Genomic DNA, 55001 nt, shown 5'->3' on the forward strand with positions numbered 1-55001 from the left:
CGGTCGGACGGTCGTCGCCCGCGGCGACCAATTCGGCGCCGAAGCCGTCACGGCGGTAGATGTTGCGCAGGCCCGAGAAGGTCAGCGAGGCGGCGGGAATCAGCTCTTTGGGCGGGGGCGCGTCGGGTGCGAGCTGCAGCGCCGACAGGTCGGCGTCGATGCGCCAGCCGCTCACCTGCGGAATGGCGGCCACCGACATGTCGCTCTTGCGGTAGCGGCTGAACAGGCCGGTGATGGCGCGCTGCACCGCGTAGTTGTAGTAGTCGCGCACCTGCGTCTGGCGGTCTTCGAAGGCGCGGTCGCGCGGCTTGCGCGCCGTGTGGAACAGGTAGGCGTAGGCGTGGCGCGCAGTTTCCAGCCAGGCTTCGATGGCCTCGGGCGCCATGGGCTGCGCGGCCGAGCCGCCGTCGCCGCCCGCCAGCGCGAGCTGCAGCCACACCTCGGACAGTGCCGACATGCGTTGCTCGTCGTTCAGGCCGGCGGAGGTGGCAAGGTTCTGGCGGCAGGCGCGGCCGTCCTTGCGGCACTGGTCGGCATCGGAGCCGATGACGCGCAGCACTTCTTGCGCCGAGCTGCTGAGCTGGCCGGTGGTGAGCACGTCGCCGCGCCGCTGCGCCAGGTAGTCGGCCGGCGAGATGGTGCCGACCGTGACGCCGGCGCAGCCCGTGAGCAGCGACAGCGCCAGCAGCAGGGCGGGGAAGCCGACGCGCCTCACGGCGCCACGCCCGGCAGGCCGTTGCGGATGGCCTGCGAGAAGTTCACGCCGGGCTGCCGGTCGGTGGCGATGGCCCGGTCGGTGATGCGGCCGCCGGCGCGCAGCGCGTCCATGCTCAGGCCGGGTGTCAGGCCGCCCACGTCGTGCAGGTACTCGGGCAGGTAGCCCGAGGCCAGCAGGCGGTAGTCCATCGGCAGGCCGGGCACGACGTGCCTGGCGAGGCTGTAGACGATGGTCGTGCAGTTGGCGGTGAGCGTGTTGTAGAAGCTCGGCGCGCGCGCCAGCGCATTGGCCTCGCCCACGTAGCCGAGGAACAGCGAACGCATCTCGGCCTGCGGCAGGCGCACGCGGTACATGTAGACGTCTTCGCCGCGCACGTTGGTGCGCACGCGCAGGATGTCGTGCTCGTCGGCGGCCACGAGGCTGTTCTCGAACTGCTTGAAGAAGCCACCCACGGACGAGAAGCTCTCGCCGCGCTCCTTGCGGATCTCGATCGAGAAAGTGACGAACTGGCCGTCGTCGAAGCCGAAGGACACCAGCGTGTGGGCGATGGCCGGGCCGGTCCAGTACGACAGCGACACGTCGACCGAGCGCAGGCGGTCCAGGTCGTAGCGGCGCGTGTCCCAGCGCACGGTGTAGTCGGTGTCGCTGCGCCAGTCGAAGTTGCGCACGTTCTCCATCGTGACCACGCTGCCCTCGACGCGCGGCTTCAGGTGGCGCGCCACGTCGTCGGCCCATTCGCGATGCTGCGAGGGCGCGATGGTGCCCCACCACTCGAGCAGCACGACGAAGCCGATGGCGTAGGCCAGCAGCGAGCGGCCGGCCTTGCCGCGCCACAGCAGCACGATCGCCGCCAGGCCGAAGAGGCCCCACAGCACCATCGCGCCGACCTTGACCGGCAGCGTCGCGGGCAGCTGGTACCAGAGGGCCGCGCAGGCCCAGGCGGCCGACAGCAACACGGCGAAGCTCACCAGCAGACGGCCGAGGGAGCGCAGGAGGATTCGGAGCATGAAGAAACGCGGAGGTGGAGGGCGGCCGATTCTCGTCGAGTTGCAGCCGCCGCCGTCGGGCTACAGCGGGTAGGTCACGAGCTTGAAGTCCGGGTCTTCGGGGAAGGACTTCACCGAGAAGCCCAGCCGCCGCACCAGCTTGAGCATGTCGGGGTTGCCGGCCAGCACCAGCCCGTCCATCTCGGAAAGGCCCCGGTCGCGCGCCACGTCGATGATGCTTTCCATGAGGCGCGAGCCGATGCCCTTGCCGCTGAACTCGTCGGCCACCACGAGCGAGAACTCGCAGCTGGTCTGGTCGGGGTTGGTGATGTAGCGCGACACGCCCACGATGCGCTCGCTCTCGAGCACGGTGCCGTCGGGCGCGGTGCTGCGTTCCATGATGGTGGCGACCAGCGCCATCTCGCGGTCGTAGTCGATGAGCGTGAAGCGCGACAGCATCGACGGTGGCAGCTCGTGGAAGCGCGAGACGAAACGGAACCAGCGGCTTTCGGGCGACAGGCCCTGCACCAGCGCCTGCAGCATCTGCGCGTCGTTCGGATGCACCGGCCGCACGACGTACGCGCCGCCACCGGGCAGCGGCCATTCGCGCCGGTAGCGCGCGGGGTACGGCATGATGGCCAGGTGCTGGTAGCCGTTGCCCACCGGGCCCGCCACGGCCTGCGTGCTGCTGTCGACCACGATGCGCGCATCGACCGACACCGCGCCGTGTTCGTCCACGATGATGGGGTTGATGTCCATCTCGCGCAGCTCGGGCAGCTCGCACACCATTTCGGACACGCGCAGCAGCACGTCCTCGATGGCTTCCATGTTCACGGGGTTGGCGCCGCGCCATTCGCCCAGCGTCTCGGCCACGCGCGAGCGCTCGATGAGGTGGCGCGCCAGGAACTGGTTCAGCGGCGGCAGCTCCATCGCGCGGTCGTTCATGAGCTCGATCATAGTGCCGCCGGCGCCGAAGACGATCACCGGACCGAAGGGCTGGTCGGTGACCAGGCCCACGTAGATTTCGCGCCCGCGCCGCGCGCGCACCATCTTCTGCACGGTCACGCCGTTGATGCGGGCGTCGGGCGCCAGGCGCGCCACGCGCTCCATCATCTCCAGGTAAGTGTCGCGCGCGCTGGTGCCGTTCATCACGTTCAGCGCCACGCCCTCGACGTCGGACTTGTGCGAGATGTCGGGCGAGTCGATCTTCAGCGCCACCGGAAAGCCCAGCTGCGTGGCGATCATCATGGCCTCGTTGGCGCTGCGCGCGAGCAGGGTGCGCGTGATCGGGATGTGGAAGCACGACAGCAGCGACTTCGATTCCATCTCGGTCAGCACCTTGCGCCGCTCGGCCAGCACGCTCTCGATGAGCAGGCGCGCGCCGTCGATGTCGGGCTTGGCCAGCGCCGACAGCGGCGGCGGCGTCTGCTGCAGCAGCTGCTGGTTCTGGTAGAAGGCCGCGATGTTGCCGAAGGCGCCCACGGCCGCCTCGGGCGTGCGAAAGCTCGGGATGGTGGCCTCGGCCAGCACGGCCCGCGCATTGCCCACCGAGGCATCGCCCATCCAGCACGACAGGAGCGGTTTGGGCATGGGGCGCGGAATGTCGGCCAGCGCGCGCGCCGTGGCGGCCGCGTCGACGCCGGCCTTGGGCGAGAAAATGGCGAGCACGCCGTCGATCTGGCTGTCGGCCGAGGCCGTGTCGATGGCGGCGCGAAAGTGCGCGGGCGTGGCGTCTTCCGACAGGTCGATGAGGTCGGTGAGCGACGCGAGCGCCGGCAGCGAGGGCTGCAGCGAGCGCTGCGCGGGGGCCGAGAGGCGGCCCAGGTCCAGGCCGATCTCGTTGATCCAGTCGGCCGCGAGCACGCCGGGCCCGCCGCCATTGGTGACCACGGCCAGGCGCTTGCCCACCGGCCGGTAGCGCGAGGCCAGGCACTTGGCGGCCGAGAACAGCTCGACGAAGGAGCGCACCCGCACCGCGCCCGCGCGGCGCAGGGCGGCGTCGAACACGTCGTCGCTGCCCACGATGGCGGCGCTGTGCGTCTGCGCGGCCTCGTTGCCGGCCGGCTTGCGGCCCGCCTTGAGCACCACCACCGGCTTGGCGTGCGAGGCCGAGCGCAGCGCGCTCATGAAGCGGCGCGCATCGGCAATGCCCTCGAGGTACACGATGATGCTGTGCGTGCTCGAATCGTTGGCCAGGAAGTCGAGCACCTGCGGAATGTCGACCGAGGTGTGCGGGCCGAGCGACACCACGCTCGAAAAGCCCACGCCGTTCTGCCGCGCCCAGTCGAGCATCGAGGCCGTGAGCGCGCCCGACTGCGACACCAGTGCCAGCGGCCCGGTGCGCGCGAGCGGGCCGGCCACGCTGGCGTTCAGGTGCAGCGGCGGGCGCTGGAAGCCCAGCGAATTGGGGCCCAGCAGGTGCACGCCTTCGCGGCGCGCGATCTTGCGCCACTGCGCGGCCTGCTCGGCGGCGATGCCGGTGGAGATGACCACCGCGGCCTTGCAGCCGATGCGGCCCGCGATCTCGAGGGCGGCCGCCACGTCGTGCGGCGCCAGCGCGATCAGCGCCAGGTCGGCGTGCGTCTGCGCCAGCTCTTCGAGCGTGCCCTGGGTGCGCACGTCCAGAAAGCGCAGCGTGCCGTCGAAGCGGTCGGCCCGGAAGGCTTCGCGCAGCGTGCGGCCCAGGGCGGTCTGGCCCCCCGGATCGCTGGGCTGGCCGACGAAGGCCACGATCGACGCCGGGGCGAACAGGGGGGTCAGGAAATGCTTGTCCATGCCCTAGTTTGCCCGGATCGGGGCGTGCCGCAAGCACCGCGTGTACACTCGCCGGCTCATGTCGCGCCTTTCACTTTCCCCCGTTGCAGTATCCAGCGCCGCCGTTGTCGGCCGCACGATGCCGTTCGCCGCCTGCGTGCGAACGAGCGACGCAGTGAATGCACGAATGATTACCACCATGACCGCCGCGGCCCCCTGAGCACGCGCAGGGTGGCCGCTCCGGCAGCCACCTGGTGTCTCTTCTCCCGAATGAACGAAACCCAGCTGGCAGCTGGGTTTTTTTGTTTTTGTCCTGTTCGTTCGTTGTTTGGAGAAGCCCATGTACCGCGATCCCGTCTCGTCCTTCCTGCCCCAGCCCAGCCATCCTGCGGCCATTCGCCCCCTGCGCGTCGGCATGATCGGCATCGGCACCGTGGGCGCGGGCACCTTCCGCGTGCTGGCCCGCAACCAGGCGCTCATTGCCGCCCGCGCCGGGCGCGGCATCGGGGTGACGGTGGTGGCGGCGCGCAACCTCGCGCGCGCCCAGGGCATCGTGGGCGAGGGCGTGGCGCTCACGGCCGACCCGATGCAGGTGGCCACTGACCCCGATGTCGATGTGGTGGTCGAGGTGGCCGGCGGCACCGGCCCGGCGCGCGACTGGGTGCTGGCGGCCATCGCGCACGGCAAGCACGTGGTCACGGCCAACAAGGCGCTGCTGGCCGTGCACGGCCCCGAGATCTTCGCCGCCGCCAGCGCGCACGGCGTGGCCGTGATGTACGAGGGCGCGGTGGCGGTGAGCATCCCCATCGTGAAAGCGCTGCGCGAAGGCCTCACGGCCAACCGCATCGAATGGGTGGCGGGCATCGTCAACGGCACCACCAACTTCATCCTGAGCAAGATGCGCGACGAGGGCCTGGACTTCGGCGACGCGCTCGTGCAGGCCCAGGCGCTGGGCTATGCCGAGGCCGACCCGGCCTTCGACATCGAGGGCGTCGACGCCGCCCACAAGACCGCGCTGCTGGCTGCCAACGCCTTCGGCATGCCGGTCTGCTTTGCCGACGCGCAGGTCGAGGGCATCACGGCGCTGCAACGTGTGGACGTGGCCTGCGCCGAGCAGCTGGGCTTTCGCGTGAAGCTGCTGGGCGTGGCGCGCCGACGTGAAGAAGGCGTAGAACTGCGCGTGCAGCCCGCGCTGGTGCCCGCCACGCACCTGCTCGCGCAGGTGAACGGCTCGATGAACGGCATCATGGTCAAGGGCGACGCGGCGGGCGTCACGATGTACTACGGCGCGGGCGCCGGCTCGGAACAGACCGCCTCGGCCGTGATCGCCGACCTCGTCGACGTGGCGCGCCTGGACGGCACCCACGCCGGCCAGCGCGTGCCGCACACGGGCTTTCATGCGCATGCGGTGCGCGAACTGCCGGTGCTGCCGCGCGCGGCCGTGCGCAGCGCGCACTACCTGCGCGTGCCGGTGCAGGCGGCGACCGACATCGCGGCCGTGGCCGAGCTGCTGGCCGCGCAGCGGCTGCCGGTGCGGCAACTGGTGCTGGCGAACGGGCCGGCGGATGCGGCGCCGCAGGTGCTGGTGATCACCGAGTCGGCGCTGCAAAGCGCGGTCGATCTCGCCTTGCACGCGTTGCAGACGAGCCCGGTCGTGGCCGGGCCGGTGATCGCACTGCGCGTGGAAACGCTGGACGACTGAAGGGCGCTCAGGGGTCGGACGCGGGTGCGCGCAGCCGCGGCTCCCAGTCTTCGACGCGCCCCGCATCCACCCGCTTGCGAAACGTGGTGCGCCAGCGCTCGGCCAGGGCGGGCAGGGCGGCGGCCTGTTCCCATTCGGGGGCGAAGCGCGCGTCGCGCGAGAACAGCAACGCGATGAGGCGCGACAGCGGCCAGTCCGGGTGCGGGCGTTCCACGCGCGTGGCCAGGGCGCCGGCCCGCACCCAGCCGGGTTTGAGCACGCGGTAGTACCAACCCGTGCAGCCGCGCGCCTGCATCTCGCGTGCCATGCCGGGCCTGCCGAAGTGCGCGTCGAGCTTCCAGCAGGGCTGCCGGCCCTGCGACACCTGCACCCGCGCATCGCCGAGCTGCACCACGTCGCCGATGCACACGGTCGATTCGTTCCAGCCGGTGGTCGAGACGTTCTCTCCGAAGGCGCCCGCATTCGACAGCAGCTCGCTTTGGTGGCTCGCCGAGGCCCAGCCCGCGTAGTGCTCGCGCGGGTAGTGGTGCACGGCCTTCTCGACACCGCCGTGGATGCGCAGGTCGGCCTGCGCGTCGCCCTGCAGGCCGGTGGACGACAGCCACAGTGCATCGGCCGTCGGCGTCTTGCGGATGCCGCTGCGTGTGCGGCCGTCGGGCAGCAAGGCCACGGGGCCGACCAGCAGCGCGTCGATGGGCAGGGCGGGTTGCGTCATGCGAGCTGGTCCAGCCACGCGGTCAGCATGCGCGTCGCGGCATCGGAGCGCAGATCGGCCAGCTCGGCGCTGCGGGCGCGCAGCGCAGGGATGTCGATGCCGGCCGCGGCCAGTTCGTGGTGATGACCGATGAGCCAGGGCTCGATGCGCGCGGGATCGGCCTCGGGGTGGAACTGCAGCGCGAGCGCATGGCGGCCGTGGCTGAAGGCCTGGTGCGGCGTGCGCGCGGTGCTCGCCAGCAGTTCGGCACCGGGCGGCAGGTCGAAGGTGTCGCCGTGCCAGTGCAGCACGGGTTCGCCGTCCAGCGCCGCGAGGCACGAGGCCCGGCCCGCCGCGCTCAGGTCGACCGGCGCCCAGCCGATCTCCGTGTGCCCCGACGGGTACACGCGCGCGCCGAGCGCATGGGCCATGAGCTGCGCGCCCAGGCACAGGCCCAGCGTGGGCCGCTGCAGCGCCAGCCGTTCGCGCAGGCCGGCGATCTCCTCGGCAAGCCACGGGTAGGTCGCCGTGTCGTAGGCCCCGATGGGGCCGCCGAGCACCACGACGAGGTCGGCGCTGCGCCACTCGTCGTCGCTGAGCGCGGACGGGACCGCCTGCCGGTAGTCGATGGCGTGGCCGGCCTGGGTCAGTACGTTGGCGAAGCGTCCGAGGTCTTCGAAGGCGAGGTGTTGCAGGGCGATGCATGGCATGCGGTGAGTGTCCTTTCTTCGTTCAGGCGCGGCAGGCGGTGTCGTCGCACGGGCCGTCTGGCGATGCGTCGCCTGCAGGTTGTGCAATGAGGTGCGCAGGCGCTTCTTCGGCCGCGAGCTGCCCGATGGCGGCGCCCAGCGCCATGTCGTCGAGCAGGCCGAAGTGACTCATGCGCAGGCGCCCCTGCCGGTCGACCAGCACCGTGCTCGGCGTGCCCTGCCACTGGTAGTCGCGCATCGTGGCGGGAATGCCGCCGGTGGGCGAGGGCTGGTCGATGCCGATGGGAAAGCCCAGGCGGTACTCGCGCACGAAGGCGTCGAGCGCGGCCGGTGTCATGACGTCGTGGTGCTCGAACACCGAGTGCAGGCCGATCACCGCGACGTCTTTCGCGGCGAAGAGCTGCCGCGTTTTCTTCGCCTGCGGCAGGCCGTGCGACACGCAGGCCGGGCACAGCATCTGGAACGCGTGCAGCACCACGACCCGGCCGCGCAGCGACGCGAGCGTGACGGGCGCATCGGTGTTGAGCCACTGCGCGACCTGCAGCTCGGGTGCCTCGGGGCGCGGCCAGGCCATGTCAGGCTGCCTCGGTGCGCAGCTTCACCTGCGGAAAATCCACCGGCACCTGGAACGCCACGTTCACGTAGTTGGTGAACAGGTTCAGCGCGACGTGGGCCAGGATCTCGACGATGTGCCGGTCGTCGAAGCCCACGGCGCGCAAGGCCTGCACGTCGGCGTCGTTGACCTGGCCGCGTGCATCGACGAGCTTGAGCGCAAAGCGCAGCGCCGCCGCCGTGCGCGGGTCGGCCGATTCGCCGGCCTGTGCGGCCGCCATGTCGGCGGCCGACACGCCCGCCTTGCGGCCCAGCGCGGTGTGGGCCGCGAGGCAGTAGTGGCAGGCGTTGCGGTCGGCGACGGCCACGGCGATCTGCTCGCCGAGCTGCGCGGGAATGACGCCGCCGCCGAGCGCGCCGAACGATCCCCAGAGGCTGCGCAGCGCCGCGGGCGAATTGGCGACGGCGCGGAACATGTTGGGCGTGGCGCCGAAGGCACCGTGGATCTGGGAGAGCAAGACCTGGGCGTCGCCGGTGGCGGCGGTGTCGGTGACGAGGTTGACGCGGGGCATGAAGACTTCCTTTCGGTGATGACGATGGATGCAGTGTCTTCCCGAAATCCGTATGATTTGAACGCTTTCATCCATTCAACATACCTTTTCGTCCAATGCCGAGCGCACCGCCCCCGCCGCCCATCGACAGGCTCTCGTCCCTGCTTGAACGCTTCCGTGTCCGGGCCCACCTGTTCCACACGGGGCCGCTGTGCGGCGTGACGCACTTCGCGGCGAAAGAGGGGCGCAGCTTCCTGCATGTGATGCGGCGCGGCGAGATGGTGGTCACGCATTCGGCGCCGTCGGTGCGCGCGGCCGGCGTGCCGCGCAAGCTGGTCGTGAAGGAGCCCAGCCTGCTGTTCTACCCGCGTCCGCTGGCGCACGACTTCCACAACGCGCCTACCGAAGGTTCGGATTTCGTCTGTGCCACGGTCGACTTCGACGGCGGCGAGGCGCACCCGCTGGTGCGCGCCTTGCCGCCGCTGGTGCGGCTGCCACTGCATGCGGTCGACGGCCTCGAAGCTTCGCTGGCGCTGCTGTTCGCGGAAACCGGGCGCGTGCTGTGCGGGCACCGGCTGCTGGCCGACCGGCTGTTCGAGGTGGTGCTGATCCAGCTGCTGCGCTGGCTGCTCGACCATCCGCAGGAGAGCGGGGTGCCCGCCGGCCTGCTGACGGGCCTGGGCGATCCGCAGCTGGCGCGCGTGCTGGTCGCGCTGCACGAGCGCCCGGGCGAGCCGTGGCCGCTCGAACAGATGGCCACGGAGGCGGGCATGTCGCGCAGCGCGTTCGCGGCGCGCTTCAAGTCGGTGGTGGGTGCGACGCCCGCGGACTACCTCGCGCAGTGGCGCCTGACGATCGCGCAGGCCGAGCTGCGCACGGGCGCGTCGGTCAAGACGATTGCCGACAGCCTCGGCTACGCCAACGCTTCGGCGCTGTCGCGCCTGTTCGCGCAGAAGGTGGGCGTGTCGCCGCGCGAATGGCTCGCGCGGCAGTCGGCTTGAACGTTCAGTCCGCGGCGCGCAGGAAGCGCTCGGTCAGCAGCACCCAGTAGGCGCCGCCCACGGCAACGTTGCTGTCGTTGAAGTCGTAGCCCGGGTTGTGGACCATGCAGGCGCCGTGCGCGTCGCCGTCGCCATTGCCGATGAGCAGGTAGCAGCCGGGCACGCGCTCCAGCATGAAGGCGAAGTCTTCGCTGCCCGGCAGCGGCGGCGTCTGCCAGGTGACCTGCGCCGGGCCCACGAGTTCTTCGGCGACGGTGCGCGCGAAGGCGGTCTCTTCGGGCGTGTTGACCAGCACCGCGTAGCCGGGCCGCCAGTCGATCTGCGCCTGCACGCCGAAGCTCTCGGCCTGCGCGGCCACCAGCGCCTTGATGCGGGTTTCGATCTTCTTGCGCACCTCGCGATCGAGGGCGCGCACGCTCACCTCGAGCACGGCGCCTTGCGGGATCACGTTGTTGGCCTTGCCCGCGTGGATGGCGCCCACCGTGACCACCGCCATCTGCAGCGGGTCGATGTTGCGCGAGACCACGCTCTGCAGCGCCATCACGATGCTGGCCGCGGCCACGATCGGGTCGGCCGCGCGGTGCGGCATGGCGCCGTGGCCGCCCACGCCGGTGAGCGTGATGGTGGCGTAGTCGGACGAGGCCATGGCCGGGCCTTCGCGCATCGCCAGCCGGCCCTGCGCCATGCCGGGCATGTTGTGCATCGCGAAGATGGCGTCGCAGGGGTAGCGCTCGAACAAGCCGTCGTCGATCATGCGCACCGCGCCGCCGCCGCCTTCCTCGGCGGGCTGGAAGATCAGGTTCAGCGTGCCGTCGAAGCGCCCGCGTTCGGCCAGGTGCTGCGCTGCCGCCAGCAGCATCGCCGTGTGGCCGTCGTGGCCGCAGGCGTGCATCACGCCCGTGTGCGCGCTGGCGTAGGCCAGGCCCGTGGCCTCGTCGATGGGCAGGGCGTCCATGTCGGCGCGCAGGCCGAGGCGGCGCGTGCCGCTGCCGCGCACCAGCCGGCCCACCACGCCGGTGCCGCCCACATGGCGCTCGACGGTGTAGCCCCAGGCTTCGAGCTTCTCGGCCACCAGCGCCGAGGTGCGGTGCTCGTCGAAGCCGAGTTCGGGGTGCTGGTGGATGTCGCGGCGGATGCCGATGAAGGTGTCGGCGCTGGCATGCAGGTCGTTCAGGAGGGCGGTGGTGCTCATTGGGGTTCCAGGCGGATGGACTTGGCGATGTCGCGGTAGCGCGCGGTCTCGGCTTCGTAGAACTTCGCCGATTCGGCGAGCGTCGTCTGCGGCGAGGCCAGCTGCGTCTGGGCGGCGAGCTGCTCGCGCACGCTCGTTTCCTTCAGCGCCGCGCCGACGGCCTGGTGCAGCTTCTGCACCACGTCTTCAGGTGTGTTCTTGCGCACGAAGAAGCCGCTCCAGGTCTTGTAGTTGACGTTCTTCAGCTCCTTGCCTTCGCTGGCGGTGGGCACGTTCTTCAGCAGCTCCGAGCGCTGCCCGCCGAGCTGGCCGAGGATCTTCAGCCGGCCCTGGTCGGCCAGCGCGCCCATGGCGGCGCTGTAGACCAGCACGGCAAAGTCGACCTGGCCGCCGCCGATGTCCTGCAGCAGCGGCGCGTTGCCCTTGTAGGGCGCGTGCATGAGCTTCACGCCGGTGTCCAGCTGCACCTTCTCGAGGATCAGGTGGTAGAGCGAGCCGATGCCCACGCTGCCGTACGACAGCGGCTTGTCGGGCGACTTGCGCGCCAGTGCGATGAGCTCGTCGACGCTGTTGGCCGGCAGGTCCTTGCGGGCGACGAAGACCATCACGGCCTCGGCCACCGGGTGCACCATGCGGAAGTCTTCGGCCTTGAGCTTCACGGCCGCATTGGCCAGCGGCGCCAGGATGATCTCGTTGGGCGAGCCCTGGAAGAGGTAGTAGCCGTCGGCCGGCGCGGCCAGCACCTTCTGCGCGGCCATGGCGCCGCTCACGCCGCCCAGGTTCTCCACGACCACCTGCTGGCCCAGCGCCTTGCCCAGCGGCACGGTGAAGATGCGCGCGGTGGCGTCCGAGGGGCCACCGGCCGGGTAGGGAACCATCAGGTTCACGGGCTTGGCGGGAAAGCCGTCGGCACGGGCGGGGCCCGCGGCCGCCAGCATCAGCCCGCAGCCGAGCAGCAGCGCGGATCGGAAGAGCGAAGTCGTCGTCAAAGTCATGTCTCCTGGGGTGGTGCCGGCTCGTGGGGCCGGATGCAGGGGAATGCTAGGAGCGGCCCGACGCAACGTCCAATGCATTGTTGGCTGCATTAGCATGAGTCCAATGCATTCATGAAAACGAGGTTTTCGCCATGACGCTGGTTCAACTGAGGCACCTGATTTCGCTGGCCCACACGGGCTCGTTCAGCCAGTCGGCGCAGGCGCTGCACCTGACGCAGCCCGCGCTCAGCCGCAGCGTGCGCGCGCTCGAGGACGAGCTGGGCATGCCGCTGTTCGACCGCATCGGCCGGCGCAACGAGCTCACGGTCTTCGGGCGCGAGGTGCTGGAGCGCGCGCGGCTTTTGGTGTCGGAGGCCGAGGCGCTGCGCGACCGCGGCCGGCAGATGCGAGAAGGCGAGGGTGGCACGGTGCGCATCGGGCTGGGCTCGGGGCCGGGCGCGCTGCTGATGACGCCCTTCCTGCTGCACATGGCGACGCACCATCCGGCCGTGCGCACCGTGATCGCACGCGGCAGCACCGACCTGCTGGCGCAGGCGCTGCGCGAGCGCAGCCTGGACGCGCTGGTGGTCGATGCGCGCGCGCTCAAGCCCGCGCCCGACCTGGTGCTGACCCACGTGTACGAGCTGCGCGGCGCCTTCCTGTGCCGCCGCGGCCATCCGCTCACACGGCTGCGCAAGGGTGTGAGTTTCGAGGCGGTGCAGCGCTACCCGATCGCCTCGACGCCGCTGAGCGACGAGGTGGCGCGCGGGTTGGTCGAAACCTACGGCCCGCAGGCGCATCCTGCCAACTGCGTGACCCTGCAGTGCGAGGAGCTGCCAAGCATCGCCGACGTGGTGCGCCAGAGCGACACGGTGCTGCTCGCGGTGCACGAGTCGGCACCCGACCTGGTCGAGCTGCGGATGGAGCCGCCGATGCGCGGCACGGCGCGCTTCGGGCTGGTGACGCTGCGCCAGCGCACCGAGGCGCCGGCGCTGGCGATTCTTCGCCGGTTGATGAAAGAAAGAATGGCAGGGACGTAGGGCGTCGTCTGCTCAGGACGCCGCCTGTGCCGACAGCGCAAGCTGGAGTTCGTCCAGCAGGTCTGCCACGCGCATGTGATCCGAAGCGGTTTCGGCGCGAGCGATTTTTTCCAACGCATCGGCGGGCGCTGCCACGGCCGCAGCGTCGACCATCAAGGCAGCACCTCTGATGCGGTGCGCATGGTGCGCCGCACTCGCGGTATCGCCTGCAGCGAACGCCCGGCGCAGCGCCGCAAGATCTTCCGCCATGGCCTCGTGAAACTGCGGCGGCAAGGCCGTGTCGGGGCGTTGCGGCGACGACGGCGCTCCGCCCAGCCAGAGCTGCAGCATGCTCGACAGTTCGTCCAGACGCAGCGGCTTCTTGAGCACGCCGTCCATTCCGCTTTCCATGCATTCGTCGAGGTGCGCCGAGTCGGTCGCGGCGGAGATCGCGATCACGGGCAGATGGCCGGCGCCGGCCTCGCGCTCGCGCTCGCGCTGTCGGATGCGGCGCGTCGCCTCGTAGCCGCTCATCCCGGGCATGTGGCAGTCCATGAGCACGAGCGCAAAAGGATGTGGCGGCGCGAGCGCGGCAAGTACCGCCGCGCCGTCAGCCTCGATCCGGGCGTCGTAGCCCAGCATGCGCAGTTGCTCCGCGATGATGAACTGGTTGCCCGGATGGTCCTCCACGACCAGCACGGTGGCCGCAGGTCCGGAAGGCGGCTTGCCATGCGCCGCAGCGGCATCCCTGGACAGTTCTTGCGGGGGCGATACAAGCTTCACCGGCAGGGCGAACTCGACCGAGGTGCCCGCACCGAGGCGGCTGGTCAACCGGATCTCGCCGCCCATCAACTCGACCAATTCCTTGCAGATGGTCAGCCCCAGGCCGGTGCCGCCGAAGCGCCGGGTCGTGGAATTGTCGGCCTGCGAATAGGCATCGAAGAGGGTGGCCTGCTGCGAGGGCGCAATGCCGATGCCGGTGTCGCTCACCGTGACTGTCAGCAGGCCGTTCATGTCGCCATCGTCGAGAAGCTCCAGCGTCACGTCGATGCGCCCGCGTTCGGTGAACTTCACGGCATTGCCCAGCAGGTTGAGCAGCACCTGCCGCAACCGCGTGGGGTCGATCAGCACCTGCCGGCCCGACGGGTTGTGCGTGCGCACCGCGATGACCAGCGGCCTGTCCTGCGCGTTCACGCGCGCCACATGCGCCACCTTCTGCGCCAGCGCGTCGACATCAGTGGGCACCAGTTCCAGCGCGAGGCGCCGGGCGTCCAGCTTCGAGAGGTCGAGCACATCGTCCAGCAGCGACAGCAGGGCTTCGGCGGCCGCCGAGGCGGTGCGCGTGAAGCGCTTCTGGCGCGCATCCAGCGGCGTGTGCGCCAGCATCTCGATGGAGGCCAACACCGCGTTCATGGGCGTGCGGATCTCGTGGCTCATGACCGCCAGGAAGTTCGACTTGGTGCGCTCGCTCTTCTGTGCGGCGCGCTGCGCCACGCGGGCGCGCCAGGCGAACCAGCCGAGCAGCACGACGCCGCCGAGCAGCAGCAACAGCTGCGGCAGGCGGTAGCGCACGATCGACAGCAGCGACGGCTCGCCGAAGTCGGTCTGCTCCAGCCACCGGTCATTCATCTGGCCGGTCTCCGCCGCCGAGAGGCTGGCGAGCGACTTCTCCACGATGGAATGCAGCAGCGGCAGGTCGGCGCGAACGCCCATCTGGGCCACGTACAGGAGATCGCCGATCGTGCCGGAGATGCTCAACTGACGCGCATGCCTGCGGCGCATCATGGGCAGGAACACCGCGTCGGAGCCGATGGCGGCGTAGGCCTCGCCGGTGATCACCGCGTCGAGGCTTTCCATCGGCTCGCTGGTGGGCAGCACGCGCACGCCGGGGTAGCGCTCGGCGAAGACATGGGCGTAAGTGCCTCCGCCGCGCACGGCCGCCACCTTGCCGTCCAGGTCCTTCATGTGCAGGACGAAGGGGGCATCGGTGCGCGTGACGATGATCGTCTGCGCCACGAAGAAGGGATCGGTCAGGCGCAGCCGGGCGCCGACCTCGCGCGTGGTGCGCTGGGCGCTGGCGTTCGGGAACATGTCGACCTTGCCGTCGAGGAAGGCCTGCTGGGCCTCCTGCCAGTCGGGGGTGGCGTGCAGCTCGAAACGCAGGCCCGACTTGCGGGTGACCGCGTCGAGGTACTCCGCGATCAAACCCTTGTAGCGGCCATGCTCGATGGACTCCAGCGGGCTCAGCCGCGTGTCGGCGGCATAGCGCACCACGGGGTTTGCCTTCATCCAGCGCTGCTCCTCGTCGGTGAAGAGGGGCTGCGCCTGGGCCCAGGCAGGGCCGGCGGGGAGGGCCATCGCGCCGCACATCGCCCACCGCACCGTTCGTCCGAGAGCGCGCCAGGGATTCATGTCTTGTCCAGCTGGTGGCGGATCTTGAACAGCTCGTTGTCCGTGCGGATGCCGAGCTTGCGGACCGGACCCGCGCCGGCGTCACGCTCAACGAGCGCATCAACGACACCACAAGCTACCAGGTCTCGGCCGAGCGGGACAGCCGCGACGGGCGCAACGACTTCGCGGGGCGCCTGAGCCTGCTGCCGCGCTACACGCAAGCCAACCTGGGCTTCTCGCGCAACGGCGCAAGCACCACCTACAGCGGGCAACTGCAGGGCGGCATCGTCGCCCACAAGGACGGCGTGACGTTCTCGCCGTACCCCGTGCAGGACACCTTCGGCATCGTCTCGGTGGGGGGCGTGTCCGGCGTCCGGATCGGCACGCCGCAAGGCCCGGTGTGGACCGATGCGTGGGGGCGCGCGGTGGCCCCGCAGCTGTTCCCGTACCACACGAGCCGGCTGGAGATCGCGACCCGGTCGCTGCCTCGCAACGTCGACCTGGTGAACGGCTACCAGGAGCTCGATGCGGGCCGCGGATCGGTGAACCACATCCGGTTCGGCGTGGTCAACGCCCGCCGGGTGCTGCTGAAAGCCGTCGGTCCCGCCGGGCAGGCGCTCGAGAAGGGTGGGGCGGTGGTCGATGGCGACAACCAGTACGTCACCTCGGTGGTCGACGGCGGGCAGGTCTTTCTGCCCGACGTGCGCGATGGCGCGAACCTGCGGGTCACGCTGTCGAACGGCGATAGCTGCAGGCTCGTGTTTTCGCTGCCGGAAACCTCCGACGCCGCCACCTACTTTGAATCGGCCGATGCGACCTGCACGGCCATGGGAGCACACCAATGATCACGATGAAAAGCCTGCGCCGAATGGGCGCGACGTTCGGCATGGCACTTGTCGCGCTGGCAGCAATGCCGGCGCATGCACAAGCCTCGGCACGCTGCGATGCGCAACTGAGCGAGCCGCTCGTCGACTACGGACGGATGACCCGCGCACAGCTGCTGGAGCGCCAGCCCGACCCCGCCCGCGCCTCGCTGGGCAAGCGCCTCGTGACGCTCACGGCGGTGTGCGCCGAACGCACGGCGATGGCGCTGTCGTTCCAGGGCGCGGCGGCGGACGACACGGGGTTCCGGTTTGCCGGGACCGGCCGCTTCACCCTGCGGATCGTGCAGGCGCAGCTCGACGGCAAGCCGGTTCGCCTGGCCTCATCGCATGCGGATGCCACGGGCGCGGCCCCTTCGTCGTTCCTTCGGCCCGGCGACCGGATGTCGCCCATGGACGGCGCGGGCCTGGCCCAGGGCCAACGCCTCACGGTGCAGCTCGAGATCGAGCCCTTCGTGGGAGTTGCTGCCACGCGCGTGGGTGCCGAGAGCACCTGGGAAGGCGCGGGGCGTTTCGAAGTTCTGAGCCGTTAGCCCGTCGTCCAGAGCGCAGGCCACCCCGTCGACTTGCCCACAAGGCGATTCGACATCCGATCCATCCATCCACCTCTGGAGTGATCCTTGAAGCAGAGTCATTGCACTGTCCACACCGCCACCCCCTCCACGCTGCGGCTGCCCCTCATGAGCGGCGAGACCGCGTGCGCCACCATCGCGGTGATCGACCCGGAACTGCGGTCCCGACAGCAGATGGGGCGGGCCATCCGCAGGCTCGGCCATTGGCCGCTGGTCTTCACCAGCGCACTGGAATTGATGCAGGCGTGCCGCTACCTCCACCTTCGCTTCGACGCCGTGGTCGTGGCCTGCCCGGTGGACGCCGGCGCGGCGGGCGCACTGATCGCCCAGGTGCGGGAGCAGGTGGGCCTGGAGTGCCCGCTGGTCCTGAGCGGCGGCAAGCGCGGTCTGCGTGAACTGGCGGTCCTGCATGCACGCGAATCCGACCACGTGGAGGTGACGCCGGCTTCGTTCGAAGAGGCGTACCTCCTGATGCGGTGCTTCCTGCAGTGGCACCGGGCACGGGTGAGCACCACGGCCAGCGCGCCGGAAGAGAACAGGCGCCGGCAGCGGGAACCCGTCCGAAGGGCAGGGGAGCGCGCGTGGGGGAGCGGGGCCGCTGCGCCGGGTTCGGCCGCCTGAGCGAAAGGCAGTCAGCCTAGGCGCTTGCGGGTGCGGTGACTTCCGCCGCATCGGGCCGCGCCAGCCCCGACGCCACCGCCGCCAGGATGCCGCGCAGCCAGCGGTGCGCCGGTTCGTGCTGCGAGCGGTCGTGCCACAGCTGGTAGAAGCGCATGCGCGGAAAGCCCTGCGGCGCGGGCACCGCCACCAGCGGCAGCGTGTGCACGAACTGCATCGCGAAATGGCGCGCGGTGGTGAAGACCAGGTCGGTGCCCACCAGCAGGTGCGGCGCCACGGTGAAGTAGGGCACGGCAATGCAGGCCTCGCGCGTCTGGCGCAAGGTGGCCAGGTGCGTCTCGACCACGCCGCGCTGCGACGCCGCATACGGCGTGGGCACCACGTGGCGCGCGGCGATGTAGCGCTCCATCGTCATGGCGCCCTTGGCGGCCAGCGGGTTGTTCTTGCCCATGAGGCACATCAGGTCGTCCTCGAGCAGCAGCGACAGGTGCAGCCGGTCGGGCGGCTGCGGCCAGTTGCCGATGACGATGTCGAGCTCGCCCTGGGCCAGCGCGCGCTCGTAGTCGTAGGTGACGCTCAGCGGGTGCACCACCAGCCGCGCATGCGGCGCCTCGGCGCGGAACCGCGTGGTCACGTCGGCCAGGAAGCTCATCGCCAGGTAGTCGGGCAGCGCGAGGTGGAAGGTCATCGCGCTCGAGGCGGGCTCGAACTGCTCGGGGCCCGAGAGCATGCGGTCGATTTCGAGCAGTGCGCCGCGCGCGCGGTCGCGCAGCTGCAGCGCCCGCTCGGTGGGCACCATGCCGCTGCGCTCGCGCACCAGGATGGGGTCGGCGAACACCTCGCGCAGCCGGCGCAGGGCGGTGCTGATGGCGGGCTGGGTCTGGTTCATGCGCACGGCCACCCGGGAGACGCTGCGTTCGGCCACCAGGGCGACCAGCACGCGCAGCAGGTAGGTGTCGACGGGGGCGTGGGAGCGTGACATGGCGGCAGGGCGGAGAAAAAGGCCTCTGGGGGCGTTGCCGGCGGCAAGACCATCATGGCAAACCGTTATGCCGCACATTCTAGAGAGCGTGATCCGGGGCCGCGATATCTGCCTACAGTTCGCCACCAGCGGGAACGGCAGCCGCAAGCGGACCCACAGAAGGTCCCAGGCGGCGCGTCCCGTCCACACCTAGAAATGGAGACAACCATGAGCATGGACGCCACGATGGCGCCAGTCCGGGAACACACCGCCACGGCGGAACTGGACGGCATCTACCGCAAGATCATCTTCCGCCTGATTCCCTTCCTGATGCTGCTGTGGGTGCTGGCCTGGATCGACCGGGTCAACATCGGCTTCATCAAGCTGACGATGCTGGACGACCTGAAGTGGAGCGAAGCGGCCTACGGGCTGGGCGCGGGGATCTTCTTCCTGGGCTACTTCTTCTTCGAGGTGCCCAGCAACCTGCTGCTGCAGAAGATCGGCGCCAAGAAGACCATCATGCGCATCACGATCGGCTGGGGCCTGACCTCGATTGCCACGATGTTCGTGAAGAGCACCGAGATGTTCTACCTGCTGCGCTTCCTGCTGGGCGTGTTCGAGGCGGGCTTCTACCCCGGCATCATCCTGTACCTGACCTACTGGTTCCCCGACAGCCGGCGCGCCAAGGCCTTCGGCATGTTCATGTCGGCCTCGGCCTTCGCGGGCGTGATCGGCGGGCCGCTGGCCGGCACCATCATGAACAACATGCATGGCGTGAACGGCTGGGCCGGCTGGCAGTGGGTGCTGCTGCTCGAGGGCATTCCCTCGGTGCTGGCCGGCATCGCCACCTACTTCTACCTGACCGACCGCCCCGAGCAGGCCCACTGGCTCACGGCGCGTGAACGCCAGCTGGTGCACGACGACCTGGAACGCGACCGCAAGACGCTGGGCCACCGCGAGCACAGCATGCTGGCCTCGCTGAAGAACGGCAAGTTCTGGCTGCTGATCCTGATCTTCTTCTGCATCATCGCGGCGAACTCGTCGCTCACCTTCTACGGCCCGACGCTGGTGAAAGAGATCGGCTTCACCAACCCGCTGACCGTGGGCTGGATCATGGCCGGCGCCTACCTGTGTGGCGCGGCCGGGATGATCTGGAACGGCTTCCACTCCGACCGCCACCAGGAGTCGCGCTACCACTGCGCGCTGGCCGCGGCGCTGGGGTCGGGTGCGTTGCTGGTGGTGGCACTGTTCCTGCGCCAGAGCCCGGCCCTCGTGCTGGCCGGCCTCACGCTGGCCATCGTCGGCACCATGAGTGCGATCCCCGTGTTCTGGCAGATGCCCAACCGCTTCCTGGCCGGCACCGCAGCCGCCGGCGGCGTGGCGCTGATCAACTCGATCGCCAACCTCGCGGGCTTCGGCGCGCCGTGGATGCTGGGCCTCATCAAGACCGCCACCGGCAGCCTGGCGCCGGGCCTGTATGTGGTCGCGGCAGTCGAAATCTGCGCCACCGTGCTGATCCTGCTGTTCGTGCCGCGCCTGCACAAGACGCCCGCGCGCTGAGTCCTTCCACCCCTTCGTCCGACTGTCTGAATACAAAGGAGATGCTCTCCATGCCTTCCCACGCCCATCGTTTCGATCTCCAGGCGCTCAACGCCATGGACTGCGACGCGTTCGTCGCCGCACTCGGGCCGACTTTCGAGAACTCGCCCTGGGTCGCACGCTCGGCCTGGTCGCTGCGGCCCTTCGCCACCATCGACGCGTTGCACGAAGCCATGCTCGACGTGGTGCGCCGCGCACCCGACGCCCAGCAGCTGGCGTTCCTGTGCGGCCACCCCGAGCTGGCGGGCCGCGAAGCCCAGGCCGGCACGATGACCGTCGAGTCGGTCGGCGAGCAGGGCAGTGCGGGCCTGAATGCGCTGAGCCGCGAAGAGATGGCCGAGATCCAGCGGCTGAACCGCGTGTACCGCGAGCGGCACGGCTTTCCTTTCATCATCGCGGTGCGGCGCAGCACCAAGGGCCAGATCTTCGAGGCGCTGCGCAGCCGCGCCGCCGAATCCACCGAAGCCGAGCGCCGCGCGGCGCTGACGCAGATCGGCCTCATCACCCGCGGTCGCATCGACACGCTGCTGGGTGCGTCCACCTCCCAAGGAGCGGTCCATGCCTGAGAAAGAAATTTCCCTGCCCGCACGCCGTCGCTTCGCGCTGTCGGGCCTCGCGCTCGGCGCGGCAGCCCTGGCGCCCCACGGTGCTGTTGCGCAGACAACGGCCGCACCCGTCGGCCCGGCCCAGGCCAGCGGCCCCATCGTGCTGCACGGCGTGAGCCCGCGCCTGACCGTGCACGCGCTCGACACCTTTCACGGCGCCGCGGCGACCGGCCTGCGCATCGATCTCTCGGTGCGCGAGGGCGACGGCTTCAAGCTGCTGCGCACCGTGACCATGAACGGCAACGGCCGCTCCGACGAGCCGCTGCTGATCGGCGACAGCTACCGCGCCGGCGACTACGAGCTGCTGCTGCACGTGGACGAGTACTTTGCGCGCAAGCAGTCGCGCCTGCCCACGCCGCCGTTTCTGTCGAAGCTGCCGGTGCGCATCCGCGTGGCCAACGTGGCCGAGCGCATCCACCTGCCGATCCAGTTCGGCCCGTGGAGCTACACCTACTCGCGCGGCAGCTGACCCGGCGAAGCCCGCTCGTTCCCATCGTCTGCAAGGAGTTTTCTTCGTATGACCGGCATCACCACCCATGTGCTCGACATCACCACCGGCCGCCCGCTCGTCGGGCTGAAGGTCGACCTCTACGACGTGGCGACCACGCCGCCGACGCGCCTGAACAGCACGCGCACCAACGCCGACGGCCGCACCGACGCGCCCATGCTGGCCGCTGCCTCGGCGCGCACCGGGCAGTTCGAACTGCAGTTCCACGTCGGGGACCACTTCAAGGCGGCCGATGCGCTGTCCGACGTGGTGCCCGTGCGCTTCGCCATCGCCGATGCCGCGCAGCACTACCACGTGCCGATGCTGTGCGCCCCCTGGTTTTTTTCCACCTATCGCGGCAGCTGACCGCGGGAGCTTTTCCTGAATGACAACATCCCATGACCCCCACGCAGGCGCGTACCTGCTCGACTCGATCCGCCTCGCCATGGGCAACATCCGCGAACGCAAGACCTGGCCCTTCGGCGCCGTGATCGCGCGCGACGGCAAGGTGATTGCCACCGCCGTCAACGAGGTGGACGCCCTGTGCGACCCCTCGGCCCACGCCGAGATGCAGGCCGTGCGCGCCGCCGCCAAGGCCCTGAAGAGCACCGACCTGTCGGGCTGCACCGTGTACGCCAGCGGCTACCCGTGCTCGATGTGCCTGACGGCGATGTACCTGTCGGGCGTGAAGGAGGTGTTCTACGCCTACTCGAACGAGGACGGCGAACCCTTCGACCTGTCGGCCGCACGCGGCTACGTCGAGATCGCCCGGCCGCTGGAGCAGCGCGAGATGAAGCTGCATTCGCTTCCAGTGCGCGATGAAGCCGATGAGGACTTGTACGAGGCGTGGAGCAAGGTGGCGCAGCCGGCGAGCTGACCCGGAGACGGCGCTGCGCCCGGGCCTGCCGGGCCCGATGCTGCGTGCCATACTGCCCGCGTGTTCACGTGGCGCAGCAGCCATCGAGGAGAAAGACGCACATGGTCCAGCAGGCCAAGCGCAGCGCAACCACCGTCGGGGCCATCCTCGCCTCGGCGAGACAGCTGTTCATCGAGCGGGGGTTCGCGGCGGTCAGCATCGACGACATCGCGGCCGGCGCGGGGATCGCCAAGGGCGGCCTGTATCACCACTTTCGCGCCAAGCACGACGTCTTCGAGGCCGTGCTCGATGCGGTGCAGGCCGAGCTCGCAGCGGAGCTCGGCACGCGCATCCAGCGCATCGAAGGGCACCGCTCGCCCCACACCATCGCGACCAACCTGCGCATCTACCTCGAAGCGGCCACGCAGGAAGGCCTGCGCCAGCTGATCCTGGTCGACGGGCCCGTGGTGCTCGGCTGGGAGCGCTGGCGCGGCATCGACGACCGCCACTTCATGGACTCGATCCGCACCGGGCTCGTGGCCATCATGCCGGCGGGCACGCCACCCGAAGAGATCGAGGCCGCCACGCGGCTCATCGCCGGCGCGGTGGCCGAAGCAGCGCTGGCCTGCGGGGCGGCGCAAGACCCGATGGCCGCCGTGCAGCTGCATTGCCGGTTGCTCGAAACCATGCTGTGCGGGCTGCAGCAACACGGGTTGGATCCGAACCCGGATTGACAAACCGACTTTGAGTCGGTAAATTTTCTCCATCGCATCCGATGGAGACAGACATGGCGTTTCCTGGCAAGACCGATCCCGCCGACCCCGCCCTGGGGACCGAAGCGTTGTTCGCGCGGTACCACGTCGGATGGGAAACACGCGACCCCGACCGCATCGCGTCGCTGCATTCCGAAGACACGACCTACTGGCTGCACGACGGCTCCGCGCCGGTGCGCGGGCGCGAGGCGCTGCGCCAGTACTGCGTGGGCGTGTTCGCCCGTTACCCCTTCAGCTTCGAACTGCGGCGCAGCCTGTTCGGTGCACGCCACTGGGTGCTGGAGTGGGTGATGGTGCTGCCGCTGAAGGACACGGCAGGGCAACCGTTCACCGCGCGCGTCGAGATGCTCGACGTGGTCGACGTCAACGACGCCGGCGAGGTGACACGCAAGGACGTCTACATGAACGGCGCCCAGTCGCAGGCCGCCTTTGCGCGCGCGGGCATCGCGCCCGGCCAGCCGTAGCCGTCTCGTTCTTGAAGCATCGCACCCGCTTCCGGCTTGTTGGAAGCGGGCAGGGCGCTGCCGCGCCCGATCGACTGACGGTTACCACCTTCCAGGAGCACGCCATGCAAACCCGCCGGCATCACACGTTCTGGCCCTGGCGCCTGCCTCGCGCCTTGCACGCGGCGCGCACGCCGCTGTGGGACAACCTCGCGGTCAATGCCCGCCGCTTTCCCGAGAAGGCGGCGCTCATCTTCATGGGCCGCACGATGAGCTATGCACAGCTGTGGGCCGCCGTCGAACGCCTGTCGGCCGGCCTGCATGCGCTGGGCGTGCGCCCCGGCGACCGCGTGCTGCTGGCGATGCAGAACTGCCCGCAGCTGGTGATCGCGCATTTCGCGATCCTGCGCGCCGATGCCGTGGTGGTGCCGGTCAACCCGATGAACCGCGCCGAGGAGCTGAAGCATTTCATCGTCGATCCCGATGCCCGGGTGGCGATTGCGACGGCGGACCTGGCGGTCGAGCTCGCGAAAGCCAGCGATGCCTTGCCGCAGGCGCAGCAGCTGCGCCACCTCGTCGTGACGCAGTTCACCGATGCCTTCGACCCGGCCGCGCTGTCGGAACAGGACATGCCGGCAGCCTGGGCGCCGTGGCTGCTGCCGCGGCGCGAACTGTCGACGCTGACCGGTGGCGCGGTGCATGCGTGGCCCGACTGCCTGGCCTGCGAACAAGCGCCGCCCGTGGCCCGTGCCGACGCGGACGCACTGGCCCTGTTGCCCTACACCAGCGGCACGACTGGCCTGCCCAAGGGCTGCATGCTCAGCCACGCGAACGCGATGCACAACGCGATGGCCATCAACGCCTGGGGCAACGTGACGCCGCAGAGCATCCACCTCGTGGCCGTGCCGATGTTCCACATCACCGGCATGGTCGGTGTCATGCATGCGGCGATGCAGGTGGGTGCCACGGCCGTGCTCATGCCGCGCTGGGACCGCGAGCTGGCGGGCCGGCTGATCGCCACGCACCAGGTCACGCACTGGGCCAACATCCCGACCATGGTCATCGACCTCTTGGCCAGCCCGAACGTCGCGCGCTTCGACCTGTCGAGCTTGGTCGCCATCGGCGGCGGCGGGGCGGCGATGCCGCAGGCGGTGGCGCAGCGGCTGTTCGAGCAGTACGGCCTGCGCTACGTCGAAGCCTACGGCCTGACCGAGACCGCCGCGCCCTCGCACTACAACCCGCCCGATGCGCCCAAGCTGCAGTGCCTGGGCATCCCGTTCATGAGCACCGACGCGCGCGTGATCGACCCCGACACGGGCCTCGAGGTCGCGCCGGGAGCGCAGGGCGAGATCGTGATCCACGGGCCGCAGGTCTTCGCGGGATACTGGAAACGCCCGGCGGACACTGAGGCTGCTTTCGTCGAGATCGACGGCAAGCGCTTCTTCCGCTCCGGCGACATGGGGCATGTGGACGGGGAGGGCTACTTCTTCGTCACCGACCGGCTCAAGCGGATGATCAACGCGAGCGGCTTCAAGGTCTGGCCGGCCGAGGTGGAAGCGCTGATGTTCCGCCACCCGGCCATCCAGGAGGCCTGCGTGATAGCGACCCGCGACGCCTACCGCGGCGAATCGGTCAAGGCGCTGGTGGTGCTCAAGCCTGCGCAAGCGCCGGTGAGCGCGCAGGACATCATCGACTGGTGCGCCGCGAACATGGCGGCGTACAAGGCGCCGCGTGTGGTGCAGTTCGTCGACGCGTTGCCCAAGAGCGGCAGCGGCAAGGTGATGTGGCGCGCACTGCAGGAAGCAGAGGCTGCGTCAACCTGAACCCGACGGGCCCGGACGAACGACGACCGGCGCATGCTGCGCCATCAGCCCGGCGACCCACTCGATGAACGCGCGCAGCTTGGCGCTCACATGCCGGTTCGGCGCGAACGCCACGTACAGCGGCATCGGATCGAGCTGCCAGTCTTCGAACAGCGGCACCAGTTCGCCGCGCGCCCGGTGCGGCGCGGCCATGTAGTCCGGCAGCCAGAGGATGCCCAGGCCCGCCAGCCCGGCCGCAAGGTAGGCGTTGCCGTCGTCGACCGACAGCACGTAGCGGCCCTGCACGTCGACGCGCTCGCCGCCCCGGCGCATGGCGTACGGAAAGGTCTTGCCGTGGCGCGACCACAGGAAGCCGACGATGCGGTGGTGCGTGTCTTCCAGCTCGCGCGGATGCGTCGGCGTGCCGGCCAGCTCGAGATAGCTCGGTGCTGCATAAACCCCGAGCTGCAGGTCGCCCACGCGGCGGGCCATGAGCGAGGGGTCGGTGAGCTCGCCGCCGCGCACGACGCAATCGACGTTCTCGCCGATCACATCGACCATGCGGTCGCTCACGCCCATGTCGAGCTGGATGTCGGGGTAGCGCGCATGGAAGGCCGGCAGCGCGGGCACCAGGATCATGCGGGCCAGCGGGCTGGGCACATCCACGCGAAGGCGGCCGCGGGGCAGGGCGGCGGCGCCCGACAGGCTGGTTTCGGCGTCGTCCAGGTCGGCCAGCAGCCGCACCGCACGCTCGTAGTACGCCGCGCCATCGGCCGTGACGTTCACCTTGCGCGTCGTGCGATTGAGCAACTTCACGCGCAGCCGCGCCTCCAGCTGCTGCACCAGCTGGGTCACGCTGGTCTTGCTCATGTGCAGCGTGTCGGCGGCCTTGGTGAAGCTGCCGGCTTCGACCACGCGGGTGAAGGCCTGCATTGCATCGAAACGGTCCATGGGAGGGCTCCTGCGCGGCGATTGTTTGGGATCTGCAAACAGTGATTGTTGGCATTGCCCGTTTATCGATGGCGCGTGGCTTCCTAAAGTCCCTGCATCGTCCTCACTCACCGCAGAAAGAAAGCACCTTATGGCCTCACGCGACGTCGTTTTTCCACCTGGGCGCCAGGCGCTCTACGAACGCAACCGCTATTCGCCAGCCGTCCGCTCCAACGGCTTCCTGTTCGTGTCGGGGCAGGTCGGCAGCCGCGAAGACGGTTCGCCGGAGCCTGAACTGGAGGCGCAGGTGCGGCGCGCGTTCGACAACCTGAACGCCATCCTGAAAGCCGCCGGCTGCACCTTCGACGACGTGGTCGACGTGACAGTCTTCATCGTCGATCCAGAATCGAACTTCGAAACGATCTGGAAACTGGTGCCCGAGTACTGGGGCGAAGCGCCGCACCCGACGCTGACCGGGATCGGCGTGACGTGGCTGTATGGGTTTCAGTTCGAGATCAAGGTGATTGCGAAGCTGCCGGATGGGAGCACGCTGAGCTGATTCGACTCAGAGCAACTTCGCTCAGGCCTGAAATGAAGGGCTGGGCGAAGTGCGAAGGCCGGAAGGGCATTGGGCTCGGGTCGAGGACTGCCCAGGTTCTCAGGTTCACCGCGGCAAGCGTTCCGTCCGCACACAAGTCATTTTACATAATGCACATTGTGTTGATTTCAGATGGGCCATCCCATCCGTATTCAACCCATCCAGCCGCTCACCATTTCCCATCCTTCGGCACCGCCTTCACCCCGTTCGCCTTCGCATCCCCAGCCGCCTTGATCAACTCCGCAGACTCAGCCCGATTAGCCTTCACTGCAAAGTCGACCGCAGTCATGCCAAGCTGGTTCTTCATCGCCGTATCCGCGCCTTCGGCCAGCAGCAGCTTCACGGCATCGTTCGATCCGTACATCGCGGCCATCATCAGCGGCGTCGTGCCGTTGGGCGACTGGGCGTCGATGAAGGCGTGGTTCTCGAGCAGCAGCTTCATGATCGACAGTTGCCCGCTGCTGGCGGCGTAATGCAGCGGTGCCCAGCCGGTCTTGTTGACGGCGGCGTCGCGCTTGAGCAGTTGCACCACCAGGTCCTGCTGACCCTTGATCGACGCCAGCATCAGCGGCGTTTCGTCCTTGGCGTTGGCCAGGTCGACGTTGAGTTGGGGCGACTCCATCAGCACCTGGATGACCTTTGGCGACGGCTCGCGCAGCGCGAGCATCAAGCCGGTCTGGCCGTGTTCGTCGCGCGTGTTCGGGTCGAAACCGCGGTTCAGCAGGGTGCGCACACCGCTGGCGTTGTCGCCGCGCACGGCACGGAAAAAGTCTTCGAACGAACCGGCATGCGCTGCAAAAGATGCAGCCATGACAACAAGATATATCGACTTCTTAAAGTAGTTTTTCATGATTTGACTTCCCTGAACAAAGCTTCGAAGTTGTCGCTTGTCGCCTTCGCGATGTCCTCTACGGGCATTTGTCGCAGTTCGGCGATCTGTTGCGCCACGAAGGGCACGTACGACGGGTTGTTGGTCTTGCCGCGGTACGGCACGGGCGCCAGGTAGGGGCTGTCGGTCTCGATCAGCATGCGGTCCAGCGGCACGAAGGCCGCCACGTCGCGCAGGTCCTGGGCTTTCTTGAAGGTCAGGATGCCCGAAAAGGAGATATAGAAACCCAGATCGAGCGCGGCGCGCGCCACCTCGGCGGTTTCGGTGAAGCAATGGAACACCCCGCCGGCCGCCCTGCCCGCGCCGTCTTCGCCCTCCTCCTTGAGGATCGCCAACGTGTCGGCCGAGGCGTCACGCGTGTGGATGATCAGCGGCTTGCGGGTCTGCTGTGCGGCACGGATGTGCACGCGGAAGCGGTCGCGCTGCCACTCCATGTCGGCGATGCTGCGGCCGCCCTTGCGTTCTTCCATCTGGTAGTAGTCGAGGCCGGTTTCGCCGATGGCCACGACACGCGGGCGCGCCGACAGGCGCACCAGGTCTTCCACGGTGGGCTCGGCGATGTCCTCGTTGTCGGGGTGCACGCCCACGCTGGCCCAGAAGTTGTCGTAGCTGGCGGCCAGGGCCTGCACGTCGTCGAATTCCTCGAGCTTGGTGCAGATGCACAGCGCCCGGTCGACCTTGGCGGCGGCCATGGCGGCGCGGATCTGGGGCATCTGGTCCGCGAATTCGGGAAAGGTCAGGTGGCAGTGGGAGTCGGTGAACATCGGAAAGGATGAAGTGCGGCGCGCCTGTGGGAGATCGCGCCGTGTCCGGAGTTCCGCGTCACGGGGACGGCGGCGGAGAAAGAACTCAGATGGTCTGGGTCGGGCGGTCGGAGGCCATGGAGCCACCGAGCGCGGCTTCGATGCGCGCCTTCAGCTGGCGCGACTTCTCGTCCGAGGGAAAGCGCACGCCGACGCCCGGCGCCCGGTTGCCGGCGGCGCGGGCCGGCGTGATCCAGGCGACCTTGCCGGCCACCGGATAGCGCTGCGGGTCTTCGGGCAGCGTGAGCAGCACGTAGACGTCGTCGCCCAGCCGGTATTCGCGCGTGGTCGGAATGAAGATGCCGCCTTCGGCAAACAGCGGGATGTAGGCCGCGTAGAGCGCGCCCTTTTCCTTGATGGCGAGCTGGATGACGCTCGGCCGGGCGGGCGTGGCAGACAAAGCGGCAGCGGCGGGAGCGACAGGTTGGTTCATGGGCGGCGAGCGGCAGAGTTTAGGGTGCTTCGCGCCTCGCTCACAAGCGCTTCGAGCATGAGGCCGGCGTTGAACGGGTGCTCGGCGGTCCGCGCGGCGGCGGCGAGCGACTTCGACCAGCGCGCCAGCGCCAGCTTGTGCGGGGCCGGCGGCAGGTCGGCCGCATCGAAGAATCGGGGTTCGGCGCCGTGGCCCACGGCCATGAGGTCGTGGCAGAGCTTTTGCAGCGAGACCACGGCCTGGGCCGGCGCCTGGTCGGCCAGCGCGCCCACATCGCCGCGCGATACCGCCTTGGGCAGCAGCGACCATGCCTTGGGCGACTGGCCCGAGCGCGCCAGCCGCAGCGCATCGCTGGGCCGTCCGCCCGCGGCACGCAGCAGCTGCGCGGCATCGGCGACGGGCACGTCTTGCGCCACCAGCCAGGCCTCGGCCTCGGCGGTTTCGGGCCACGGCAGCGTGAAGCCCAGGCAGCGGCTGCGGATGGTCGGCAGCAGCTGCCACGCGGCCTCGCTGGCGAGCACGAAGCGCACGTCGCCGACGGGTTCCTCGAGCGTCTTGAGCAGCGCGTTGGCGGTGATGGTGTTCATGCGCTCGGCCGGATACACGAGCACGACCTTGCCGCGACCGCGCGCGCTGGTGCGCTGCGCAAAGCCGACCGCGTCGCGCATGGCCTCGACGCGGATCTCGCGGCTGGCCTTGCGCTTCTTGTCGTCGATGTCGGACTGGGCCTTTTCGTCGAGCGGCCAGCCCAGTTCCTGCATCGCGACCTCGGGCATCAGCACGCACAAATCGGCGTGGGTGCGGACCTCGATGGCGTGGCAGCTCGCGCAGTGGCCGCAGGCGGCACCGCCCTCCTCCACCGGCTGTTCGCACAGCCAGGCGGCGGCGAGCGCCAGCGCGAGTTCGTACTGGCCGATGCCCGACGGGCCTTGCAGCAGCCAGGCATGGCCGCGCTGGCGCAGCAGTTCGGCCAAGGGCTGGCGCAGCCACGGAGTCAGCGTGTTCACCGGCTCGCTCATCGCGCCGCTCCCTGCACCGGCGACAGCACGCCGCGCGCCACCAGTGCGGTGTCGATCTGCTGCCAGACCTGGTCGCGGGCCTGGCTCGCATCGATGCGCACGAAGCGCGACGCATCAGCGGCGGCGCGGGCCGCATAGCCCTGCGCCACGCGGCGGAAGAACTCGACGGGCTGGGCTTCGAACTTGTCGGGCACGCGCGCGCCGGCCAGGCGCTGGGCGGCGATCTCGGGGGCGAGGTCGAACCACACGGTCACTTGGGGCTGCAGCAGTTGCGACACCGGCAGACCGGCCCGGCCCGCCTGCACCCACTGTTCGAGGGTCGACAGCACGGCCGTGTCGAAGCCACGCCCCGCGCCCTGGTAGGCGAAGGTGGCGTCGGTGAAGCGATCGCACAGCACGACCTCGCCGCGCGCCAGCGCCGGTTCGATGACCTGGGCGATGTGGTCGCAACGCGCCGCGAACACCAGCAGCGATTCGGTCAGCGGGTTCATCGGCTGCTCGAGCACCAGCCCGCGCAGCGTCTCGGCCAGCGGCGTGCCGCCGGGTTCGCGCGTGCGCACCACCGTGCGACCCTGTGCCTTGAAGCGGGCTTCCAGCGCGTCGAGATGGCTCGACTTGCCCGCGCCGTCGATGCCTTCCAGCGTCAGAAACAGACCGCCATTGCTGATCGAACTCATTGGGTCGCCTTGGGTTGGGAGCTGCTGCCACCGCCTCGCTGGTAGCGGTTGACCGCGCGGTTGTGGTCGTCGAGCGAGCTGCTGAACTGGCTCGTGCCGTCGCCGCGCGAGACGAAGTACAGCGACTTGCTCTGCGCCGGCTGCACGGCCGCCAGCAGCGCGGCCTTGCCGGGCATGGCGATCGGCGTGGGCGGCAGGCCGCCGCGGGTGTAGGTGTTCCAGGGCGTGTCGGTCTGCAGGTCGCGCTTGCGCAGGTTGCCGTCGAAGGCGGTGCCCATGCCGTAGATCACGGTCGGGTCGGTCTGCAGCGGCATGCCGATGCGAAGCCGGTTGGTGAAGACGGCGGCAATCTCCGCGCGGTCGTTGGCCTTGCCTGTCTCCTTTTCGACAATGCTGGCCAAAATAAGCGCCTCATCGGCCGATTTGAGCGGCAAATCGGCCGCTCGCGCCGCCCAGGCGGCCTCGAGCTTCTTGTCCATGGCCCGCATGGCGCGCTGCAGCAGCGCGATGTCGGTCGAGCCCTTCGAGTAGGTGTAGGTGTCCGGGAAGAAGCGGCCTTCGGGGTGCAGGCCCGGCTTGCCCAGCGCGGCCATCAGCGCGTCTTCGCTCATGCCCACGCTTTCGGGCTTGAGCTGCTCGGCCTTGGCGAGCGCGGCGCGCACCTGGCGGATGTTCCAGCCTTCGACCAGCACCACGCTGCGCGTGGCTTCCTCGCCGCGCACCAGGACGTTGAGCAGCAGCTTGGGCGTGACACCGCGTTCCAGCTCGTAACTGCCGGCGCGCATCTGGCGGTCCTGCCCCGAGACGCGGAACCACAGGTACAGCAGCTGCGGCTGCACGTCGACGCCGGTGTCGGCCACGGCCTGCGCAATGCCGCGCGGCGTGGTGCCGGGCTCCACCGACAGGTCGACGCTGGGCGTCGGCAACTTGAGCGGCTGGTGCACCCACCAGAGACCGGCGCCGCCGAGCGCCAGGACGGCCAGGGCCACGAGCAGGAAGAGCGTGAGGAAGAAGCTGCGCACGAATCCGAGGAAAAGACGGAGGAAGAAAAAGGGCTGGCAAGCAGATGGACACCGGCCCGCGGGAACGGCCGGCCCCGTCGCTGCGACGGGGAATCCCTGCCGCCCCGAAGGAACAGGCACGGCCATGATAATTCAGCGATGACCACAGTCGTTCTCAACGGGGTGAGCACCCTGCCCCACCTCGGCGTGATCCGCGCCGAAGGCCCCGATGCCGCCAGCTTCCTGCACGGCCAGCTCACGCAGGATTTCTCGCTGCTCGGCGCCACCGAAGCCCGCCTGGCGGCGCTTTGCACGGCCAAGGGCCGCGTGATCGCCAGCTTCATCGGCATCCGGCCGCAACCCGAACTCATCCTGCTGGTGTGCAGCCACGACATCCTGGCGGCCACGCTCAAGCGCCTGTCGATGTACGTGCTGCGCGCCAAGGTCAAGCTGACCGACGCCACCGAGCAGTTCGCGCTGCACGGCGTGGCCGGCACCGCCCTGACCGCCAACGGCCTCGACGCGGCCCTGCCGCCCGGTCGCCGCACGGCCATCGGCGAAGACATCAGCGTGGTGTCGCTGTACCCGGCCGACGGCGTGCCGCGCGCGCTGTGGATCGCGCCGGCCGACCAGAAGGCGCCCGTGGGCCCAACGCTCGACGCCGCCCTGTGGCCCTGGAGCGAGGTGCGCAGCGGCATCGTCACGCTGACCACGCCGGTGATCGAGGCCTTCGTGCCACAGATGATCAACTACGAGTCGGTGGGTGGCGTGAACTTCAAGAAGGGCTGCTACCCCGGCCAGGAAATCGTGGCCCGCAGCCAGTTCCGTGGCACGCTCAAGCGCCGCACCTACCTCGCGCAGACCGATGCCCCGCTGGCCGCGGGCCAGGAGGTGTTCGCAGCCAACGACGCCGAACAGCCCGTGGGCACCGTGGCGCAGGCCGCGCCCGCGCCCGATGGCGGCTGGTCGGCGCTCATCTCCATCCAGATCGCCGCGCTCGAGGCCGGCGGCCTGCATGCGGGGGCGCCCGGCGGGCCGGCGCTGTCGGTCGAGCCACTGCCCTACCCGCTGCTCGAAGACATCTGATTTCCCCTGCGTCCCTGCCTTCTTTCCGGGGGCGCTTGGCGCTGTCTCACCGACAGCGCCATTTTTTTGCGCGACGCTTAACCCCGTTCGCGAGGCCCCGCCGTAGAAGCCTGCATCGATCCACTCCTGGCAAGGAAGCCACCATGATGCAGCGCAGACTTCTCCTCACCACTGTCCTGGCCCTGACCGCGCTGTCGGCGGGGGCGGAAAACCCGATGCGGCCGTACCCCTCCGGTGCCAGCCGCATCGGCGGGCTGATGAACATCAGCATCGTCGACCGCACGAGCGGCGCCGAGCTGCCGATCTACCGCCACCGCGGCGAGTACTGGGTGGCCGGCCGCCCTGGCGCGCGCTATGCGATCCGGGCGCGCAACGCGATGGGCGAACGCATCATGGCCGTGATGTCGGTGGACGGCGTCAACGTCGTCACGGGCGAAACCGCCGGCGTCGGCCAGAACGGCTACGTGTTCGGCCCGCGCGAGCGCAGCGACATCGCGGGCTGGCGCAAGAGCGATTCGCAGATCGCGGCCTTCGAGTTCGCCGCCGCCGGCAACTCCTACGCGAGCCGTACGGGCCGCCCCGACGACGTGGGCGTGATCGGCGTCGCGATGTTCCGCGAACGCCGGCCGGAACCGCCGCCGCCGGTCGTGACGCCCTATCCGTCGCGCGACGAGTACAGCGGCGGCAACAGCAGCCGCGAACGGCGCAGCGAGGCGCCGCCGGCGCCGTCGTCGATGGGCGATGCGCGCGCCAAGGCGGCCCCACCCGCCGGCAACGCCGACATGGCGGCCGAGTCGTCGGCCAGCGCCATGGCCCGCCAGTCGGCGCCCAGCCCGAGCCTGGGCACGGCCCACGGACGGCGCGAGACCTCGTACGTCGGCAAGACGACCTTCGAGCGCGCCAACTCGCAGCCTGACGAGGTGATCCGCATCCGCTACGACAGCCGCGAGAACCTGGTCGCCGCGGGCGTCATTCCGGTGCCGCAGCGCTGGCCGCGCGCGTCGGGTCCGTCGCCATTCCCCGGCTCGGACCCCGGCTACGTGCCGGACCCGCCGGCCCGCTACTGACCGCAGGCGCCGCTGCGCTCAGCGCAGCGCGCGCCGCATCTCGATGTGCGCAATGCCGGCTTCCTCGAAAGGCTGGCCGTGCACCACGTAGCCGAGCCGCGCATAGAAACGCTCGGCGCTGCGCTGCGCATTGAGCGCCACTTCGCGGTCGCCGCGCGCGCGGGCCGCGTCTTCCAGCGCCTGCACCACGGCCGCGCCGTGGCCGCCGCTGCGCAAGGTGCGGTGCACCGCCATGCGGCCGATGTGCGAGACGCCGTCCTCGGCGGGCAGCAGCCGGCCGGTGCCGATGACCTGGCCGAGCCGGTTGCGCGCCACCGCATGCAGCACGACGGCGTCGTGCGCGTCCCACTCCAGCTCCTTGGGAATGTTCTGTTCCTCGATGAACACGGCGCGGCGCAGCGCGCTCGCGCCTTCGCCGAGCGTGGCCCAGTCGCCGGTCTCGACGGTGCGCATCGGCTCGCCGGCCTCGAAGGCCGTCAGCGTCTCGCGCAAGGCCGCGGGCACGGGCTTCGAGGTCTGCGTGGCCGGGTCGGCGAACACGTAGACGAGCTCGCAGCCCACCAGGAATTCGTCCTGGCGGAACAGGCCGCCCTGGAAAATGATCGACGAGTTGCCGATGCGCGCGCACTTCATGCCCACGTCGATCACGTCATCCATGCGGGCCGAGGCGCGGAAGTCGATGGTCGCCTTGCGCACGTACAGGTCGCCGCCCAGCGAATGCATCGCCTCTTCGTAGGGCAGCGCCATCGCGCGCCAGTAGTCGGCGATGGCGGTGTCGAAGTACATCAGGTAGTGCGCGTTGAAGACGATCTTCTGCATGTCCACCTCGGCCCAACGCACGCGCAGGCGGTGGAAGTAGTGGAAGTCCTCGCGGCGGACCGGGGTGTTGTTGTTCTCGCTCATGGGTTCAATGCCTCTTTCAGTGCGCGGGCCGCGTCGTTCTGCGCCTGCAGCGCTTCGGGAATCGCGCGGCCCATCTTGATGAATTCGTGGATCACGCCACGGTAGATTTCCAGGTCGACCGCCACGCCCGCGGCGCGCAGCTTGTCGGCGTAGGCGATGCCTTCGTCCACCACCGGGTCGGCCTCGGCCAGCCCGATCCAGGCCGGCGCCACATCGTCGACGTCGTCGGCCAGCAAGGGCGCAAAGCGCCAGTCGTCGCGGTCGGCGGGCGTGTTCACGTACTGGGCGAAGAAGAAGTCGATCATGGCCTTGGTCAGCAACGGGCCGTCGACATGGCGTCGGTGCGACTCGGTGTCCTGGTGCGCGGCCATGCCAGGGTAGATGAGCAGCTGCAGCGCCAGCGGCAGGCCGGCATCGCGCGCCAGGATGGCGCACACGGCCGCCAGCGTGCCGCCCGCGCTGTCGCCGCCCACTGCCAGGCGCGTGCCGTCGAGACCGAGGCTGGCACCTTGCGTGGCGATGAACTGGAAGGCGTCCCAGGCGTCGTTCGACGCGGTCGGAAACTTGTGCGTGGGCGCGAGCCGGTAGTCGACCGACACCACCGCGCAGCCGCTCTTGAGGCTGAGCACGCGGCACAGCGTGTCGTGCGTGCGGATGTTGCCGACCGTGAAGCCGCCGCCGTGGAAGTACACGAGCACGGGCAGCACCTCGGCCGACGGCGCATACAGCCGCGCGGGCATGGCATGGCCGTCGCGCGCGGCGATGTGGAAGTCTTCGATGCGCGCCAGCTCGGGCTTGGGCACCTCGAGCACGCCCGCGCCTTTTTCATACGAGGCCTTGGCTTCGTCGGGCGTGAGCTGGTCGAGCGGCGGATGGCCCGCGCGCGCCATGCGCTCGACCACGCCGGCCATCTTCGGGGTGAGTGCGGGTTGCGCGAGGCGGTTCGCTGTCGTGGTCGTGCTCACTTGAAGGACACCACCACCGGTTGCATGCGCGACAGCCCTTCGTAGCTCACCACCACCGTCTGCCCGGCCTTGGGCGGCAGCAGCGGCGAAAACGAGCCCAGGCTGATCAGGTCGCCCGGCTTCAGTGCGATGCCTTCCTTGGCCAGCGCGCCGGCCAGCCACACCACGGCATTGAGCGGGTGCTCGAGGATGTCCGATCCCTTGCCGGTCGCCAGTTCCTTGCCCTGCCCGTCCTTCATGACCACGCGCATGTCGCGCAGGCTTTCGAGCATCCAGGACTGGCCGTCGGCCGTGGTCGGCACATCGACCGGCAGCCCGCGCACGCCGAGCCGCGCGCCGACGTTGATCGCCGCCACGCCCGGGCCGTTGAGCTTCGAGGGCGTCTGCACCGCGAGGTCGGGCAGCTCGATGAAGGGAATGAGCTGGTCGATGTTGGCCAGCACCTCGGCCGGCGTCTTCGCCTTGTGGATGTCGGCACTCTTCACGCGCACCAGCATGTCGGCCTCGAACAGCGGCCGCGCGCCGAAGGCCGCGTCGACCACCGCGCCGCTGTCCAGCAGCATGCGCTGGTAGAGCACGCCCCACACCGGCTGGTCGTAGTTGAAGCGCTTCTGCACCGCGGGGTTGGTCAGGCCCGCCTTGTAGCCGACCACGTCACCGAGGTTGCGCGCATGCAGCACGTTGAGCTTGGCGCGCGTGCAGGTGGCGTCGGCCTCGCTGAGGTTCTCGATGTCGGCGGCGGGCGTGCGCGCCGCCTGCGCGGCGGCGAAGTCGGCCACCTGGGTGTCGCTGAGGCAGGCGGCCTGGACCGAGGCGGCCAGCAGCGCTGAGCCCAGTGCGACAGACGCAAGGGTTTTGTTGGTGGGCAAGAATGTCCCCTCTTGTTAGATTCGAATGGTCAGCAATCGTACTGCCCTCGGGCGTTCCCCCTCATGGCCCTCATCCAATACCTCACCCAGATCCAGTTCGAATTCGGCGCCATCAAGCTCCTGTCGAGCGAGTGCGCACGCATCGGCATCAACCGCCCCCTGATCGTCACCGACGCCGGCGTGCGCGCGGCCGGCGTGCTGCAGAAGGCGCTCGACGCCATCGCCGATCTCGAGGTCTCGGTGTTCGACCAGACGCCCTCCAACCCGACCGAGGCCGCGGTGCGCGCCGCCGTCGAGCTGTACCGCAGCGGCCGCTGCGACGGCCTCATCGCCGTGGGCGGCGGCTCCGCCATCGACTGCGCCAAAGGCGTGGCCATCGCGGCCACGCACGACGGCCCGCTCAAGACCTACGCCACCATCGAAGGCGGCTCGCCCAAGATCACCGAGCGCGCGGTGCCACTCATTGCCGTGCCCACCACCAGCGGCACCGGCAGCGAGGTGGCGCGCGGCGCCATCGTCATCGTCGACGACCACCGCAAGCTGGGCTTCCACAGCTGGTTCCTGATGCCCAAGGCCGCCATCTGCGACCCCGAACTCACGCTCGGCCTGCCGCCCCGGCTCACGGCCGCCACCGGCATGGACGCCATCGCGCACTGCATGGAAACCTTCATGTCGGCCGCCTTCAACCCGCCGGCCGACGGCATCGGCCTCGACGGCCTGGAGCGCGCGTGGGGTCACATCGAGCGCGCGACGAAAGATGGCAGCGACCGCGAAGCGCGCCTGAACCTCATGAGCGCATCGATGCAGGGCGCCATGGCCTTCCAGAAGGGCCTGGGCTGCGTGCACTCGCTGAGCCACAGCCTGGGCGGCGTCGATCCGCGCCTGCACCACGGCACGCTCAACGCCCTCTTCCTGCCGGCAGTGATCCACTTCAATTCGGGCGCCGAGTCGGTGCAGAAGGAACAGCGCCTGCAGCGCATGGCGCAGGCCATGCACCTGGACTCGGCCGGCGACCTCGGCCACGCGATCCGCGACATGAACGCGCGCCTGGGCCTGCCCAAGGGCCTGGCCGAAGTGGGCGTGACGCCCGCGATGTTCGAACAGATCATCGACGGCGCCATGGCCGACCATTGCCACAAGACCAACCCGCGGCTGGCCACGCGCGACGACTACAAGGCGATGCTCGAAGCGTCGATGTAAAACCTTTGCGTCACTCCTGCTGCGCAGGCGTGCATTCGCTTTCACAAAAGGCCGTTTCGACGGCCTTTTGCATGTGGCGCGTCATGGATGTGACACGCGGCGTTTTCATACTGGCTTGGCCCCATCTGCAGAGGCTTCGCATCCGTGAAAGCCCGAGGGGTCAGGGAAGTGTCGAATGCCGCGTACCGTCCAAGTCCATACCGTCCTGAGCGCCGAGCAGCTCAAGTTCCGCGCGATGCGGGGACACGAAGGACTCTCGCAACTCTTCGAGTTCGAGGTCGACATGGTCAGCACCAGCTTCAACCTCGACCTGAAGCGCCTGCTCGGCACCTCGCTCACGCTGGCCATTGCCGACGACGGCGCAACGCGCCACCTCAACGGCACCGTGGTGCGCTTCGAGCTCGTCGGCCGCGCCAACGAAACCGGCCGCCACTACATCTACCGCGCGCTCGTGCAGCCCTGGCTGTGGTACCTCACGCGCACCACCGACTGCCGCATCTTCCAGAACCAGAGCGTGCCCGAGGTGCTCGACGCGGTGCTGGGCAAGTACGGCTTCCAGTTCGAGAAGCGCCTCACAGGCAGCTACCGCCCGTGGGAATACTGCGTGCAGTACCAGGAGAGCGACTTCGCCTTCGTGAGCCGCCTCATGGAGCACGAAGGCATCGCCTACCACTTCGAGCACGGCAACGGCTCGCACCTGCTGGTGCTGGCCGATGACGCAGGCGGCTACAGCAAGCTGCCGGGCCATGCCCGCATTCCGTACCGCCCGCGCGACCGCGTGGTGAATGCGCTGGAGCCCTGCATCGACCGCTGGCGCGTGGCCGAGCAGATCACCTCGGGCCGCGTGATGCTCGACGACTTCGACTTCAGGAAGTCGCGCGCCTCGCTGCAGAGCGTGCAGCAGGACCCCAAGGGCCACGACCACGCGACCTACGAAGTCTATGAATGGCTCGGCGGCTACAGCGAGCACCAGCAAGGCGACGCCTACGCGAAGATCCGCCTGCAGGAGCTGCAGTGCGCGCACGAGCTGGCCTCGGGCCACACCAACGTGGTGGGCATGGCGCCGGGCCACCTGTTCGAGATGACGCACTGCCCGCGCGAGGCCGACAACCGTGAGTACCTCGTCACCGGGACGCGCTACGACCTGCGCGAGCCCGAATACTCGACCGGCGGCAGCAGCGAATCGGTGTGCGAGTTCGACTTCACCGTGCTGCCCTCGGCCGTGCCCTACCGCCCCGCGCGCACCACGCCGCGCCCGCGCACCAACGGCCCGCAGACCGCCACCGTGGTCGGCCCCGAAGAGATCTGGACCGACCGCTTCGGCCGCGTGAAGCTGCAGTTCCGCTGGGACCGCTACGGCCAGTCGGACGAGAACAGCTCGTGCTGGGTGCGCGTGTCGAGCAACTGGGCCGGCGCCAACTACGGCACCATGCACATGCCGCGCGTGGGCCAGGAAGTGATCGTCGATTTCATCGGCGGCCAACCCGACCGCCCCATCATCACCGGCCGCGTCTACAACAGCGACCAGATGCCGCCGTGGGAGCTGCCCGCCAACGCCACGGCCAGCGGCATCCTCACGCGCTCCAGCACCGGCGGCGCGGCCAACCAGGCCAACATGCTGCGCTTCGAGGACCGCGCCGGCGCCGAGCAGATCCTGCTGCACGCAGAGCGCAACCTCGACGTGGAAGTGGAAGCCGACGAGACCCACACCACCGACGGCACCCGCACCACCCTCATCAAGGGCCACGAGTCGGCCACCTACCAGGACGGCGAGACGCGCGACATCACCGCCGGCGCGACGGAGACCATCACCGGCGGCGACACGCGCGACGTGACGGGCGGCTTCAGCGAAACCGTGAGCGGCGGCGTGACGCAGCGCATCACGGGCGGCAAGACGCGCACGCTCAGCGGCGGACTGAACGACACCATCTCCGGCGGCGTGACGCTCGCCATCAGCGGCGGCTTCAACGGCACCATCGACGGGCAGGAAATCCGCTTCGTGAGCGCGGGCCGCAACGACACCATCAACACGTCGAACACCGTGCATGTGAACGGTCCGTCCAACACCACGGTGACCGGCCCCACGGTCCACACCTCGCCGGACGTGACCTTCAACACCACGAACCACATCCACAACACGACGCAGCACGTGATCAACACCAACGTCTACAACACGACGTCCAAGGTCTACAAGAACATCACGAACGACTACACGAACAACTCGAAGACCTACATCAACAACTACGCCAAGAGCAACGACTGGCGCTGGTACCGCGCGGGCGGCGTGGGGGCGCGTTTTTCGGCGGTCGGGCTGGCGCTCGACCTGTGGGGGCTGCGCCAGCAGAACTACATCCTCAACTCGCAGTTCTCGGGCATCCGGCTCGACGTGGCGGTATTCCGCTCGCAGAACTCGGCCACCGAGATCGAGGGGAAGATGCTCAAGGTCGCGAACATCGGCATGAAGATCGCCAGCGGCGGCCTGGCCTTCGCCGCCAAGGCGATGACCGTCAAGGTCTGAGCCGATCGCCCCATCGATGGCCATCTGGGAACAGGTCCTCTGGAGCGTCTTCGCCGTGATGATGGGCGGGGCGCTGCTGGCCGGCGTCGCGGTGGTCGTCACGGCCACGCGCGAGCAGCGCAGGTACACGCAGGAGCGGCGCATCGGCGAGCGCCTGGGCCTTGCCGGCGTGGCCACGCACGGCGTGGTGGCGCAGGTGCGGCGCTCCGAACACCAGCTCACCAGCCCGGGCAGCCACGGCCAGTGCATGGTCGCGCTCGAATTCACGCTGCAGATGCCGCCGTCGTCCCCGGTGCCGAGCGTGGTGCTGCGCACGCTGGTCGACGAACTGCTGCTGCCCCGCCTCGCGGTGCCGGGCGCGACCCTGCATCTGGTCCAGGACCCGGCGCACCCCGACGTGGTGGCGGTCGACCGGCAGCGCACGCCGCTCGAAGTGGCACCCGCACGGAGCTGATTCCCATTGAAAACCGTCAAGCCGCTGCGGCTGAGCGTCATCACACGCCCCTTCCTGCGGGGCCGCCAGCAACGCCTGGGCGTCACGCTGATGGGCATGGTGTCGATGGACGCCGCGCCCGTGCTGCTGCCCGAGCCGGAGTTCTGGAAGATCGCCGCCGAAGAGCTCGGCCCCACGGGCGCCATCGACCTGGGCATTCCCAAACCCCACGCCGAGTTCCTGGCCACCGGCCATGCCTACACCCGGCACCAGGACGACAAGACCGCCTGTGCCGTCGCGATGCGCGTGGGTGAGCTTTCGCGCCAGCTGCTGGTGTTCGGCGACCGCTTCTGGCTCGACGGCCGTTCCACCGCGCCGCAGCCCTTCGAATCGATGCGGCTCGACGCCACGCGCGCCTACGGCGGCCCCGGCTTTGCCGAGAACCCGCAGGGCATCGGCCACGCGCTCGAGACCGTCAACGGCCTGCAGGTGCAGCGCCTGCCGAACATCGAAGACCCGCAGCAGCGCATCGACCGGTCCGATCGCGAGACCGAGCCGGCCGGCCTCGGCCCGATCGACCTGACCCGGCCCAGCCGCATGCGCCTGATCGGCCGGCAGTACGACGGCCACTGGCGCGAGCACCTGTTCCCCGGTTTTTCGGAGGACATGGACTGGCGCTTCTTCAACGCCGCGCCGCCGCAGCAGCGCTGGCCCGCGCGCGACCACATCCCCGGCGGCACGCCCTACGAGATCTGGCACATGCACCCCACGCAGCCGGTGCAGCGCGGGCGCCTGCCCGACTGGCGTGCACGCGCCTTCATCGCGCGCCGAAGCGGCCCCGGCCGCGAGCCGGAGCAGTTCGACGAAGTGCCCATGCGCCTCACCACGGCGTGGTTCTTTCCGCACCGCGCGCAGGTGGCGCTGATCCACCACGGCGAGATCGACATCGTGGAAGACGATGCCGACGACGTGACCCATGTGATGCCCGCCATCGAAGCTGCGGGTGATGCGCCGCGCCCGCTGGCGCACTACTTCGCCCTCCTCCAGCGCCGCTGCGATCCCGAGACCGGCGCGCTGCATGCGGCCCGCGACGACGAGCTGCTGCCCGCGCAGGCCATCGGCCCGTGGCTCGACACGCTGGACGACGGCGAAGAATCCGCGATGGTGCGCAACATGCGCGAGCGCGGCGACCGGTTGCGCGGGGACCTGATGGAGAAGGCGCGCGAGGCCGGCCACGATCCGCGCCTGCTGCGCGAGCGGCCGATGCCCGAGCCCTTTCGCAAGGCGCCGACGCTCGCCGAGCTGCCCGAGTTCGTCGAGCGCACGCGGCGTTTCACGCAGGACCAGCGCCAGGCGCTCGAAGAGGGCCGGCGCGAGCTCGAGCGCGCGGGTCAGCGCAATGCGGCCGAGTCGCGCCAGGTCGGTTTCGATTCCGCAGCGTTGGTTTCGAACATCGACCGCACCACGACCAAGGGCCCGCCCGCCTTCGACGCGCAGACCGTGCTGCAGGGCATGTTCGGCATCGCCGCCGCGACGGGCACGTCCGCGCTGCCGCCCGCGCAGCAGCAGGCCTTCGCCGAGGTGGTCGAGAAAGGCCAGCGCGGGCTGATCGACATGTACCGCATGGGCGCGCAGCACCAGTCGCCCGCCGACGTGCTCGAAGGCGAACGCGCCGTCGAGGCGCGCCGGCGCGTGCAAGACGCGATGGCCACCACGCGCGACCTCTCCGAGATGGACCTCACCGGCGCCGACCTGTCGGGCATGGACCTGCGCGGCGCACGCTTGCACCGCACGCTGCTCGAACACGCGAACCTCGAAGGCGCCCGGCTCGATGGCGCGGATGCCACCGAGGCCGTGCTCGTGCGTGCGCGCCTCGTGCAGGCCTCGCTCGCGGGCTGCGTGCTGCACCGCGCGAACCTCAGCCTGGCGCACTGCGTCCACACCGTGTTCACCGGCGCGCAGTTGCACCACACCACGCTCGAGGAGACGCACTTCGACCATTGCGATTTCTCGCAAGCCTCGCTGGAGCACCTGACGGTGCTCGGCCTGCAGGTCGACCACTGCCGCTTCGATGCAGCACGCCTTTCCTACGTGACCTTCCTCGAACAGACCCGCCTGCAGGACTGCAGCTTTCGCAACGCCGTGCTCCACAAGGTCGGCCTGATCTCGTGCATCGCCGAGCGGCTCGACTTCAGCGAGGCCCGGCTCGAAGCCTGCGCCTGGGCCCACACGCCGGGCGACACCGGCATCGTCTTTCGCGGCGCCACCCTGCACACCACCTGCTTCGTCGGCGCCAGCAGCCTGCGCACCATGGACTTCGAAGACGCGACGCTGGTGCAATGCGGCCTGCGCGAGATGCCGCTGGACGGCGCGCGCTTCGTGCGCGCCACGCTCGACACCTGCGACCTGTCGGCCTGCAGCCTCACGGGCGCGGACCTCAGTGGCTGCGATGCGCCCGAAAGCCTCTTCATCCGTGCCGACTTCACGCAGGCCTCGCTGCGCGGCGCCAACCTCATGCACGCCAGCCTGCAGAAAGCCCGCCTGGCGCGCACCGACCTGCGCGAGGCCAACCTGTTCCGCGCCGACGTCTCGCAGACCCTGATCGACAGCGTGACCGACACGCACGGCGCGCACCTCGAACAGGCCAAGACCCTCCCGCGCCGCGCCGCGGACCCGGTGCGATGACGCCGGCCGAGCTGGCAGCGAAGATCCGCGGCGGCGACCACCTCCAGGACCAGGACTTCCAGGGCATGGACTTCGACGGCATGGACCTGCGCGGCGGCAGCTTCGGCGCCTGCGATTTCCGCCGGGCGAACCTGCGCGGCGCGCGGCTGGGCGAATCGATGTTCGACAGCTGCCGCTTCGACGATGCGGTGCTCGACATCGCCGACCTGCAGCACGCCGCCTTCCACCGCTGCGCCCTGCCCCGCGCGCGCCTGCGATCTGCGGCGATGGCCCACGCCGTCTTCTCCGAGGCCGACCTGAGCCGCGTCGACATGACCGAGGCGCAGGCGGGCCAGGCCACCTTTCACCAGAGCACGCTCGACGGCGCGGACTTCGAGCGCGCGGACCTCACGAAGGCGGTGTTCGGCGAATGCCGCCTCGACGGCACGCGCTTCGACGACACGGCACTGAACACCACCGTCTTCTACCGCGCGGCGCTGCGCGGCACGCGCTTCAAAGGTGCGAGCTTCCACAACGTGATCTTCGGCGAGGCCGACCTCGCGGGGCAGGACTTCTCGGCGCAGTCGTTCCATCTGTGCCAGTTCATCGATGCCGACCTCACGGGCTGCAACTTCGCCGGCGCACGGCTGAGCCAGTGCAATTTCAAGGGCGCGAAGCTCGAAGGCGCGGTGCTGTCGGGCGTGCAGGCGCCGCAGTGCCTGTTCCCCGAAGCCGACCTGCGCCGGGTGGACGCGCGCGGCGGGCACTTCGACCAGAGCCTGTGGGTCGGTGCACGGCTCGACGACGCCGACCTGTCGGACGCGCGGCTCGAACAGTGCGTGTTCCACCGCGCGAGCTGCCGCCGCACCGCGTTCGCCCGCAGCCACCTCGTGTACGCGGATTTCTCCTACGCCGACCTCGCCGATGCCGACCTGCGCGGCGCGACCTTCCACCGCACCCAGATGCACCGCGCGATCGAGACCGGCGTGCGCTGGAGCGACCGCCTCGGCGTGCTCGACAGCGACCCGGCGCTGTTCGAGGCCGAGCGCTTTTCTGCCGCCCGTGCGAGCCGCCCGCAACGCGCCGGCCGCGACACCTTCGGCCGGCCGCTGCCGCCCGATCCACAGGACACCCCGCCATGAATCACCGAGTCCTTCGCGAACCTGTTTCGCCGCCGTCGGAGACGCCCGAGACCGAGATGCACGCACTGCTGCGCAAGCCGCTGCCTGCGCAAGCCGCACCCGTCTGGACCGGCAGCGCGCTCGGCACCGTCGTGCAAACGCTGCCCGACGGCCGCTTCGTCGTCGAGCCGCAGCCAGGCAGTGCGCCCTGGCATTGCCCGCGCGCAGCGAGCTGCCTGCTGCAGCCTGCCGTGGGCGATGTCGTGCTCGTGGCCGGGCCGCAGCGCGACCAGCTGTTCCTGATCGCCGTCGTCACGCAGGCCGACCCCAGCCAGTCGCAGCTCGTGGCCGAGGGCGACCTCACGATCCGCTCGCGGCGCGGCGGCATCGCGATGCAGGCCAGCGCGTTCGCACTTCAGGCCGACAAGGCCACCGTCGACATCACCGACATGGCCTACCGCGGCGCCGAAGTGCGCGTGACCACACTGGTCGCCCGCTTCGTGGGCCGCACGCTCGAGACCGTGCTCGACCGCCTGAGCCTGCTCACGCGCTCGAGCTTTCGCCTCACCGAAGAGGTCGAGCAGGTGCGCGCGGGCCAGATCGACATGCAGGCCTCGCAAAGCCTGCGCCTGCACGCCAAGAACACCTTCGTCACCAGCCAGGCGCTGGTGAAGGTCGACGCCGAACAGATCCACATGGGTTGATACCGACAAGGAGCCTGAACCATGTTCGCCAACGCACAGATGATGGGAATGGACCTCGCGTTTCCCGATGTCTGCAAGACACCGCCCGCGCTGCCCGTGCCCTACCCCAACATCGCGCTCGGGCCCACGGCCCTGCCCAACGCCTGGAACATCCTGTACGGCGGCACGCCCGTGCACAACATGGCGACCACCACCCCGATCACCAACGGCGACAACGCCGGCGTGCTCATGGGCGTGGTGTCGCAGACGGTGATGGGGCCGTCGCGCCACATCACCGGCGCGTTCACGGTGCTGCTCAAGGGCACGCCCTGCACGCGCATGACCAGCCTGGCGGTGCAGAACCGCTGCAACATCGTGGGCATGCGCATCGTGCCCAGCCAGTTCAAGGTGCTGGTGCTGGCCCCCTGAAACAGCGCTGGAGGCTCAGTCGAGCTTGACGCCCGCCGTGCGGATCACCTTGCCCCACTTGGTGGTCTCGGACGCAATGAACGCGTCGAACTCTTCGGGCGTGCTGCCCGCCGGGAAGGTGCCCATGGCATCGAGCTTGGCGCGCGTCTCGTCGCTCTTGATGATGCGCGCCACCTCTTCCGACATGCGCTTGACGATCTCGCGCGGCGTGCCCGCCGGCGCCAGCATGCCGGCCCAGGTGCTGCCGGTGAAGCCCGCGAAGCCCTGCTCGATGAAGGTCGGCACGTCGGGCACGGCCGGCAGGCGCTTGTCGCCGGCCACGCCGATCAGCCGCACCTTGCCGGCTTTGCCCTGGTTGATGAGGCCCGTGGGCGCATCGAAGAACAGCTGGATCTGCCCGCCCATCAGGTCGGTCAGCGCAGGCACCGCGCCGCGGTACGGGATGTGGATCATGTAGGTCTGCGTGAGCGACTTCCACAGCTCGCTCGTGAGGTGCGCGGCCGAGCCGTTGCCCGACGAGCCGAAGCTCACCTTGCCGGGGTGCTTGCGTGCGTAGTCGATGAGCTCGCGCGCGGTCTTGAACGGCGCGTCGTTGTTGACCGCCGCGAGCAGCGGCGACACACCCATCAGCGAAACGCCCACGAGGTCCTTGCGCGGGTCGTAGGGCAGCTTGGGGTACAGCGTGGTGTTGGCCGTGTAGGCCGCGATGACGACGCCGAAGGTGCTGCCGTCGGGCGCGGCCTTGGCCACGGCATCGACGCCAATCAGGCTGTTCGCGCCGGGCTTGTTGTCGATCACCACCGGCTGGCCCAGGCGTGTCTGCAGGCCCGCCTGCACCAGCCGCGCCATCTGGTCGGTGAAGCCGCCCGGCGTGTAGGGCACGACGATTCGGATCGGCTTGCTCGGCCAGGCGCTCTGCGCGAAAGACGGTGCGGCCAGACTGGCAGCAGCGGCGGCCGTGGCAAGAGAAAAACGGCGGCGGGAGAGCGTGGCGTGCGGCATGGTCGGGAACCCTTCGGATGGCATGGATCGGACCATTCTCGAAGCGCGCTCCTGCGCCGGCGCTCAGGGTTTGTCCCCGACGGGACAAGGTGGGCTCAAAGCGGCAGGATGTCGCGCGAGCGCCCGTCGTCGCCGAGCCAGGCCTCGAACTCGTCCGACAGCCGCGTCGCCTCGCGCGTGGCCTGGCCCCAGGCCGCGATGCGGGCCTGCGCGTCGTTCGCGAAGCGGATGAAGTCCTTGCGGTCGGGCAGCTTGCCGTGCGGCAGCGTCTTCACCCACTCGGGGTTGGGCGCGAGCACCACCATGCGGTCGAGAAAGCGCGTCGACTTGTGGCGCCAGCGCAGCCCCTTGTCGAGCCAGCCCGGCACCACGGCCTGCTGGAAGTGCGGGTACAGCACGATGCCTTCGTCGGCCGGCTGGTAGTCCAGGTGCAGGTGGTAGTCGGTGATGCCGCCGTCCCAGTAGGCGCCGCGCGGCGCGCCCGGAATGTCGTGCACCGCCGCCAGCAGGAACGGAATGGAGCACGAGGCCTGCAGCACGCGGTTGAAGTTGGCCTCGCTCAGCGCGTGCTGGCGCGTGCGGAAGTCGGTCGTGCCGAAGGGCAAGGCCGCACCGGGCGTGGAGAACACGCAGCGCTCCAGCCAGGCGCCCAGGCTCTTGCGGTGCAGGCTGTTGCTCGCGAAGGCGCCCAGGTAGCCGACCGGCGTGCGCGCCCTGCCCTCGCGCCCGAGGATGTGGCGCCCGCGCGAGGTCACCACATGCAGCCGGTAGCGCGCATGGCCCAGCACCTCGCCGATGCGTCCGCCATAGAAGGTGTCGAGGCTTTCCGCGAAACGTTCGCTGAGCTGGTGCGGGCTGAGCCGCTTCTGGCCCGGCGGCACTTCGAACTGCTGGCGCACGTAGTCGTGCTCGAAGCGCCCGAAGGCCGCCTCCGGGTCCGCCAGGCAGGCCGTCGCCAGCCGCCACGCGCCGATCGACGCACCCACCAGGTCCACCGGCTGGCTCGACTGCGTGAGCCAGCGCCCGAAGATGAAGCGATCGAGCGGCCCGAGGATCAGCCCCTTGGGCCCGCCGGCCGCGCCGGGGACGGTGCGCACGTCCTGCGGACGCAGGCCGTGCTGTTCGATGTGCTGGCGGGCCGCAGGGCCGGCGTAGATGCGCAGGGCTTTCATGCGGCACCCGTTTCGAAGGGATTGAAGACCTCGACACCGAAGCCGGCAAAGTCGCTCACGTTGCGCGTGACGACGGTCAGGCCGTGCTGTTTCGCCGTGGCGGCGATCATGGCGTCTTCGTACAGCGTGACGGAGCTGCGGTGCATCAGCCGGGCCCACAGCCTGAAGGTTTTCGCATCCATCGGCAGGACGTTGTACGACGCAGCGACCAGCTCGACCCACTGCTCGATCTCGTCCGCTTTCGCCGTGTCCTGTTCGCGCGTGAGTTCGATGCCGGCCTGGATCTCGCCCAGTGTCACGGCCGACAGGTGAAGTTCGCTGTCGGGAATGGGCGCCAGCCACGCCAGGACGGCGCCATGAGGCCGAAGCCGACGCAGTTCGGAAATGACGTTCGTGTCCAGAAGGTACATGCTGCGCGCGCCTTCAACGGGCCGGGGTGACGCGTCGCCTGCGCGCGGCGCCGCGCTCGGGCACGAGGAACTCGGTGCGCGCCTCGTCGGTGCACAGCAGCTCCTTGAGCGAGGGTTTGGCGATGGCATGCAGCCGCCGCCATTCCGCGGCCGGCACCAGCACGGCCGCCTCGGCACCGCGCCGGGTGACCATTTGCGGCCCGTCGTTCAGACAGGCCTCCAGGAATTCGCTGAAACGCGCTTTCGCGTCTTGTACCGGCCAGGTTTTCATCGGCGCCACCCCATCAGACTAGTTAGATGACTAGTTTAACGGGATGGCCTTCGATCTGCTGGCGGTTACTTGCGCAACCCCTGCAACTTGGCAAACGCACTCGCCATCTGCCCCGCCGGCTGCGGCGAGTTGTCGCGCCGGCCTTGTTGCTGCTGGCCGCGCCCTGCCCCTTCGAAGCGGTTGTCGCGCGGGCCGTCGCGGCGTGCGGGCGCGGCGTCGAGCTTCATCGACAGGCCGATGCGCTTGCGGGCCACGTCGACTTCCATCACCTTGACCTTGACGATGTCGCCGGTCTTGACGACTTCGCGGGCGTCGTTGACGAACTTGTGGCTCAGCTGGCTCACGTGGACCAGGCCGTCCTGGTGCACACCGAGGTCGACAAAGGCGCCGAACTGGGCCACGTTGCTCACGGTGCCCTCGAGGATCATGCCCTCGGTGAGGTCGGAGATGTCGTCCACGCCGTCGTTGAAGCGCGCCACCTTGAAGTCGGGGCGCGGGTCGCGGCCGGGCTTCTCGAGTTCGCCCAGGATGTCCTTGACCGTGATGACGCCGAACTTCTCGTTGGCGAACAGCTCGGGCTTGAGGGTCTTGAGCATGTCGGCGCGGCCCATCAGCTCGGCGATGGGCTTGCCGGTCTTGACGATGATCTGCTCGACCAGCGGGTACGTTTCGGGGTGCACGCCGGTGATGTCCAGCGGGTCGGCGCCGTCGCGGATGCGCAGGAAGCCGGCGCTCTGCTCGAAGGCCTTGGGGCCGAAGCCGGTCACGTCGAGCAGCTGCTTGCGGGTGGAGAACGCACCGTTGGCTTCGCGCCAGCGCACCACGGCCTTGGCCACGCTGGCCGACAGGCCGGACACGCGGCTGAGCAGCGGCACGCTGGCGGTGTTCAGGTCGACGCCCACCGAGTTCACGCAGTCTTCGACCACGGCCTGCAGGGTGCGCGCGAGTTCGCTCTGGTTCACGTCATGCTGGTACTGGCCCACGCCGATGCTCTTGGGGTCGATCTTCACGAGCTCGGCCAGCGGGTCCTGCAGGCGGCGCGCGATGGAGGCGGCGCCGCGCAGGCTCACGTCGACGTCGGGCATTTCCTGCGAGGCGAATTCGCTGGCGGAATACACGGAGGCGCCGGCTTCGCTGACCACGACCTTGTCGACCGTCATTTCGGGCGCACCGGCCTGCGCGGCCATCTTGGCCAGCAGCTTGATGAGGTCGCCGGCCAGCTTGTCGGTCTCGCGGCTGGCGGTGCCGTTGCCGATGGCGATCAGGTTCACGCCGTGCTTGGCGCACAGCTTGCCCAGGGTGTGCAGCGAGCCTTCCCAGTCCTTGCGCGGTTCGTGCGGGAACACGGTGGCGGTCTCGACCAGCTTGCCGGTCGAATCGACCACGGCCACCTTCACGCCGGTGCGGATGCCGGGGTCCAGGCCCATCACGACGCGCCGGCCGGCAGGGGCTGCCAGCAGCAGGTCGCGCAGGTTGTCGGCGAACACCTTGATGGCGACCTTTTCGGCGTCTTCGCGCAGGCGGGTGAACAGGTCACGCTCGGTCGACAGCGCCAGCTTCACGCGCCAGGTCCAGGCCACGCACTTGCGCAGCAGGTCGTCGGCCGGGCGGGCGGCGTGGCTCCAGCCCAGGTGCAGCGCGATCTTGCCTTCGGCGATGCTGGGCTTGCCCGGCTCGGGCTCGACGGGCAGCACGAGCTTGGCGTCGAGCACCTCGAGCGCGCGGCCGCGGAACACGGCCAGGGCGCGGTGCGACGGCACGCGGCCGATGGGTTCGTCGTAGTCGAAGTAGTCGCGGAACTTGGCGATGTCGGCGTTGTTCTCGTCCTTGCCGGCCATCAGGGTGGACTTGAGCAGGCCTTCGTTCCAGAGCCATTCGCGCAGGCGCTGCACCAGCACGGCGTCTTCGGCCCAGCGCTCGGACAGGATGTCGCGCACGCCGTCGAGCACGAGGGGCACGGTGGAGAAATCGGGGCCCGGCTTGCCGTCGTCCAGCGTGGTGGCGGGCTGCAGGAAGGCCTTGGCTTCGACGGCCGGGTCGAGCGTGGGGTCGGCCAGCAGCTTGTCGGCCAGCGGCTCGATGCCGAATTCGCGGGCGATCTGGCCCTTGGTGCGGCGCTTCTGCTTGAACGGCAGGTACAGGTCTTCGAGCTCCTGCTTGGTCGGCGCGAATTCGATCGCGGCGCGCAGTTCGGGGGTCAGCTTGCCCTGCTCGTCGATGGCCTTGAGCACCGCCACGCGGCGGTCTTCGAGTTCGCGCAGGTAAGACAGCCGGGCTTCCAGTTCGCGCAGCTGGATGTCGTCGAGGCCGCCCGTGACTTCCTTGCGATAGCGGGCAATGAACGGAACCGTGGCGCCTTCGTCGAGCAGTTCGACGGCGGCCTTCACCTGGTGCTCGCCGACCTTGATTTCAACGGCGAGCTGGCGAATGATTTTCTGCATGTCTTGAGCGCGTCCCTGGCAAAGCGCGGAAGTTTGCCATAGGCGACGAGCCCCCTTGCCGGGCACCGGTGCGGGCTGGTTACAACGTGCTCTCGGCCGGCGCCGCGACCGCCGACTGCGGCAGCACTTCGCCGGGCATCACGAGCCGGATGCGCAGCCCGTGCGGCGCTGCGTCCATGACGGCCAGCTCGCCGTGCAGCGTATCGGCGCGCTCGCGCATGCTGCGCAGGCCCTTGCCGCCCGGTTCGCCGGCCGCCGCATCCAGGCCGCGCCCGTCGTCGAGCACTTCGAGCACCAGGCCGTGCGAGCGTTCGCGCGGGCCGAAGCGCACTTCTACGCGGGTCGCCTGCGAATGGCGCAGCACGTTCGACAAGGCCTCCTGCGCGATGCGGCACAGCTGCATCGCGGCCTCGGGCGACAGCGGCGGTGCCAGCACCACGTCCTGCACGTTCCACACGAGCGTGATGCCAAGCCGGTCGAACGCCGGTTGCAGCCGGTAACGCAAGTGGCCCAGGCGCTCGCCGATGCTGGTGTCGGCCTGGTCGTCGAGGGAGTCGACCGTCATCTGCAGCTCCAGCAGGCAGGCCTGCAGGGCCATCGACAGCTCGCGGGCGTCGGCGGAGCGCGGGTCGTAGCTGGCCATGAGCGCCACCAGCCGCGAGCCGACGCCGTCATGCAGGTCGCTGGCGATGCGGCGGCGCTCGGCGAGCACGGCCTGCGCCTGGCGGTAGCGCACGAGGCGGCGCCGCGTGAAATACCAGGTGGCCACGATCATGCAGAGCACGGCGACGTTCACCCCCTGCAGGGCCCAGAAGGCGGCCGGCACCTCGGTACCCAGCGTGGTGATCGCCGAGGTCGCGCGAATCACCTGCCCTACCACCGGTGTCAGGTGCAGCGCGAATGCGAGCCCCACCCACAGCAGCATCCGCTGGCGCGAGGCACGCGGCCACAGCCAGATCAGGAGCACACACCAGGCGGCGATCGAAAGCCACACGAACTGGTCCTCCAGGAAATACGGCGGGAGCGGGGGCGCGGGCGCGCGCATGGGTGGCTCCGCTGCGAACGCGGCGCGCCCGAAGCGCGCCCTAGAGCAGCCCCCGGTGCGAGGCGAAACTCACGGCCTGCGCGCGGGTGTGGGCGTGCAGCTTGCGGTAGATGTTCTTGACGTGCGCGTTAACCGTCTGGGCACTGATGGTGAGCTGCAGGGCGATCTCTTCCGTCACATATCCCGTGGCTACAAGTCGCAACACTTCGCGCTCCCGTGCCGACAGGGTCGCCTTGCTGTCCGGCGGGCGCACCGGGCTCGGATTGGCGCGCTGGTGGTCCAGGTGAACGAGCAGCCGCCGCGCCAGCCGGGGGGTGATGGCGGCCCCGCCATTCACCACCTGCAGCACGGCCTGGGCATAGCTCTGGAACCAGGCGTTCTTCACCAGGTAACCCGAGGCGCCGAGCTCGAAGGCGTGCAGCACCTGGGGCTCGTCTTCCAGCGCGGAAATGACGATGATCTCGGCCGCGCTGCGGTGTTTCTTGGCCTCTTCGATGAGCTCGAATCCGCTGCCGTCTCCGAGGCGGATGTCGACCATGAGCACATCGAATTCATGCTGCATCAAGAGGCGCCGTCCCTCGCGCAGGGAGCCGGCCTGGCCTTCGAGCTGGATGCGCAGATCGCCCAGCAGTTCCTGGGCGATGACACGGCGGACAAAGGGGTCGTCGTCGACGAGCAAGACACGAACAGGCTTGGTTTCCTGGCCCGTGAGGTAGTCCGGCCACGGCAGGGTATCCGCCGAGGGAGCCAGCAGCCCACCGAACTGGCCGGGATTGGAGAATTTCCTAGCGCCACCACCGACATCGGTCAATGAAATGTCGAGATCGTTTTCCATTTAAGCCCCCTTGTCACAGATAAAAGTCGCGACTTCGTGAACAAAAGTTAATCGATTTCTACTCTTTTTCCGGCTATCGGCTTTTTTGATTACCTTGGTTTCTTTCGGTTGCAATATTGCCAGATTGTGAACGAAAGTGATAGTGGCCACGAGGGAAACAGGGCCGGAAACCGGTCCCCTGCCCACGCCGAAAACGCGGCCGGGCATTGCTTTCGCCATAGCCTTGCACTACCCAGCCTGAGGCATTTTTCGATCCCTTCCCCCCGCTGAAACTGCATCCCGGTCGCAACGGAATCCATTCAATCCGTGCTCGCTGACCGTCGCTGATGGCCGGATTCCCCGGCGATCGGGTTCGTTTCAACACTATCGAGGAAGCATCATGAAGAAGACTCTTATCGCCATGGCAGTGGTTCTCGTGGCTGGCATCGGGACCGCAACCGGCAGCAGCGTGGCGCTCGCCGTCACCAACACCACGACCGGTTCCTCCAGCTCGGCTGGCTCGGTCGCCGCCAGCTCCGGAACGGGCAGCGCACTGAGCTACAACGCAGCCAGCTCCACCTCGTCGGCCACGGCCAACGCGGCGGGCGGCGCAGCAGGCAATGCCTTCCTGCGCGTCGGCGGCGCCACCGCCAGCGGCTCGGCCACCACGCAAGGACGCGTGACCAGCGTGGCAGCAACGACCGGCAACGGCGTGGCTGCAGGCGGTGCGAATGCGCAGGCCAATGCGACCTCGAGCGCCAATGCGAACTACGCCGGCGGCGGCGCCAACCCCGTGAGCGGCTCTGCAGGCGGCGCAGCCGGCTCCACCACCAACAACACCGCAGCCACCGCTGCAGGTCCTGGCGGCGGTCTGGCCGTGGTGACGCGCACCTCGGGCACGACGGCCGGTTTCAGCGCCAATTCGGGCGCGGTCAACGGCATCGTCAACGGCACGACGACCTCGGCCACGTCGGGCTCGACCGGCGGTTCCACGGGCGTCATCAACTTCGCCGTGGGCAACGCAGCGGGCTTCAGCAACGGTGGCGGCACCGCCGGTGGCGCGATCTCCGGCGCAACGGCCAACGCTCCCTGAGCGATCCGGACCATCGGTTGTTGGACCAGAAACGGGGAGGGGCACGCCCCTCCCCTGCTTCCCAAAGGAGTCGAAAAAATGAAAACATTGATTGCCCTGACCTTGCTGGGCCTGTCCGCCGGCGCCTTGGCGCAGACCACGGCGGGTGGCGCCAACAACCAGTCGCAGAGTTCAGCCACCACCAACGCCCAGGGCAACACCCAGGCGGTGAATTTCAACAGCTCCGCCCCCTCGGAAGTCACCTCCCGGGCCACGGTGGACAGCAACAGCACACAGAACATCAACAACACGGGCGCGACGACCAGCACCGTCGACTACCGTGGCAGCTACACCGTCAAGAACGTGCCCTCCGTGAGCGGCCCGAACCTGACGACCAGCAATGACACCTGCATGGGCAGCACCAGCGCCAGCGCCAACGGCGCAGGGGTCGGGCTGAGCTTCGGCACCACCTGGACGGACGAACACTGCAAGCGCCTGAAGATGAGCCGCGAGCTCTGGAACAAGGGCATGAAGGCAGCGTCGCTGGCCATGGACTGCATGGACCCGGCGGCCCAGGCGGCCCTGGAGATGACCGGCTCGAAGTGCCCGCAGTCGATGACCGCCGAAGAGCGCGTGAGCGCGTTCGGACCGCAGGCCTCCTCGGCCGGCGCGCCCGTGGCGGCACGTCCGGCGGCGCCGGTAGCGCCCGTGGCCGCGGCTCCAGCACCTGCGCCGGCTCCCGTGGCGGTGGCCGTGCCCCAGCCGGTGGCGCCCGTGGCACCTGCGGCGCCAGTCGCGTTGGCCCCGGCCCCGGCCCCGGCGCCCGCGCCGGTCGTGGCGGTGCAGCAGCCCGCCCCACCGGCCACGCTGGTCGAGGCGATGCCCATGGCAGCCCCGGCGCAGGAACAGCCGGCACCGCAACCGGCACCGGCCGTGACCGCCGTCCCGGTGTCTGCGCCGGAAGTGGCACCGGCCCCCGTGGCCGCAGCGCCCGCCGAGGAAGCCGCGGCACCTGCGGCGGAGCCGGCACCGGTCATGGCGAGTGCCGTGGCCCCGCAGCCGGACATCCTGGAAGCGCGCATCACGCGCCGCCTGCCGGCTGACCCGGCCGACGAGGTGGCTTCGGCACCGGCCGACGCGCAATGAGGTCGGCTCTGGAGTCCATCACCATGAACACCAGGACCGTTCCTCTCTGGCTGGCCGCCTGTTGCGTGGCGACGGCATCGGTCGCCGCCACGCCGATCATCCGCATCGAGCGGATGCCCATGGGCAGCGGCCTGCAGAACGCCAGCGGCACGGAAAACGCCGAGCCGGTGGGCGACTACGGCGTCTGGCACGTGCCGCAGTACATGCCGGGGTTTCCGACCTCGGCCACCATCTGGCCGCGCGTCGTGATCATCCAGTGCAACGTCACGCGGTGCAGCGGCTACGAGGTCACGCCCGAACTGGGCCGGGGCGAATACCTGTTCTTCCGGCCCGCGGAAGACAGCAGCGTCGGCCGCAAATAGACAGGCGCGCAGACGCCGCTTTTTCGAACGATGCGCCGTCGGGTCCGCAAGGTCCCGGCGGCGCGCGGCCGTGTGCGTATACCCTTCGCGCATGCACAACCCCCTCGTGCGCGCCTTGCGCGCCCTGTTCCGCGCCG

55 protein-coding genes and 1 pseudogene (1 of these 56 running past the window's edge) are annotated in these 55001 nt (G+C 69.3%); 28 read left to right on the forward strand and 28 right to left on the reverse strand.

All coding sequences use genetic code 11. The features are described 5' to 3' along the window. From AC07Y4_RS01315 to AC07Y4_RS01325, 3 genes and pseudogenes are all read right to left on the reverse strand, one after another. Positions 1 to 715, reverse strand: a pseudogene (locus tag AC07Y4_RS01315) (alpha/beta hydrolase); the annotation flags it as partial. Further along, the gene (locus AC07Y4_RS01320; protein ID WP_487846998.1) at positions 712 to 1725 is read right to left on the reverse strand and encodes an Lnb N-terminal periplasmic domain-containing protein; all 1014 of its coding nucleotides are present in this window, start codon (positions 1723 to 1725) and stop codon (positions 712 to 714) included. The gene AC07Y4_RS01320 and the pseudogene AC07Y4_RS01315, both read right to left, overlap by 4 nt. A gap of 60 nt (positions 1726 to 1785) precedes the next feature. Further along, positions 1786 to 4479 (reverse strand): bifunctional acetate--CoA ligase family protein/GNAT family N-acetyltransferase, encoded by a 2694-nt coding sequence (locus tag AC07Y4_RS01325; RefSeq protein WP_487846997.1) that lies wholly within the window; start codon positions 4477 to 4479, stop codon positions 1786 to 1788. A gap of 319 nt (positions 4480 to 4798) precedes the next feature. Between AC07Y4_RS01325 and AC07Y4_RS01330 the strand changes: the two genes are divergently transcribed. Next, complete coding sequence (locus AC07Y4_RS01330) at positions 4799 to 6160, forward strand: homoserine dehydrogenase (RefSeq protein ID WP_487846996.1); 1362 nt, start codon at positions 4799 to 4801, stop codon at positions 6158 to 6160. A gap of 7 nt (positions 6161 to 6167) precedes the next feature. On the opposite strand, the gene AC07Y4_RS01335 is transcribed toward AC07Y4_RS01330, so the two are convergent. From AC07Y4_RS01335 to AC07Y4_RS01350, 4 genes are read right to left on the reverse strand one after another with little or no spacing between them, the layout of a single operon-like run. After that, a complete protein-coding gene (locus tag AC07Y4_RS01335) occupies positions 6168 to 6875 on the reverse strand; it encodes an MOSC domain-containing protein (RefSeq protein WP_487846995.1) in 708 nt (235 codons plus the stop codon). After that, positions 6872 to 7564: a glutamine amidotransferase gene (locus AC07Y4_RS01340; protein WP_495274105.1), complete on the reverse strand. Its 693-nt coding sequence runs from the start codon at positions 7562 to 7564 to the stop codon at positions 6872 to 6874. The genes AC07Y4_RS01335 and AC07Y4_RS01340 overlap by 4 nt, the downstream gene beginning before the upstream one ends. A gap of 22 nt (positions 7565 to 7586) precedes the next feature. Next, the gene (locus AC07Y4_RS01345) at positions 7587 to 8138 is read right to left on the reverse strand and encodes a redoxin family protein (protein ID WP_159277027.1); all 552 of its coding nucleotides are present in this window, start codon (positions 8136 to 8138) and stop codon (positions 7587 to 7589) included. A gap of 1 nt (position 8139) precedes the next feature. Then, positions 8140 to 8688 (reverse strand): carboxymuconolactone decarboxylase family protein, encoded by a 549-nt coding sequence (locus tag AC07Y4_RS01350; RefSeq protein ID WP_307583653.1) that lies wholly within the window; start codon positions 8686 to 8688, stop codon positions 8140 to 8142. A 95-nt stretch (positions 8689 to 8783) separates the two neighbouring features. On the opposite strand from AC07Y4_RS01350, the gene AC07Y4_RS01355 reads away from it, so the two are divergent. Next, positions 8784 to 9668 (forward strand): AraC family transcriptional regulator, encoded by an 885-nt coding sequence (locus AC07Y4_RS01355; protein ID WP_487846993.1) that lies wholly within the window; start codon positions 8784 to 8786, stop codon positions 9666 to 9668. Between the two features lie 4 nt (positions 9669 to 9672). On the opposite strand, the gene AC07Y4_RS01360 is transcribed toward AC07Y4_RS01355, so the two are convergent. Together AC07Y4_RS01360 and AC07Y4_RS01365 are read right to left on the reverse strand one after the other, a co-directional pair. Then, positions 9673 to 10860, reverse strand: coding sequence for a M20 aminoacylase family protein (locus AC07Y4_RS01360; protein WP_487846992.1), 1188 nt, complete (start codon positions 10858 to 10860; stop codon positions 9673 to 9675). Further along, the gene (locus tag AC07Y4_RS01365; protein ID WP_062472854.1) at positions 10857 to 11855 is read right to left on the reverse strand and encodes a tripartite tricarboxylate transporter substrate binding protein; all 999 of its coding nucleotides are present in this window, start codon (positions 11853 to 11855) and stop codon (positions 10857 to 10859) included. Before AC07Y4_RS01365 ends, AC07Y4_RS01360 begins: the two co-directional genes overlap by 4 nt. 131 nt (positions 11856 to 11986) lie before the next feature. On the opposite strand from AC07Y4_RS01365, the gene AC07Y4_RS01370 reads away from it, so the two are divergent. Then, positions 11987 to 12874, forward strand: a complete 888-nt coding sequence (locus AC07Y4_RS01370; RefSeq protein ID WP_487846991.1) for a LysR family transcriptional regulator — start codon at positions 11987 to 11989, stop codon at positions 12872 to 12874. A 12-nt stretch (positions 12875 to 12886) separates the two neighbouring features. Here the strand turns inward: AC07Y4_RS01370 and AC07Y4_RS01375 are convergent, their stop codons facing one another. Then, positions 12887 to 15211: an ATP-binding protein gene (locus AC07Y4_RS01375; protein WP_487846990.1), complete on the reverse strand. Its 2325-nt coding sequence runs from the start codon at positions 15209 to 15211 to the stop codon at positions 12887 to 12889. 68 nt (positions 15212 to 15279) lie between these two features. Here AC07Y4_RS01375 and AC07Y4_RS01380 point away from each other — a divergent pair, with 68 nt between their 5' ends. The 3 genes from AC07Y4_RS01380 (at position 15280) to AC07Y4_RS01390 (ending at position 17318) form a co-directional block, all read left to right on the forward strand. Next, on the forward strand, positions 15280 to 16089 hold the full coding sequence (locus AC07Y4_RS01380) for a fimbria/pilus outer membrane usher protein (protein ID WP_487846989.1): 810 nt from the start codon (positions 15280 to 15282) through the stop codon (positions 16087 to 16089). After that, positions 16086 to 16658, forward strand: coding sequence for a DUF1120 domain-containing protein (locus tag AC07Y4_RS01385; protein ID WP_487846988.1), 573 nt, complete (start codon positions 16086 to 16088; stop codon positions 16656 to 16658). The genes AC07Y4_RS01380 and AC07Y4_RS01385 overlap by 4 nt, the downstream gene beginning before the upstream one ends. 87 nt (positions 16659 to 16745) lie before the next feature. Beyond that, a complete protein-coding gene (locus AC07Y4_RS01390) occupies positions 16746 to 17318 on the forward strand; it encodes a hypothetical protein (protein ID WP_487846987.1) in 573 nt (190 codons plus the stop codon). A 16-nt stretch (positions 17319 to 17334) separates the two neighbouring features. Here the strand turns inward: AC07Y4_RS01390 and AC07Y4_RS01395 are convergent, their stop codons facing one another. Continuing rightward, positions 17335 to 18297 (reverse strand): LysR family transcriptional regulator, encoded by a 963-nt coding sequence (locus AC07Y4_RS01395; RefSeq protein ID WP_159277016.1) that lies wholly within the window; start codon positions 18295 to 18297, stop codon positions 17335 to 17337. Between the two features lie 207 nt (positions 18298 to 18504). Here AC07Y4_RS01395 and AC07Y4_RS01400 point away from each other — a divergent pair, with 207 nt between their 5' ends. The 8 genes from AC07Y4_RS01400 to AC07Y4_RS01435 all read left to right on the forward strand — a co-directional run bounded on the left by AC07Y4_RS01400 (position 18505) and on the right by AC07Y4_RS01435 (position 24862). Next, a complete protein-coding gene (locus AC07Y4_RS01400; RefSeq protein ID WP_070060608.1) occupies positions 18505 to 19836 on the forward strand; it encodes an MFS transporter in 1332 nt (443 codons plus the stop codon). 50 nt (positions 19837 to 19886) lie between these two features. Then, entirely contained in the window at positions 19887 to 20441 is a 555-nt protein-coding gene (uraD, locus tag AC07Y4_RS01405; RefSeq protein ID WP_062472872.1) for a 2-oxo-4-hydroxy-4-carboxy-5-ureidoimidazoline decarboxylase, read from the forward strand. Next, the gene (locus tag AC07Y4_RS01410) at positions 20434 to 20949 is read left to right on the forward strand and encodes a hydroxyisourate hydrolase (RefSeq protein WP_487846986.1); all 516 of its coding nucleotides are present in this window, start codon (positions 20434 to 20436) and stop codon (positions 20947 to 20949) included. The genes uraD and AC07Y4_RS01410 overlap by 8 nt, the downstream gene beginning before the upstream one ends. Before the next feature lie 48 nt (positions 20950 to 20997). Beyond that, positions 20998 to 21333 carry a hydroxyisourate hydrolase gene (gene uraH, locus AC07Y4_RS01415; RefSeq protein WP_062472877.1) on the forward strand — a complete coding sequence of 112 codons (336 nt, stop codon included), beginning with the start codon at positions 20998 to 21000 and terminating at the stop codon, positions 21331 to 21333. A gap of 19 nt (positions 21334 to 21352) precedes the next feature. After that, positions 21353 to 21844, forward strand: coding sequence for a nucleoside deaminase (locus AC07Y4_RS01420; protein WP_487846985.1), 492 nt, complete (start codon positions 21353 to 21355; stop codon positions 21842 to 21844). A gap of 101 nt (positions 21845 to 21945) precedes the next feature. Continuing rightward, entirely contained in the window at positions 21946 to 22557 is a 612-nt protein-coding gene (locus tag AC07Y4_RS01425; protein ID WP_487846984.1) for a TetR/AcrR family transcriptional regulator, read from the forward strand. Positions 22558 to 22610: 53 nt separating this feature from the next. Next, complete coding sequence (locus AC07Y4_RS01430; protein ID WP_307638209.1) at positions 22611 to 23060, forward strand: nuclear transport factor 2 family protein; 450 nt, start codon at positions 22611 to 22613, stop codon at positions 23058 to 23060. A 104-nt stretch (positions 23061 to 23164) separates the two neighbouring features. Continuing rightward, positions 23165 to 24862 carry a long-chain fatty acid--CoA ligase gene (locus tag AC07Y4_RS01435; protein WP_487846983.1) on the forward strand — a complete coding sequence of 566 codons (1698 nt, stop codon included), beginning with the start codon at positions 23165 to 23167 and terminating at the stop codon, positions 24860 to 24862. Here AC07Y4_RS01435 and AC07Y4_RS01440 read toward each other — a convergent pair. Continuing rightward, positions 24854 to 25792: a LysR family transcriptional regulator gene (locus AC07Y4_RS01440; RefSeq protein WP_487846982.1), complete on the reverse strand. Its 939-nt coding sequence runs from the start codon at positions 25790 to 25792 to the stop codon at positions 24854 to 24856. The genes AC07Y4_RS01435 and AC07Y4_RS01440 overlap by 9 nt on opposite strands. A 130-nt stretch (positions 25793 to 25922) precedes the next feature. Between AC07Y4_RS01440 and AC07Y4_RS01445 the strand changes: the two genes are divergently transcribed. Next, a complete protein-coding gene (locus AC07Y4_RS01445) occupies positions 25923 to 26330 on the forward strand; it encodes a RidA family protein (RefSeq protein WP_095745271.1) in 408 nt (135 codons plus the stop codon). A gap of 208 nt (positions 26331 to 26538) precedes the next feature. Here the strand turns inward: AC07Y4_RS01445 and AC07Y4_RS01450 are convergent, their stop codons facing one another. The 6 genes from AC07Y4_RS01450 to mltG all read right to left on the reverse strand — a co-directional run bounded on the left by AC07Y4_RS01450 (position 26539) and on the right by mltG (position 31212). Next, positions 26539 to 27219: an ankyrin repeat domain-containing protein gene (locus AC07Y4_RS01450; RefSeq protein ID WP_095745272.1), complete on the reverse strand. Its 681-nt coding sequence runs from the start codon at positions 27217 to 27219 to the stop codon at positions 26539 to 26541. Further along, on the reverse strand, positions 27216 to 28022 hold the full coding sequence (locus AC07Y4_RS01455) for a TatD family hydrolase (RefSeq protein ID WP_070060615.1): 807 nt from the start codon (positions 28020 to 28022) through the stop codon (positions 27216 to 27218). Before AC07Y4_RS01455 ends, AC07Y4_RS01450 begins: the two co-directional genes overlap by 4 nt. Before the next feature lie 85 nt (positions 28023 to 28107). After that, positions 28108 to 28494, reverse strand: coding sequence for a PilZ domain-containing protein (locus AC07Y4_RS01460; protein WP_307638204.1), 387 nt, complete (start codon positions 28492 to 28494; stop codon positions 28108 to 28110). After that, positions 28491 to 29513, reverse strand: a complete 1023-nt coding sequence (locus AC07Y4_RS01465) for a DNA polymerase III delta subunit-related protein (RefSeq protein ID WP_369647071.1) — start codon at positions 29511 to 29513, stop codon at positions 28491 to 28493. Before AC07Y4_RS01465 ends, AC07Y4_RS01460 begins: the two co-directional genes overlap by 4 nt. Next, positions 29510 to 30181, reverse strand: a complete 672-nt coding sequence (tmk, locus tag AC07Y4_RS01470; protein ID WP_487847337.1) for a dTMP kinase — start codon at positions 30179 to 30181, stop codon at positions 29510 to 29512. Before tmk ends, AC07Y4_RS01465 begins: the two co-directional genes overlap by 4 nt. 5 nt (positions 30182 to 30186) lie before the next feature. Next, positions 30187 to 31212 (reverse strand): endolytic transglycosylase MltG, encoded by a 1026-nt coding sequence (gene mltG / locus AC07Y4_RS01475; protein WP_062472898.1) that lies wholly within the window; start codon positions 31210 to 31212, stop codon positions 30187 to 30189. A gap of 138 nt (positions 31213 to 31350) precedes the next feature. Between mltG and ygfZ the strand changes: the two genes are divergently transcribed. Continuing rightward, positions 31351 to 32277, forward strand: a complete 927-nt coding sequence (ygfZ, locus tag AC07Y4_RS01480) for a CAF17-like 4Fe-4S cluster assembly/insertion protein YgfZ (protein ID WP_062472900.1) — start codon at positions 31351 to 31353, stop codon at positions 32275 to 32277. Between the two features lie 146 nt (positions 32278 to 32423). Continuing rightward, positions 32424 to 33344, forward strand: a complete 921-nt coding sequence (locus AC07Y4_RS01485) for a hypothetical protein (RefSeq protein WP_487846981.1) — start codon at positions 32424 to 32426, stop codon at positions 33342 to 33344. An 18-nt stretch (positions 33345 to 33362) separates the two neighbouring features. On the opposite strand, the gene AC07Y4_RS01490 is transcribed toward AC07Y4_RS01485, so the two are convergent. Genes AC07Y4_RS01490 through AC07Y4_RS01500 form a run of 3 tightly spaced genes read right to left on the reverse strand, consistent with a single transcriptional unit; the run spans position 33363 to position 36081 of the window. After that, on the reverse strand, positions 33363 to 34247 hold the full coding sequence (locus tag AC07Y4_RS01490; protein WP_487846980.1) for a YbgC/FadM family acyl-CoA thioesterase: 885 nt from the start codon (positions 34245 to 34247) through the stop codon (positions 33363 to 33365). Continuing rightward, positions 34244 to 35158 carry an alpha/beta hydrolase gene (locus tag AC07Y4_RS01495; protein WP_487847336.1) on the reverse strand — a complete coding sequence of 305 codons (915 nt, stop codon included), beginning with the start codon at positions 35156 to 35158 and terminating at the stop codon, positions 34244 to 34246. The genes AC07Y4_RS01490 and AC07Y4_RS01495 overlap by 4 nt, the downstream gene beginning before the upstream one ends. Positions 35159 to 35208: 50 nt before the next feature. After that, entirely contained in the window at positions 35209 to 36081 is an 873-nt protein-coding gene (locus AC07Y4_RS01500; RefSeq protein ID WP_487846979.1) for a 2-keto-4-pentenoate hydratase, read from the reverse strand. A 63-nt stretch (positions 36082 to 36144) separates the two neighbouring features. Between AC07Y4_RS01500 and gbd the strand changes: the two genes are divergently transcribed. The 7 genes from gbd to AC07Y4_RS01535 all read left to right on the forward strand — a co-directional run bounded on the left by gbd (position 36145) and on the right by AC07Y4_RS01535 (position 45129). Then, a complete protein-coding gene (gene gbd / locus AC07Y4_RS01505; protein WP_095947634.1) occupies positions 36145 to 37281 on the forward strand; it encodes a 4-hydroxybutyrate dehydrogenase in 1137 nt (378 codons plus the stop codon). A gap of 175 nt (positions 37282 to 37456) precedes the next feature. Then, on the forward strand, positions 37457 to 39799 hold the full coding sequence (locus tag AC07Y4_RS01510) for a type VI secretion system Vgr family protein (protein WP_487846978.1): 2343 nt from the start codon (positions 37457 to 37459) through the stop codon (positions 39797 to 39799). A 16-nt stretch (positions 39800 to 39815) separates the two neighbouring features. Next, on the forward strand, positions 39816 to 40253 hold the full coding sequence (locus AC07Y4_RS01515; RefSeq protein ID WP_487846977.1) for a hypothetical protein: 438 nt from the start codon (positions 39816 to 39818) through the stop codon (positions 40251 to 40253). 6 nt (positions 40254 to 40259) lie between these two features. Beyond that, positions 40260 to 42917: a DUF2169 family type VI secretion system accessory protein gene (locus AC07Y4_RS01520; protein WP_487846976.1), complete on the forward strand. Its 2658-nt coding sequence runs from the start codon at positions 40260 to 40262 to the stop codon at positions 42915 to 42917. After that, positions 42914 to 44038, forward strand: coding sequence for a pentapeptide repeat-containing protein (locus AC07Y4_RS01525; protein WP_487846975.1), 1125 nt, complete (start codon positions 42914 to 42916; stop codon positions 44036 to 44038). The genes AC07Y4_RS01520 and AC07Y4_RS01525 overlap by 4 nt, the downstream gene beginning before the upstream one ends. Next, on the forward strand, positions 44035 to 44721 hold the full coding sequence (locus tag AC07Y4_RS01530; RefSeq protein WP_487846974.1) for a DUF3540 domain-containing protein: 687 nt from the start codon (positions 44035 to 44037) through the stop codon (positions 44719 to 44721). The genes AC07Y4_RS01525 and AC07Y4_RS01530 overlap by 4 nt, the downstream gene beginning before the upstream one ends. 21 nt (positions 44722 to 44742) lie before the next feature. After that, positions 44743 to 45129, forward strand: coding sequence for a DUF4150 domain-containing protein (locus AC07Y4_RS01535; protein WP_056580973.1), 387 nt, complete (start codon positions 44743 to 44745; stop codon positions 45127 to 45129). A 15-nt stretch (positions 45130 to 45144) separates the two neighbouring features. Here the strand turns inward: AC07Y4_RS01535 and AC07Y4_RS01540 are convergent, their stop codons facing one another. The 7 genes from AC07Y4_RS01540 to AC07Y4_RS01570 form a co-directional block, all read right to left on the reverse strand. Continuing rightward, positions 45145 to 46131: a tripartite tricarboxylate transporter substrate binding protein gene (locus tag AC07Y4_RS01540; protein ID WP_159272713.1), complete on the reverse strand. Its 987-nt coding sequence runs from the start codon at positions 46129 to 46131 to the stop codon at positions 45145 to 45147. A 95-nt stretch (positions 46132 to 46226) separates the two neighbouring features. Beyond that, complete coding sequence (locus AC07Y4_RS01545; protein WP_369628864.1) at positions 46227 to 47303, reverse strand: phospholipase; 1077 nt, start codon at positions 47301 to 47303, stop codon at positions 46227 to 46229. Continuing rightward, entirely contained in the window at positions 47300 to 47713 is a 414-nt protein-coding gene (locus tag AC07Y4_RS01550; protein WP_095745285.1) for a type II toxin-antitoxin system VapC family toxin, read from the reverse strand. The genes AC07Y4_RS01545 and AC07Y4_RS01550 overlap by 4 nt, the downstream gene beginning before the upstream one ends. A gap of 13 nt (positions 47714 to 47726) precedes the next feature. Continuing rightward, positions 47727 to 47984, reverse strand: a complete 258-nt coding sequence (locus AC07Y4_RS01555; RefSeq protein ID WP_056580961.1) for a type II toxin-antitoxin system Phd/YefM family antitoxin — start codon at positions 47982 to 47984, stop codon at positions 47727 to 47729. A gap of 65 nt (positions 47985 to 48049) precedes the next feature. Then, complete coding sequence (locus AC07Y4_RS01560) at positions 48050 to 50425, reverse strand: Tex family protein (protein WP_070060629.1); 2376 nt, start codon at positions 50423 to 50425, stop codon at positions 48050 to 48052. A 79-nt stretch (positions 50426 to 50504) separates the two neighbouring features. Then, positions 50505 to 51419: a sensor histidine kinase gene (locus AC07Y4_RS01565; protein ID WP_487846973.1), complete on the reverse strand. Its 915-nt coding sequence runs from the start codon at positions 51417 to 51419 to the stop codon at positions 50505 to 50507. Positions 51420 to 51510: 91 nt separating this feature from the next. Further along, positions 51511 to 52305: a LuxR C-terminal-related transcriptional regulator gene (locus AC07Y4_RS01570; RefSeq protein WP_062472928.1), complete on the reverse strand. Its 795-nt coding sequence runs from the start codon at positions 52303 to 52305 to the stop codon at positions 51511 to 51513. A gap of 379 nt (positions 52306 to 52684) precedes the next feature. Between AC07Y4_RS01570 and AC07Y4_RS01575 the strand changes: the two genes are divergently transcribed. The 4 genes from AC07Y4_RS01575 to AC07Y4_RS01590 form a co-directional block, all read left to right on the forward strand. Next, the gene (locus AC07Y4_RS01575) at positions 52685 to 53377 is read left to right on the forward strand and encodes a hypothetical protein (protein WP_062472930.1); all 693 of its coding nucleotides are present in this window, start codon (positions 52685 to 52687) and stop codon (positions 53375 to 53377) included. A gap of 78 nt (positions 53378 to 53455) precedes the next feature. After that, entirely contained in the window at positions 53456 to 54502 is a 1047-nt protein-coding gene (locus tag AC07Y4_RS01580) for a hypothetical protein (protein WP_487846972.1), read from the forward strand. Between the two features lie 23 nt (positions 54503 to 54525). Further along, a complete protein-coding gene (locus tag AC07Y4_RS01585) occupies positions 54526 to 54864 on the forward strand; it encodes a hypothetical protein (protein ID WP_062480212.1) in 339 nt (112 codons plus the stop codon). Between the two features lie 91 nt (positions 54865 to 54955). Then, positions 54956 to 55001, forward strand: partial view of a hypothetical protein gene (locus tag AC07Y4_RS01590; protein ID WP_070060632.1) — the start only. Its footprint extends 464 nt past the window's final position; only the first 46 of its 510 coding nucleotides appear in the window; it begins with the start codon at positions 54956 to 54958; the stop codon falls past the right edge of the window.

The organism is Variovorax sp. GW460-12-1-14-LB1, from assembly GCF_059423605.1.

Coding starts and splice junctions, on each gene's coding strand:
- AC07Y4_RS01485 (WP_487846981.1), top strand. CDS start 32,424: ATGCAGCGCAGACTTCTCCTCACCACTGTCCTGGCCCTGACCGCGCTG.
- AC07Y4_RS01330 (WP_487846996.1), top strand. CDS start 4,799: ATGTACCGCGATCCCGTCTCGTCCTTCCTGCCCCAGCCCAGCCATCCT.
- AC07Y4_RS01580 (WP_487846972.1), top strand. CDS start 53,456: ATGAAAACATTGATTGCCCTGACCTTGCTGGGCCTGTCCGCCGGCGCC.
- gbd (WP_095947634.1), top strand. CDS start 36,145: ATGGCCCTCATCCAATACCTCACCCAGATCCAGTTCGAATTCGGCGCC.
- AC07Y4_RS01425 (WP_487846984.1), top strand. CDS start 21,946: ATGGTCCAGCAGGCCAAGCGCAGCGCAACCACCGTCGGGGCCATCCTC.
- AC07Y4_RS01375 (WP_487846990.1), bottom strand. CDS start 15,211: ATGGCCCTCCCCGCCGGCCCTGCCTGGGCCCAGGCGCAGCCCCTCTTC.
- AC07Y4_RS01430 (WP_307638209.1), top strand. CDS start 22,611: ATGGCGTTTCCTGGCAAGACCGATCCCGCCGACCCCGCCCTGGGGACC.
- AC07Y4_RS01455 (WP_070060615.1), bottom strand. CDS start 28,022: ATGTTCACCGACTCCCACTGCCACCTGACCTTTCCCGAATTCGCGGAC.
- AC07Y4_RS01385 (WP_487846988.1), top strand. CDS start 16,086: ATGATCACGATGAAAAGCCTGCGCCGAATGGGCGCGACGTTCGGCATG.
- uraH (WP_062472877.1), top strand. CDS start 20,998: ATGACCGGCATCACCACCCATGTGCTCGACATCACCACCGGCCGCCCG.
- AC07Y4_RS01350 (WP_307583653.1), bottom strand. CDS start 8,688: ATGCCCCGCGTCAACCTCGTCACCGACACCGCCGCCACCGGCGACGCC.
- AC07Y4_RS01335 (WP_487846995.1), bottom strand. CDS start 6,875: ATGACGCAACCCGCCCTGCCCATCGACGCGCTGCTGGTCGGCCCCGTG.
- AC07Y4_RS01535 (WP_056580973.1), top strand. CDS start 44,743: ATGTTCGCCAACGCACAGATGATGGGAATGGACCTCGCGTTTCCCGAT.
- AC07Y4_RS01370 (WP_487846991.1), top strand. CDS start 11,987: ATGACGCTGGTTCAACTGAGGCACCTGATTTCGCTGGCCCACACGGGC.
- AC07Y4_RS01540 (WP_159272713.1), bottom strand. CDS start 46,131: ATGCCGCACGCCACGCTCTCCCGCCGCCGTTTTTCTCTTGCCACGGCC.
- AC07Y4_RS01575 (WP_062472930.1), top strand. CDS start 52,685: ATGAAGAAGACTCTTATCGCCATGGCAGTGGTTCTCGTGGCTGGCATC.
- AC07Y4_RS01460 (WP_307638204.1), bottom strand. CDS start 28,494: ATGAACCAACCTGTCGCTCCCGCCGCTGCCGCTTTGTCTGCCACGCCC.
- AC07Y4_RS01525 (WP_487846975.1), top strand. CDS start 42,914: ATGACGCCGGCCGAGCTGGCAGCGAAGATCCGCGGCGGCGACCACCTC.
- AC07Y4_RS01465 (WP_369647071.1), bottom strand. CDS start 29,513: ATGAGCGAGCCGGTGAACACGCTGACTCCGTGGCTGCGCCAGCCCTTG.
- AC07Y4_RS01320 (WP_487846998.1), bottom strand. CDS start 1,725: ATGCTCCGAATCCTCCTGCGCTCCCTCGGCCGTCTGCTGGTGAGCTTC.
- AC07Y4_RS01550 (WP_095745285.1), bottom strand. CDS start 47,713: ATGTACCTTCTGGACACGAACGTCATTTCCGAACTGCGTCGGCTTCGG.
- AC07Y4_RS01345 (WP_159277027.1), bottom strand. CDS start 8,138: ATGGCCTGGCCGCGCCCCGAGGCACCCGAGCTGCAGGTCGCGCAGTGG.
- AC07Y4_RS01515 (WP_487846977.1), top strand. CDS start 39,816: ATGGCCATCTGGGAACAGGTCCTCTGGAGCGTCTTCGCCGTGATGATG.
- AC07Y4_RS01445 (WP_095745271.1), top strand. CDS start 25,923: ATGGCCTCACGCGACGTCGTTTTTCCACCTGGGCGCCAGGCGCTCTAC.
- AC07Y4_RS01585 (WP_062480212.1), top strand. CDS start 54,526: ATGAACACCAGGACCGTTCCTCTCTGGCTGGCCGCCTGTTGCGTGGCG.
- ygfZ (WP_062472900.1), top strand. CDS start 31,351: ATGACCACAGTCGTTCTCAACGGGGTGAGCACCCTGCCCCACCTCGGC.
- AC07Y4_RS01340 (WP_495274105.1), bottom strand. CDS start 7,564: ATGCCATGCATCGCCCTGCAACACCTCGCCTTCGAAGACCTCGGACGC.
- AC07Y4_RS01435 (WP_487846983.1), top strand. CDS start 23,165: ATGCAAACCCGCCGGCATCACACGTTCTGGCCCTGGCGCCTGCCTCGC.
- AC07Y4_RS01495 (WP_487847336.1), bottom strand. CDS start 35,158: ATGGCCGGCGTGGTCGAGCGCATGGCGCGCGCGGGCCATCCGCCGCTC.
- AC07Y4_RS01490 (WP_487846980.1), bottom strand. CDS start 34,247: ATGAGCGAGAACAACAACACCCCGGTCCGCCGCGAGGACTTCCACTAC.
- AC07Y4_RS01365 (WP_062472854.1), bottom strand. CDS start 11,855: ATGACTTTGACGACGACTTCGCTCTTCCGATCCGCGCTGCTGCTCGGC.
- AC07Y4_RS01395 (WP_159277016.1), bottom strand. CDS start 18,297: ATGTCACGCTCCCACGCCCCCGTCGACACCTACCTGCTGCGCGTGCTG.
- AC07Y4_RS01570 (WP_062472928.1), bottom strand. CDS start 52,305: ATGGAAAACGATCTCGACATTTCATTGACCGATGTCGGTGGTGGCGCT.
- uraD (WP_062472872.1), top strand. CDS start 19,887: ATGCCTTCCCACGCCCATCGTTTCGATCTCCAGGCGCTCAACGCCATG.
- AC07Y4_RS01360 (WP_487846992.1), bottom strand. CDS start 10,860: ATGAGCACCACCGCCCTCCTGAACGACCTGCATGCCAGCGCCGACACC.
- AC07Y4_RS01355 (WP_487846993.1), top strand. CDS start 8,784: ATGCCGAGCGCACCGCCCCCGCCGCCCATCGACAGGCTCTCGTCCCTG.
- AC07Y4_RS01400 (WP_070060608.1), top strand. CDS start 18,505: ATGAGCATGGACGCCACGATGGCGCCAGTCCGGGAACACACCGCCACG.
- AC07Y4_RS01545 (WP_369628864.1), bottom strand. CDS start 47,303: ATGAAAGCCCTGCGCATCTACGCCGGCCCTGCGGCCCGCCAGCACATC.
- AC07Y4_RS01510 (WP_487846978.1), top strand. CDS start 37,457: ATGCCGCGTACCGTCCAAGTCCATACCGTCCTGAGCGCCGAGCAGCTC.
- AC07Y4_RS01555 (WP_056580961.1), bottom strand. CDS start 47,984: ATGAAAACCTGGCCGGTACAAGACGCGAAAGCGCGTTTCAGCGAATTC.
- AC07Y4_RS01440 (WP_487846982.1), bottom strand. CDS start 25,792: ATGGACCGTTTCGATGCAATGCAGGCCTTCACCCGCGTGGTCGAAGCC.
- AC07Y4_RS01450 (WP_095745272.1), bottom strand. CDS start 27,219: ATGAAAAACTACTTTAAGAAGTCGATATATCTTGTTGTCATGGCTGCA.
- AC07Y4_RS01410 (WP_487846986.1), top strand. CDS start 20,434: ATGCCTGAGAAAGAAATTTCCCTGCCCGCACGCCGTCGCTTCGCGCTG.
- AC07Y4_RS01560 (WP_070060629.1), bottom strand. CDS start 50,425: ATGCAGAAAATCATTCGCCAGCTCGCCGTTGAAATCAAGGTCGGCGAG.
- AC07Y4_RS01325 (WP_487846997.1), bottom strand. CDS start 4,479: ATGGACAAGCATTTCCTGACCCCCCTGTTCGCCCCGGCGTCGATCGTG.
- AC07Y4_RS01420 (WP_487846985.1), top strand. CDS start 21,353: ATGACAACATCCCATGACCCCCACGCAGGCGCGTACCTGCTCGACTCG.
- AC07Y4_RS01530 (WP_487846974.1), top strand. CDS start 44,035: ATGAATCACCGAGTCCTTCGCGAACCTGTTTCGCCGCCGTCGGAGACG.